This window comes from Clostridium luticellarii, from assembly GCF_002995845.1.
In the GTDB taxonomy this organism is placed as follows: Bacteria; Bacillota; Clostridia; order Clostridiales; family Clostridiaceae; genus Clostridium_B; species Clostridium_B luticellarii.
In genome coordinates this window covers 1-56203 of record NZ_PVXP01000018.1, presented here as the reverse complement: position 1 = coordinate 56203, position 56203 = coordinate 1, and the positions used below count along the sequence as shown (strand labels likewise).

The window sequence follows — 56203 nt, the reverse complement described above, 5'->3', positions numbered from 1 at the left end:
TAAGAAACATTCCTTTCCTTGGTATGGTGTTTTTGACAATTCTATTATACCAAAAGGAATGTTTCTTTGCTTTATATCTTAAAAATTCAGGCTTCCGCCTTTATTTTAATGTGCGAAAGTTGAGTAAGTAATACTATAAATGTTAAAAGTGAAATGAGGAACAGTCCTCCTTCGAAAAGTAACATCAAGATGTCATTATTCATTGTATCACCTCCCTCCAAAAAGGGATGAGTGATATCAGTAGCCCACATGCAACTTATTTAATTGTACCAATAAATTATAACATGTATGGCGAGGTAATTCTATAATTGGTATTATTTTATATATTTGTCATAATTATTTTTATCCAGGATTGTAGTCAAAGCCGCTGGCACTGACGTCAAGCTGGTAACTTCTGGTGGTAAACTGCAATTTCGTGTACTGTGACTTACTCAATAAGCTAACCGCACTGTCAGGTATAACTCCTGTTCCGCCATAAACCATCTCTTTAGTATATTTATATGAATACTGAAGTTTTAATTACTGGAATAATATGTGGTACAGAAATAATTATATTCGGAAATTTTGCTGTACTCGCACATTCAAAAGAAAAAGCTATTCTCAAGTATAAGAATAGTTCTAAAAACAGTAATAAAGAATTTTTTATCAATATTAATAATGATAAAAATTAAAATGTACCCATGTCTAAATACATTTTAATTGCCTAAAAAGCTTTTATTCATGTTTTACATTTTCCACTATAAGCTGCATGAAGGTGTCTGGTGCCACTACTTTTACAGCAGGATTTTTGTTCAGCTGTTTTACAACTTCATCTATGTCACTCATGGTTTTGCTCCAGGCATGCACGTATACGAAGGTGTATGCCTCAGGCCTGCTTGTATCCGTGCAGCCGTTTTTTATGTAGCCGTTTATATTTCTTACCAGATCCGCGTTTTCTTCTATTTTGGACCAGAGCAGATTTCTGCAGGAAACTATGGGTTTGCCGTGGCTCCATACTATTTCACCCTTGTAATCATCCTGTCTGTGGTAATTCAAATAGAATATGCCCTGGATATTTGAGCAGGCGGTATATTTATTCCAGAGATCCTTGTTGTAGAGGGACCAGTTGTCTAAAACGGACACGTATTTTTGATCCGAGTTTTTCATGTAGTTGTTTAATCTTTTCAAAAAAGGCTTCAGGGAATCTGTTTTGAATTCACTGGGATACATGTATCCGTTTCCGGAAGGTGATACAATGAAGCAGTCCTTGAAGGTATTTGAAGAGGCATTTTTATAATAGGCCTTTAAAACAGTTGGTGCCAGTTCATACAGGGATGGACTTATGCTGAAGCTCATGTTGAAGCTGCCCCTTTTATGTGAACCGTACCATTTGGAAGAGCCGAAATTGCTTCCAAGATTCCACTGCTGATTGTCTCCGTCTGACATAATGAAGGTCACATAGTGGGTGTTTTTTGAAGCTGAATTTTTTGTGGAGTCTGATCCATTTTTTTGAATCAGAGGGGAAGAGGGAAAGGCACTTAATACTGTCAGATTGTAGGACCAATCTGCCGGTACCACGCTCACTCCGTTTTTGGAAGCGGTACTTATGTTGCCGCCTTCGTCGGGACCCCATCCCAGGCATGTGGAGTCACTTTTCATGGATCCAAATACCTTGTTCCTCAGGGAGAAATCTTTTGGGTCATCTTCATAAAATATGAGGGATTTGCTCATTATGCCGTAATCTCTGAGAGCGGCATCTCTAGTTGGGGACAGCTCAATTACTGTTGAATGATTCAGTCCTTTATTCCATAGATTGTCATAGGCCCAGTATTTATCGGTATTTCTGCAGTCCCGCTGCATTTTTATACCCGCATTTTTGACCCTGGCTTCCAGAGATTTGTCTATGGCTATGGAATCTTCTAAAGCTGCAAGGGAACAGGCATTGTTTATGGAAGGATCTTTTTGGGAGGATTTATCGTAGAGCACATAGCCTTTTACCAGGCTTTTGAATTTACCAAGCAGGTACCAGGGATTCTTCACCATACTGTAATTCACCCCATAATTTTCTTTCAGATCCTCCAGCCATATTTTATAATCCGGTTGATTTTTATTTAAAGTATATATCTGGCAATCGGATTTATTTGATATTATTCCCTGCAGTGTGGCTATCATGGTGTTTTCCGAGGCACTTAAATCGTTCTGCTTTATTACGTAAAGATATTTGGGTGCTCTGGAATTTTTTATATAGTATTGATGACCTGGAAAAGCATTCACATCTGTACAGATTAAAGTACTTAAAAAAATAAAAATAATTGCTGTTATCAATTTTCTTGATTTCATATAGACATTCCTTTCGTTTTACCCGGGTACAGATCCTGGCGAAAAATAGCCGGGCTGTATTTGTGGTGTAGATTTACCTCCATATTTAGTATGTGATTTTTTATGCAATTTATTTGAATAAAATTTAAGTTGACAAAATTGATATATTATTTTAATATATATTTATAATTGTAAAATTAAATCTTATCAAGAGAAGTGGAGGGACTGGCCCTATGAAGCTCGGCAACCTGGATGCTGTGGTATGTATTCAATGGTGCTAATTCCGTCAGGGAAACCTGAAAGATAAGAATTGAATGGAGCATGACTTTCTTCAATTTCTTTGAAGAAAGTTTTTTATATAAAAAAATTATAGATAATTAGCTGATTAGAAAAACTAAAGGCTAAATTTTTTGATGTGGTGATATTATTGAACATATCCACCATGTTTTAAAGTTTAGCCTTTTTTATATAAATAAATCCTAAATTTATACAGCAAAAAATATTATAGTCAACAAAATAAGGGGGAAACTAAGTTATGAAAAAAGTATTTATCGCATTGTTAGCACTGGTAATGGCGTTGGGTGCTGTTGGCTGCTCCGGTGAAAGCAGTTCAGAAAACAAAACCTCATCCGGACAGAAGTCATCTTCAAAGGAGATTGTAATAAAGTATCCTAATACCCAGTGGTATGATGCAGTGTATATTGCCGACGCAAAAGGATATTTCAAGGAGCAGGGAATAAAAATCAAATATGTAGGGGAAATACCTTCAGCACAGATTGTACCGTCTGTAGCATCAGGAAGCATTGATTTTGGACTAAGACATGTACCCTTGATTGCCATGGCCAATGCCCAGGGATCAAAACTTAAAATAGTTGCAGGTGGTACCCAGACTTTGGAGAAATACCCGCACATGAGGTATATTGTGAGAAAAGACAGTGGAATAAACAGCCTTAAAGATATAGCTGGAAAGAAAGTTGCAATAAATTCTTTTGGAGCATGCTCGGAGTTTGTTACCAGGGAGTTTTTGAGAGAGCAGAATCTGGATCCCAATAATGTGAATTTTGTGGTACTTCCGGATTCTCAGCAGGAGCAGGCTGTGGAAAATAAGCTTATTGATATTGCAATTGTACATGCCCCATATACTCAAAAAGCTTTAAATAATCCCAATCTAAAACAATTAACCACTGATTATGCATTGGAAAAAGGTGTAAGTGGTATGTGCCCCTATTTTACAAATGAAAGTTTTGCAGAGAAAAATCCTGAAGCTGTAAAAGGTTTTGTAACAGCAGTGGCCAAGGCTTCTGATTGGTCGAAGACTCATGAAAGTGAAGGGAAAGAGATTATAGCTAAAAAGCTGGGAATTAAAGCAAGTGATGTAGAAGCATGGAACTATTACCCTCAGCAGGTTGTTCAAAAAGATGCAGTCAAATGGTGGCTGGATTATCTTGAGAAGAATGGAAAGTTAAAAGCAGGACAGGTAAAGCTCGATGATATATATACAAATGAATACAATCCCAACAGCAAATCCTGATGGCTTTGTATTATAGGCTTTGATATAGAGAGGTGAAAAGCTTGAAAAAAATATCGGTGAAAAATATTGAACAAGTTTATAGACATCCCACCAATAAAAAAATAGATATCAAGGTATTGGATGGCATAAATTTGGATATTGAAGAAGGAGAATTTGTATGTATAGTAGGTCCAAGCGGCTGCGGAAAATCAACATTGCTTAACATCATAGGAGGCCTTATAAGCCCAACTAGCGGTAAAGTGATGGTGGATTCTAAAGAAGTGAGCGGACCCGGCAGCGACAGGGGTATGGTATTCCAGGGATATGCACTTTTACCCTGGAGGACTGTACTCAAAAATGTTGAATTGGGGCTTGAAATAAACAAGGTCTCAAAGGATAAGAGAGAAGAAATAGCAAATAAATTTATAGATCTGGTGGGTCTTTCCCAGTATAAGAAATATTATCCCGGTCAATTATCAGGTGGAATGAGACAGAGGGTTGCTATAGCCAGAGGGCTTGCCTATGATCCGGAGGTTCTTTTGATGGATGAACCTTTTTCTGCACTGGATGCACAGACCAGGGAAATTTTACAGCATGAGCTGCTTGGAATATGGGAGAAGACCAAAAAAACCATTATTTTTGTCACACACAGTGTAGATGAAGCAATTTATCTTGCAAATAAGGTTGTTGTCCTGGGGAAGGATCCCGGAAGAATAGTCAGTATAATAGACGTGAACCTTCCTTATCCCAGAAGTACCGATAACAGCCAGTTTCAAAAACTGAGGAAGGAAATATGGGAGGAAATAAGCAAACAGGTAAAAGATAATACCAACAATAATCAAAGGTGTGATAACAATGAAATTGCTTAAACTAATTACTTCAAAGATTTATCTTTTTATTTTCTCGAACCTTCTATTGATAATATTTTTGGCACTGTGGCAGATACTTCCCAATCTGGGGATGTTGAAAAAAACATATACGAGTACACCCTATGGTGTACTTGAATCCATCGCTGCCCTGCAGGAAAGCGGACAATTAAAAGTACATCTGCTCATAAGCCTGAAAAGAATCATGAGCGGTTTGAGCCTTGCCATTGTAGTTGCAGTTCCATTGGGGTTGTTTATTGGAAGGATTAAATTGCTGGAAGCACTTTTACAGTCTTTTTTGGAGCTCTTCAGACAGATATCCGCATTGGCGCTTTTCCCGGTCTTCATATTGTTTTTTGGCATAGGAGAAGTATCAAAGGTGGCTATTATATTTTGGGCCAGTTTATGGCCTATACTGATAAATACCATCAGTGGTGTAAAAAATGTAAACCCTCTGTATATAAAATCCGTATTGACCATGGGTTCCAACAGGTTTACAACTTTTATAAAAGTCATACTGCCCGCATCAATTCCATCCATAATTACAGGAATTAAGCTTGCCAGTGCTTATGCCGTCATGGTGCTGGTGGCGGCTGAAATGATAGGAGCCCAGTCGGGGTTGGGATTTCTGGTGAACAATTCTCAGGAAACCTTCAATACACCCCAGATGTATGCAGCAATAGTACTGCTTTCCATACTGGGAATTATTTTGAATTTTATTTGGTCCAGGCTTGAAAACAAATTGGTTTTTTGGAGAAAATTTGATTCATGATTATTTGAAAGAAGATTGGAAGTTAATTATTTTAAATGACTTCCAATCTTTTTTATTTATATAAAAGGAATTTTAATATTTTTATCGAATATAAGTAAATATAACATATATAAACATAAATGAACAAACAATATGTTCTATTTAAACATGGAGGATAAAGAATGTTGCCTGAAGAAAGACGCATTAAGATAGTAGATATTTTAAAAAAGAATGGCAGAGCGGAAGTTCAAATACTGGCAGATAAAATGAAGGTATCAAAAATGACTATACGGAGGGATCTGGAATTTCTGGAGAAAAAAAGGCTCCTTATGAGAACTCATGGAGGAGCGGTATTTAAGGACATTATAAGTTATGAAGTACCGTATATGGATAAGGAAGTGGCAAATAAAAGTGAAAAGGAGAGAATAGGCAGAAAAGCAGCAGAGTTTGTAAAAGAAGGGCAGTCCTTGATATTGGATGCAGGGACTACATGTCTTGAAGTAGCTAGATGCATGAAAAATATGAAAGATATCACTGTGATTACCAATGATATAAAAATAGTGGGAGAGCTGTTCAAATATACCAATATCAGATTGTTTTGCACAGGTGGTCTGGTACAGGGAAATGTAGGAGCCTTGATTGGAAAGCATGCGGAATATTTTTTACAGTCCTTTAATGTGGATTATGCTTTTGTAGGAGTTACTTCAGTCAATGAGGAATATGCCGTTTCCACACCTACTGCTGAAAAAGCTTATTTAAAGAGACTGATGATAGATAGTGCAAATAAATCCGTGTTTCTGGCGGATCACAGTAAATTCAACAAAACTTCTTTTTCAAAGGTGTGCAGCATGGATGAAGTGGATGTTCTCATAAGCGACATAATGCTGGATGACAAAATAAAAAAGGGGCTGCAAAATTTATCAATAAAATCGTATTTCGTTTAATTTAGGAGGTCTGTATATGCCGAAGATTTTAGTAATAGCCGATGATTATACAGGTGCAAATGATACAGGAATTCTGCTTAAGGAAAAAGGAGGATTTGAGGCTGTCTCTTTTTTAAGTGTCAATGAGATAGAGAAGTTTGATTCTGACAGGGATGTATTTTGTATAAGTACTGATACCAGAGATAAAAAAAGTCAGTATTCTTATAATTTGATAAGAGATATAACCTGTAGATTTAAGAATAATGTAAAATTAATCAGCAAAAGAATAGACAGCACTCTTAGGGGGAATGTGGGCAGTGAGATAGACGCTGTGCTGGATGAGCTTGGCCCAGAATATAGGGCAGTAGTTGTGGCTTCCTATCCTTCTTCGGGAAGAATATGTCTGGGAGGATGTGTTCTGGTAAATGGAGTACCTCTGGAAAAGACCAATGTTTCCAGTGATATCAAGACTCCGGTAAAATCATCCAGTGTAATAGGCATTATAAAATCACAGAGCAGAAAATCCGTTGGATATGTACCGCTGGAAGACGTGCTGAGAGGTGCTGAATTTCTAAAGAAAAAGATAGAGGAGAAATCCGAGAGAATAATAGTCATAGATGCAGTGAACAATGAGGATATTATGATTATAGCAGATGCCTGCACCTCATTGAAAGAAAAGATAGTATCTGTGGATCCAGGACCTTTTACTGCCTTTGTTTCCATAAACAGGTTGAAATCGATTAAACCTGCCTCTTATAGATCTTTGATGGTCATAGGAAGCATAACTGAATTGACAAGAAAACAGCTCAAGTATTTTGAAAGGCACCAGAAAATTCTCATCTATAATGTGAATGTGAATAATTTAATAGATAATTTTGAGGATGAACTGGGAAAAACCCTGGATTATATAAAAAAAGATTATAGAAAATATAAGTATTTGTGTATCACTACTTCTTTGGTGAAATTTCAGATGAAACATGGAATAAATTTTGATTTGTCAGATATCATATCTGATAGGCTGAATAAAATAGCCAGAAAGATTTTAGATATGAAAGAATTTAATATCAAATTAATCTATTTAAGTGGAGGTGATACTGCCCAGGGATTTTTAAAAAATGTAAATTCCACTGCAATGGAATTATTAGAAGAAATAATTCCTCTTGCAGTTTATGGGAAGATAATAGGAGGTGAATTTAACGGACTGAATGTAGTGACTAAGGGGGGATTGATTGGAGACGAAACATCCATGGTTTTTATAATGTCCACTGTAGAAAAAAATATTGAAAGAGGTAAGAGATATGAATAAAAAGATTATAGCAATACCAATAGGAGATATAGCAGGAGTGGGACCTGAAATAGCAGTGAAATCCCTTGACAAGAAAGTGATTTATGAAAATACAAAACCTTTGCTGGTAGGTGAGCTTAACGCTGTAAAAAGGGCACTGAAAGTAACGGGTATAACACTTGGAATCAATGTAATAAATAGTGTCCGGGATGCAAAATTTGAATTTGGAACTATTGATTTAATAAATTTGGATAATGTGGATTCAGATAAAATAGAGTTTGGAAAGGTACAGGCAGAAGCAGGCAGGGCTGCTTTTGAATTCATAAAAAAATCGGTAGAGCTGGCACAGGCTCATGAAGTAGATGCCATAGCAACTACTCCAATCAACAAGGAAGCGTTAAAAGCAGCCGGTATAAATTATATAGGCCACACAGAGATATTAGCGGGGCTTACAAATACAGATGATCCTATGACCATGTTTCAAGTACGCAGTCTGAGAGTGTTTTTTTTGACAAGACATGTATCCCTGGCCCAGGCCGTAAAATCTATAAAAAAAGAAATGATATATAAGTATGTTTTTAAATGCAGTGAGGGGCTTGATAGACTGGGAGTTAAAAATCCCAGAATTGTAATAGCAGGTTTAAACCCTCATGGAGGAGAACATGGATTATTTGGATGGGAGGAAGTGGATGAAATAGTACCTGCTGTAGAGGCTGCGAAGAAACAAGGTATAAATATATCAGGACCTGTAGGAGCTGATTCTGTATTTTATATGGCATTGAAGGGAGCTTATGATGCTGTGATATCCCTGTATCATGATCAGGGTCATATAGCAACCAAAATGGTAGATTTTGAAAAAACAATCTCTGTAACTGTAGGACTGCCTTTTATAAGAACATCCGTAGATCATGGTACGGCCTTTGATATTGCAGGAAAGAATCTTGTAAGTTCCGTCAGCATGGAGGAGGCGATCAAATTAGCTTATAAATATGCAGAAGTATATAAATAGAGAGTTTTTGATATAGGTTTACAGAAGATGGATATAAGACAGAATTTATAAAAAGGAGTTGTTTAAAGTGGAATCATCATCAAAGAGATGGGTTAGAATCATACCCGTTGCATTTATAATGTACATGACAGCTTATATGGATAGAATCAATGTATCCATGATACTGCCCTATATAGATAAGTCGTTTAATCTTTCAAGTGCAGATATCGGCATAGCGGCAGGAATATTTTTTGTGGGTTATATGATATTGCAGATACCGGCTGCAATACTTGCGGACAAATGGAGTGCTAAAAAGGTTGTGTTCATACTTATTGTGCTCTGGAGCATAGCAGCTATGTGTACCAGCCTGGTCCAAAACAAGACACAGCTTTTTGTATTGAGATTGTTGCTGGGAGTTTTTGAAGGTGGTGTATGGCCATCGGTACTGGTTCTTTTGGCCAAATGGTTTCCGTCAGGAGAAAGAGCCAGGGCAAATGCTTTCTGGATGATAAATATGCCTTTGTCAGCTGTAATAATGGCACCTATTACAGGATGGCTTTTATCTGTAACTAATTGGCGTATGGTATTTCTGATTGAAGGATTGCTGCCTCTTTTATGGGGATTTGTATGGTGGTTTTCAATCGAGGACAGTCCTGCTGTTTCCAAATGGGTGTCAACAGAAGAGAAAAAATATATTGAAGATACAATTGCAAAGGAAAATGAAAATAAACCTAAAGGAACCGGATATGGTTCTGCTTTTAAAAATCCAATTGTAATTTTGCTGTTAATTGCCTATTTTTTCTGGATGTCGGGTTTTTACGGATATACCATGTGGGTTCCAAGTGTAGTAAAGGATTTCAAAGGACTGAGCTCTTCTCTGGTAGGACTTATAAGTGCTGTACCATTTATTTTTGCAATGATAGCAATGGCATTTAATTCATCACTTTCAGATAAAAGAAGGCAGAGAGAAATTCACGTTGCGATACCACTTTTAATTGGTGCTTTTGGACTTATCGGAGGGCAGTATTTAGCACATACAGCAGTTACAAAGATGATATTTTTAGTTATATCGGCAATAGGAGTGTATGCTCCCTATGGCCCATTTTGGGCAATACCTACAGATATATTGAGGCCGGAATTGGCGGCAGCGGCCATGGGGCTTATAAATGCTCTCGGAAATCTAGGAGGATTTTTGGGACCATATATCGTGGGATGGATCCAGGGAAAATTTGGAGGATACCTGGGCTTCATTGTTTTAGGAATATTCCTGATAATTACGGCGGCTGTATCCATAGTAATTAAATCCAGCAGAAACAAGGTACCCTCGGCTGAATAATGGAGGTAATAAAATTGAAAATACTTCTCGCACCAGATTCATTTAAAGGAAGTCTCTCATCAAAAGATGTATGCACTGCACTTAAAGAAGGAATACTTAGAGCAGCACCTGATGCTGAAATAATTGAAGTTCCCGTTGCAGACGGGGGAGAAGGAACAGTAGATGCAATTGTTACATCTACTGAAAGTCAAAAATATACTGAATATGTTACAGGACCCCTGGGAGATAAGGTAAAAGCCCATTATGGAATTTTAAAAGGTGGTACGGCAATCATTGAAATGGCTTCAGCATCGGGACTGTACCTTATTCCCGAAGATAGACGGAATCCCCTTATAACTACCTCCTTTGGAACCGGTGAGCTTATAGAAAGCGCTTTGGACAGAGGATGCAGAAAATTTATAATTGGAATTGGCGGAAGTGCTACAAATGATGGTGGAGCAGGCATGCTTCAGGCTCTGGGGGTAAAATTTATGGATAACCAGAACAGGGAACTTGATTATGGCGGAGGAAATCTTGACAAACTTGCAGGAATTGATTTAGATAAATTGGATAAAAGAATTTATGATAGTCAATTTATTGTGGCCTCAGATGTAAATAACCCCCTGTGTGGTGAAAATGGAGCTTCTGCCGTATATGGGCCGCAAAAAAATGCCACTCCTGAAATGGTCAAATTGCTGGACAGAAATCTGCAGCATTATGCCCTGGTTGTAAAGCATATATTCAATAAAGATCTTTCTGAAGTCCCGGGAGCAGGGGCAGCCGGAGGTTTGGGCTTTGCGCTTATTGCGTTCTTGAATGCAGAATTAAAAAATGGAATAGATATCGTCATGGATATTACAAGCATGGAGAATAAAATTGAAAACAGTGATCTGGTTATAACAGGAGAGGGAAATACGGATTTTCAAACTTCTTTCGGGAAAGCGCCTTCTGGTGTTGCCAAACTTGCTAAAAAATACAATAAACCTGTCATAATACTGTCCGGCGGACTTGGAAAGAACTATAAGGATTTGTATCATATTGGCGTGACTTCATTGTTCAGCATTGCAGACAGGCCTATGACTTTGGAAAATGCCATGGAGAATACATTCGGTTTAATTGAAGACAGAATGGAAGATATAATGAGAATCATATTGGCATTTGGCCGTTGAGGTCTATGTCCCTTTTGAAATCTTACTGTAAAATAGATAAAACATCTATTGACAATGAATTTTTTATATTCTATCATATAAGATAAGTTGTTTTGAACTAATTGAATACAGTAAATACCAGGAAGAGGATTAGTAGGCATGAAATTCCTTTAAGAGAAGAAACATCAGGTGAAAGTTTCCAGGAAAATATGTTGAACCTGCCTTGGAGTTCTGTACTGAAATAAGAGTAGGATACAGCGGTGACTGCCGTTAAAATTATAAATTAAGTGAGTATGTTTGATATTTGAATATATTAAATAGGGTGGCACCGCCGAATATAACCTTGGTCCCTTTTGCAGGGACTGAGGTTTTTTTATATTTAAATTTATCATATATTGTTGTTTTTTAAAATATAATTGTATTTTTGGAGGTAGTTGAATTTGGATAAAAAATTGGTGGAGCAGATAACGTCGAGAAGTGAGGATTTTGCTCAATGGTATACGGATATTGTTAGGAAAGCAGAACTGGCGGATTATTCCAGTGTAAGAGGATGCATGATAATACGACCTTATGGTTATGCAATATGGGAGCGCATCCAGAAATATATAGATGCAAAAATAAAAGGAACAGGACATGAAAATGTATATATGCCTATATTTATCCCGGAACATTTATTGGAAAAGGAGAAAGAGCATGTGGAAGGATTTGCCCCGGAGGTAGCCTGGGTAACTGAGGGAGGAAATGAAAAACTTACAGAGAAATTGTGTGTAAGACCGACTTCAGAGACTCTGTTCTGTGAGCATTTTGCCAAGATCATTCATTCCTACAAGGATCTTCCCAAATTGTATAACCAGTGGTGTTCTGTGATAAGGTGGGAAAAAACTACAAGACCGTTTTTGAGAACTGCAGAATTTTTATGGCAGGAAGGGCATACAATACATGCCACCAGAGAAGAGGCCGAGAAAGAAACCAGATATATACTGGATTTATATTCCGAATTGTGTAAAGATGTTTTAGCCATGCCGGTAATTCAAGGTAAGAAAACCGAGAGTGAAAAATTTGCAGGGGCCGTAGATACCTATACTATTGAAAGCCTGATGCATGATGGCAAGGCTCTCCAGGCAGGAACATCCCATTATCTGGGCGAAAATTTTGCCAGGGCGTTTGGAATACAGTATTCTGACAAGGAAGGTAAACAGCAGTATGTACATTACACCACCTGGGCTGTAACCACAAGACTTATTGGTGCTATAATAATGATACATGGAGATGACGATGGGATGGTAATGCCGCCTAGAATAGCTCCAATACAGGTTATCATAGTACCTATAGCCCAGCATAAAAGTGGAGTGCTGGAAAAGGCAAATGAATTGAAAGACATACTGTCAAAGTCTGTGAGAGTGAAAATTGATGACAGTGACAAAACCCCTGGCTGGAAATTCAGCGAATATGAGATGAAAGGAGTTCCTGTCAGACTTGAGGTAGGCCCCAGGGATATTGAAAAGAATCAAGTGGTACTGGTAAGAAGAGATACAGGTGAAAAGACAGTGGTGCCTATGGATAATCTGGAAAACCAGGTAAACAGCCTTCTAGATAAAATTCATGATTCCATGTACAAAAAAGCAAAGGATTTTAGAGACAACAACACCCATGATGCTTTCAACATGGAACAATTCAAGGATATTGAGGAAAATAAATCAGGTTTTGTGAGAGCCATGTGGTGTGGAGATGCTAAATGTGAAGAAAAAATAAGAGAAATCACAGGTGCAACTTCAAGATGTATGCCTCTCAAGCAGGAACACATTTCGGATACCTGCGTTTGCTGCGGCAAAAAAGCTGATAAACTGGTTTACTGGGGCAGGGCATATTAAATTAATTATGGTGCTGTCGTTGGGCTGTAAAAGTTCAAAGTTCAAATATAAATTAATGAGGATTTTCAGTGGCAGCCGAAAATTTATCAAAATTGAACTTTGATATTTGAACTCTAAACTGTGAATAGGATAGGAGGATGATTTTTATGGATATAAATAAAAAAGTAGAAGAGTTTGAGAAAGACATTGTTAAATCCACACAGGAAGTTGTAAGCATTAAAAGCGTTGGAGAAGAAGGAAAACCCGGCAAACCTTATGGAGAGGGAGTTTCAAAGGCTCTGAATAAAGCTCTTGAAATTTCAGAAAAATTGGGATTTAAAACAGTGAATATGGATGGGTATGTAGGTTATGCAGAATATGGTGGGGGAGAAGAATATGTGGGAGTACTTGGACATCTTGATGTAGTGCCGGAAGGTGACAACTGGAAATATCCGCCTTATGGAGCTGAAATTCATGATGGAAAGATATACGGGAGGGGTACAACGGATGACAAGGGACCCATTATATCCGCACTTTACGGATTGAAGGCAATAAAAGATCTAAAACTTCCCCTTTCCAAAAAGGTCAGGATTATATTTGGAACAAATGAAGAAAATGGTTCAAAGGAAATGAAGTATTACAGGGAAAGAGAAAAGCCGCCTGTAGCTGGATTTACTCCGGATGCAGATTATCCCATTATATATGGAGAAAAGGGAATTACTATTTTTGATGTTGTTAAAGATCTTAAAGTAAAGCTCAGGGGAGATATAACTGTGAAATATATAAAGGGAGGCCAGAGGGCAAATGTAGTGCCTGATTATTGTGAGGCCGGCCTGTCAGCTGAGGATGCAAAAGCTTTGGTGAAAAATATAGATGAATTTTCCCGCAAAAATGGATATGATATAAATACAGAAGTAAAAAACAATTTAGTTACAGTAAAAGTGACCGGCATGGCAGCTCATGGAAGTACACCGGAGCTGGGTAAAAATGCTGTAATGCAGATGTTTGCACTTTTGGGCTCCCTGTCTCTTGAAAAGTCAGATATAATGGATTTTATAAATTTCTTCAATACCTACGTTGGGTTTGAAACAGATGGGAAATCCTTTGGTGTAGCTCTTGAAGATAAGGAATCCGGCAGACTTTCCTTCAATGTGGGGACTGTATCCATGAATGAGGATAAAATTGCAGTAGCACTTAATTTAAGATATCCTGTAACTTTTAAATATGAGGATATGATTGTTCCATTTAATAAAAGATTGGAAGGTACAGGTATAAGAATTGAGAATATGGAAAACAGTGATCCTCTGTTTTTCCCTTCAGACCATCCTCTGATTAAATCGCTGCAAAAAGTGTATAGCGAGCAGACGGGAAAAGAAGCAGAGCTGCTTGCCATAGGAGGCGGTACCTATGCAAAAGAAATTCCCAATATTGTGGCCTTTGGTCCCATATTCCCGGGAGAGCCTTCCACAATACACAATGCTAATGAGTATGTAGAAATAAAGAATTTAGTTTTAAATGCAAAAATATATGCTCATGCCATATATGAGCTGGCAAAATAGCACAAGCGGTAAAATATAATATAGATATTATATCGGGGAATACTGTCAAATTCATTTGTCTATAATGATTTGGCAGTATTTTTGTCTTCAATGTGCTGACTGGTTTAATGGTTAAAAATAACTTCGAAAATATTTTGTAAATACTATTGGGAATGGGACATTTACTGTTATAATATAGGTAGAATTATAAGCTGAAGTAAATTGGAGGCTACAATTATGTTTAATAATAAAAAATTCAATAGAAATAAATTGAGATATTTTATTTATTATGGTCTATTGGCAGCTATGATAATATTTATAGCAAATGAATATATGAGTGGATTAAAATCACAGCATATAAAATACAGTGATTTTATAAATGACATCAATCAGAATAAAATTTCTGAAGTACAGATAAGCAGGGATAAACTGATTATAATTCCTAAATCCCAGGATGAAACAGACAGGGGCAAGGTGCTTTATACGGAGAGAATAGAGGATCCTAACCTGATTGAGAAGTTGAACAATGCTAAAATTCAATATGGAGGGGTACCTCAGGAAAACACTGTTTTAAAGGGATTTTTTGTAAATTGGGTTTTGCCCTTTATAATAATCGCATTTTTGCTTCAACTGTTTTTAGGCAAACTTAATAAAAAGATGGGCAGTGGAGTGATGTCTTTTGGGAAAAATACAGCCAAGATATATGCGGAAAATGAAACTGGTGTAAATTTTAAAGATGTGGCAGGACAGGAGGAAGCCAAGGAATCTCTGGTGGAAATCGTAGATTTTTTACATAATTCTCAGAGATATGTTGATATAGGAGCCAGGCTGCCCAAGGGAGCTCTCCTTGTAGGGCCTCCGGGAACTGGTAAAACTCTTCTTGCAAAGGCAGTGGCCGGTGAAGCCAAAGTGCCTTTTTTCTCCATATCTGGCTCAGCTTTTGTGGAGATGTTTGTAGGAATGGGTGCTGCAAGGGTCAGGGATTTGTTTCAGCAGGCACAGGAAAAGGCACCCTGTATAGTGTTTATAGATGAAATAGATGCCATCGGGAAAAGCAGGGATGGAAATATAGCCGGTAATGATGAAAGAGAACAGACCTTGAATCAGCTCCTGGCGGAAATGGATGGATTTGATTCCTCCAGGGGAGTTGTCATATTGGCAGCTACAAACAGGCCTGAAGTCCTGGATAAGGCTCTTCTGAGGCCGGGAAGATTTGATAGAAGAGTCATAGTGGATAGACCTGATTTGAAGGGAAGAGAAGATATACTGAAAGTGCATATAAAAGGCGTAAAAGTTTCACCGGATGTGGATTTGAATGATATAGCCAAAGCTACTCCAGGGGCTGTAGGTGCAGATTTGGCCAATATAATAAATGAAGCGGCGCTGAGAGCTGTTAAGAATCACAGGGTAGAGGTAAGACAGGAGGATCTGGAAGAGGCGGTGGAAGTAATTGTAGCTGGCAAGGAAAAAAAGGACAGAATACTTTCACCGGGAGAAAAACAGCAGGTTGCCTTCCATGAAGTTGGGCACGCACTGGTGGCAGCTCTTTTAAAACATACAGATCCTGTTCATAAAATAACCATAGTTCCCAGAACTATGGGAGCACTGGGATATACCATGCAGCTTCCTGAAGAAGAAAAATATTTGAATACAAAAGAAGAAATGATGGATCAGATATGTGTTATGCTGGGGGGAAGATCAGCAGAGGAAGTAAGGTTCAACAGTATTTCCACGGGAGCATCCAATGATATAGAAAGAGCTACGCGGGTGGCCAGGAGTATGGTGACCATGTATGGTATGACGGAAAGATTTGATATGATGGGACTTGAGTCCATCCAGAACAAGTATTTGGATGGAAGACCAATTCAAAACTACAGTGCAGAAACGGCTTCCATCATAGATGAGGAAACTTTGAAAATTATAAGAAAATCGCATGAAAAATCCAAAACGATCCTTAAAGACAATATGGAACTGCTTGTGATCATATCGAAAAAGCTCATAGAGAAGGAAACTTTGATGGGAGACGAATTTATGGGCATTATAAGAGAATACAAGGAGAAGAAAGATGGAGGTGCTTCTGACAGTGAAGCTTTGCTTCCTGATTCTCATAATATATAGGTTGGTGAATGGAGATATAGATAATGTATGAAGATGATTTGGAAAGTGAGTTAAACAGGGAAATTCAGCTGAATTCCGAAAGAGAAAAATTAAATGAAGTACTAAAGCAGATAGATGCAAAGATGATGGAATCTATAGGGTTCAGAAAAAAAGTTGTGGATTATATTTTATATTTGAGGAAAAAAAATCTGGAACAGTATGAAGATGATGAAGACAGAACTGTAGAGTATTTTAACCATGAGGTGTATACAAAGGAAGAGCAATTCAGATTGATAAACAAGAGCATAAGAGAGCTTACTGTATTGAAAGGGACGCCTTATTTTGGAAAAGTAAGTTTTGAAGACGAGTATGGTGTAGAAGAAATATATATAGGCAGATTTGGAATGAGCAGCAGGGAAGACTATGAGCCTGTTATAGTGGACTGGAGATCTCCGGTATGCAGTTTATTTTACTCAGGCAGCCTGGGATCCACTTCATATAGATCCCCTGGTGGAACAGTAAAAGCAGATGTACTGGGCAAGAGGCAGTTTATTATAAAAAAGTCGAAACTGCTGGGAATGTTTGATTCCAATATGGATGTAAAAGATGAAATATTACAGATGGTGTTGAGTAAAAATTCGGGACAAAAACTGAAAGATATAGTGATGACCATACAGAAGGAACAGGACGCTCTGATAAGGCAGCCCAGAGAAGGGGCTGTTGTGGTAAATGGAATAGCTGGCAGCGGTAAGACCACTGTGGCTTTGCACAGGGTGGCCTATCTGTTGTATAATTACAGAAAACTGCTTCAGGGAAAGGTGCTCATACTGGGTCCCAACAGTATATTTATGGACTATATTTCACTGGTACTGCCAAGCTTGGGGGAAGAGGGAGTTACCCAGCTCACATTTGGTGAATTCGCAGAGAGCATTTTACACCTGCCGGATATTATGGATCTGAAGGAATACATGGAAAATATTTTAAGGGCAGATAAACAGTTTATGGATGAAATAATTTATAAAAATTCTCTGGAATTTATAGCTGATATGGATAAATTGGTAAGCAGACTGGAGAAAAATTGTTTTGCAGCGGAAAATGTACTTTTTTATGACAAGATAATAGTTACCAAAGAAGAGATGGAAAACATGCTGGGATATTATTTTAAGGATATGCCCCTGTTTAAAAGAAGCAGAAGATTGAAAGGGGTTATATATTCCAGAATAAAAGATGAAAGAAATGTCAGAGTGCAGTCCATACAAAAAAAATATAGACGTAAAATCGAGAATATGACAAAAGAGGAACTGAATGCTCAAGGAACAAATTTGGAATACAAAAAGAGAATTGAGATAGAAGAAGTTATAAAAGAAGTTATAAGAATAAAGAAACGCAAGTTAAAATGGCTGGAGGAGCCTGATATAGTATCTCTGTATAAAAATTTCAATGGAGACAAAAAACTGATTTATGATGATTTAGCTGCCATCTTGTATTTGAAAATGAAATTGGATGGCTCCAGGTATAGAGAAAAAATGAAACATATAGTCATAGATGAAGCCCAGGATTATTCCCCACTGCAGTTTAAAGTTATAAAGGAGCTCACCGGATGCAGATCATTTACCGTGGTGGGAGATGTAAACCAGAGAATTGTGCCTTCAAAGGAAGTGCCGGCCATGATGAACTTGAATGATATTTTTTCAGGCCTGGAAATAAAGAATTTCCTGCTGAACAAAAGCTATAGATCTACAAATGAGATAACCAGTTATGCAAACAGATATTTGAAAAACAGCAGAAACATATCTCCCATAAGAAGAGGAACAGAGGTTGTAGAAAAAAAGATGGATAATCTGGAAGAGCTTGTGGATAGGATATTGGAGGATATTGAAAAATTAAAGGAAAAAGGATATGAAAGTACTGCGGTGATCTGCAGGGATCTGGCGGACACAGAAGCTCTGGGAAGTTTGCTCAAGAAAAAGACATATATAAAACTTATAAGTGGAGAGAATATGATCTATTCCAGTGGAGAAGTCATACTTCCAAGCTATTTTTCCAAAGGGCTGGAATTTGACGCAGTTATAATGGTGGATTCTTCATATCAATCTGATGAAAATACGTTAAAGTATATAGTGGCCAGTAGGGCCCTGCATGAGCTGCATGTGTACAGCATTTCTTCTATTACTCGAGAAAAGGAGTTGAGGCAGTATGAATAAATTGATCTCATTGATTCAAAGAGCTGAATACAGTCACAGCCTTTCAAAAAGTGAAATTGTTTCACTTTTTAAAGACAATGACTGCACTGAAGAGCTTTTTAAAGCAGCAGATAGAGTGAGGAAAAAATATGTGGGGGATGATGTCCATTTGAGAGGACTTATAGAATTCTCCAATATATGCAAGAGAAATTGTATGTACTGTGGATTGAGACGTGATAATAAAAATATCAAGAGGTACAGGATACAGCCGGATGAAATAATCAGGCTGGCTGAAAAAGCAGTCGGGTATGGTTATAAGACAATAGTTATGCAGTCCGGGGAAGATGATTACTATACAGTGGATAAATTGAGATATATAATATCCAATATAAAGAAGATGGATGTAGCTTTGACATTGAGCATAGGAGAAAAGACATTTGAGGAGTATAAGGCCTATAAAGAGGCTGGAGCTGACAGGTATTTAATAAGGATAGAGACCACGGATCCGGTGCTCTATAAAAAAATGGATCCGGGCATGAGCCATGAAAACAGGAAACGCTGTCTTAGGGATCTAAAGACTTTGGGATATGAAGTTGGAACAGGATGTTTGATTGGACTTCCAGAGCAGAGTTTTGAATCACTGGCAGATGATATATTGTTTTTTAAAGATATAGATGCGGACATGATAGGGGTGGGGCCTTTTATTCCAAATGAAGACACGCCTTTAAAAGATGAAACAGGAGGAGATTTTTTGACCAGCCTCAAGGTGGTGGCTGTTACCAGACTGTTAATGCCCAATATCAATATTCCTGCTACTACGGCTATGGAAACATTGAACCCCAGGGGAAGAACCATAACTCTTCAAAGTGGGGCCAATGTAGTAATGCCGAATGTAACAGAAGGTGTGTACAGAAAACTCTACGCACTTTATCCGGGAAAGATCTGTACTGGTGACACTCCTGCCAACTGTAAAAATTGTATAACTGGCAAGATAGTTACCATAGGAAGAGCTGTATCTGCTTCCAAGGGATTTAGGGTGAAGGCATGATGAAAAATTGGTTAGGGCTTTTGTCTTTCACACTCTTTCAATTCAGCTAAAAATTTTCTGCAGGTGATACTTAGAGCCTCTGAATCTATATTTTTAAAATAGTATTTTTCCAGGTTGTTCTGAAGATTTTTATTTGTTCCTATTATGGATAGACTTTTGTTAAGAAAAAAATAGAAATTTGTTTTGTCCTTCTCTACATCTGACTTATTTATTTTACTGTAGTCGATTAGATTGTTCATATATATCTGCATACCGTTGAATTGTGATTTGTTGATCTCATTGGAAGTTATAAGGGCGGTATTTAATTCGGGAATTATAATGTGTTCAAGTTTATCTTCTATAAGTGGATGATGGTATACTTCCACATACAGACCTTTTTTCAAAGCTTCTCTATAAATGCTTTTGAGGACCATGTTTTTTCCTGTGCCGGGATCACCATTTAGCACATATACTTTTTTCAGGCTGCTGCACAAGGTATCTATAAAAGATACTATGCCATTTTGAGTAAGGGCTGTGGCAAATAGATGCCTGCTTTTGCCTGGAGTTTTATGGGGGTGCGCGGTGAATATTTTTGATTTTAAATCCTGGATGACTGCAGTTAATTTTGAGTAATCAACGGCAAGTTTGTTGCAGTATCCCCAGTCTTCCTGCATGAGTCTTGCAGCTTCTATAAATCTGTAGAACCTGTCCAGAGCGCTTCTGATCTCTGTTTCTGTATCATTTTGCATTTCTGTATATTTCTTAAGATTATCTTTGCTGAGATTTTCCTCTAGATCCAGTACCTCATAGCCGGTATAAGAATCTGTATCATTTAATAGACTGCTGTTTAATAATGCTATGTTTAATTTTTTTATTATTATTCCATCCAATAAGTTTTTATCATAAGCACAGTGATAATATTCTACCTCATATCCATTTTTCCTGAATTGTTCACCTATATTTTCTATAAGAGATGATTTTAAAAATAAAGATTTGCTTTTTAAAAGAAATTTTTTATTTAATGTTTCCTGATTTGTTATAAAGTCTAAAAACAAGTTGAGATCCTTTGAGGTATTTCCACTTGTAAAGAAATGTTTTATTTTATCATTCATTTATATACACTCCTAAATATTACAATCATTAATATGATATGCTAATATTTCTCATGGGTTCCACTTAAAGGTATAATGGTACGACACTGAATATATAATAATTGTTTTATTGAAAATGGTTGAAATCAGTCAGCATTTATGATAAACTGAGAACAATTTAATAATTTAGCTACCTAGGGTGGAGGCGCTGTGATTAATAGTATTTGTTTTTAGTTGGCAGACGTTTTAGAAATAAAGAAAGGAATTACAGCCGAAAAATTAGTTTGGCGGAACTGATTTTGGCTTTGTATAAAATATGTGCAAAGCTGTCACTAAAATACGTGTTTGCTGTATTTTCATTTATTTCACGGCTATCACGTTGTTTCAACAGGAAAAGTATTTTTACATGAATGAATTTTTTCTCTTGAAACCAGGAATTGCTTGATGAAATTTGGCAAAACTATTTTAGTGGAGAGCTACAAAGGTACACAACCGTGTATGATTGTACAGTATAGGTGTGTTCCTTTGCTGTACATATTTTTTATTCCAGGCTTGTTGCTGATGAGTCTCCGGCTTTGTAAAGTGGAGAATAAGTAAATGGTACCCAACGGCTAAGTTCTTCTATAAGGTTCAGGTTGAGAGAAGCAGTTTCTGTTGATAGACTTTATCTGAATTTAAAATCACTCGATAATAAAAGATTAGGGAGGAGTATTATGGCAATTATTGTTCAAAAGTATGGAGGAAGTTCCGTAGGAACTCCAGAGAAGATAAAGAATGTGGCAAAGTCAGTGGTAAATAAAGTTAAGTCCGGCAATAAGTTAGTAGTTGTAGTATCTGCAATGGGAGACACTACAGATAATCTTATAGCATTGGCAAAAAAGATTACAGACAATCCGGACAAGAGAGAACTTGACGCACTTTTGTCCACTGGTGAAATGAAATCCTGTGCCCTTCTTGCCATGGCAATTAAGGCATTGGGATATGATGCTGTAAGTTATACGGCTTATCAAATTAGGATAAAAACCAGTGGACAGTATGGAAAGTCTCTTATAGATGACATAGACGAGGATAAGATAAAGAAAGCTTTAGACAAGGGTAAAGTTGTAATTGCGGCTGGATTTCAGGGTATAAATCATGAAGGTGATGTAACGACTCTGGGAAGAGGGGGATCGGATACTACAGCAGTTGCCATAGCAGTGAAATTAAATGGGACCTGCGAGATCTATACAGATGTAGATGGAATATACAGTGTGGATCCTAGAGAATATAAAGATGCAAAAAAACTGGATGAGATAGATTATGAAGAAATGCTTGAGCTTTCAAGCTTAGGCGCTCAGGTTATGCATTCTAGATCTATAGAGCTTGCACAAAAATATAATATACCCGTATATGTAGGATTAAGTAACAGTGATATAAGAGGAACAATTATCAGGGAGGTAGATGATATGAATTTAGAAAGTAAACCAGTGACAGGATTGGCTACTAGTGATGAAGATGTGGCAATTACAGTTAGAAATATTGATAATGATATAAATATTATTTCCAATTTATTTGAGAAAGTAGCTGATAAGAAAATAAATGTGGACATGATAAGCCAGACTGCACCTATAGATAACAAGGTAAATGTATCTTTCACCATACCTAAAGATGATTTGAAGGAATGCCTGGATATCTTAAAATCCTATTCCAATAATGAAGTAAAAATTGACATAGATGAGGATATAACCAAATTTTCCATAGTCGGTATAGGAATGAAAACCACATCGGGAGTGGTGGCTAAAATGTTTAAACTGTTCAGGGAAAATGACATAGCTGTAAAGATGATAACTACATCTGAAATAAGAATTACCTGTGCTATAAATCAGAAGGACAAAATCAAAACAATAAATGTCATAGCCAGGGAATTCAACCTATAATGGTTATGGGAAAACTTTTAGGAGGAAACCAGTATGAGGTTGTTCGGAAACATGAAGGTTAAAGATGATGTTTTATATATTGGAGGGGTGAGTGCAGAGGATCTGGCAAAGAAATTTAAAACTCCTCTTTATGTGGTAGATGAAAATTTAGTAAGGGATAAATGTAAAAGATATTATAGAGCTTTTGAAGGAGATAAAAATAATAAGATAACCTATGCTGGAAAGGCATTTTTAAATTTGGCCATGTGCAATATAATAAACAGTGAAAAATTATATCTGGATGTGGTATCCGGTGGGGAACTTTATACTGCTTTTAAAAGTGGATTTCCCATGGAAAAAGTTTATTTTCATGGCAACAATAAAACACCGGAAGAAATTGAAATGGGAGTGAGGCTTGGAGTTGGAAGATTTGTAGTAGATAATCTTTGTGAAATGGAGAAAATAAATTCTGCAGCACAGGAAAGAAATAAAATTCAAAAGGTGCTGCTTAGAGTGACTCCAGGCATAGAAGCACATACCCATGATTATATAAAGACAGGTCAGGTGGATTCTAAATTTGGATTTACCATGTTGAATGGTGAAACCATGGATGTAATAAAAAAAGCCAGGAACATGTCTAATTTGAAATTCGTAGGTATTCACTGTCATATAGGTTCTGAAATATTTGAAATAAAACCCTACGAGGACGAAGTTGAAATCATGCTCGGCCTTGCAAAAAAGATTAAATATGAGATAGGTTATGAAATTGAGGAATTGAATCTTGGGGGAGGATTTGGAATATATTATGCTGAAGGAGATAAACCCAGATCCATAGAGGACTTTTGCAGTATCATACTCAAAAAGGCCAGAATGGAAGCTCAAAAATTAAATATAAAGCTCCCGTCTTTAATAATAGAACCTGGGAGATCCATAATAGGGAATGCGGGTACAACCCTTTATACCATAGGATCAATAAAGAATATTCCCGGCATAAGAAAATATGTATTTGTAGATGGTGGAATGTCAGACAATATAAGGCCTGCCCTTTACAAGGCCAGCTATGAATGTGCTGTAGCCAATAAGATTCAGGAAAGCGGTGAGGAAACTGTTACTGTAGGTGGAAAATGCTGTGAATCAGGAGATATCCTGATAAAGGATGTAAAGCTTCCAAAGGTTGAAACGGGGGATATTCTTGCGGTGTTTACTACAGGTGCTTACTGTTATTCCATGGCAAGTAATTATAATAAAATACCAATTCCAGCAGTGGTTTTGGTAAAAGATGGAGAAGCAAAACTAATCTCCAAGAGGCAGAGTTTTGATGAAATTATAGAAAATGAAATAATGATTTAATTTTGATCTATCCTTTCTGTGAATTAATATTTTATGCTTTATTGGAAACAATAAGTATTACGAAATTCTTTTTCACAGGAAAGGATGGATTTTTTTATGCTTTATATTATAAGTGTGGTTGTAGTTTTGCTGATGGTAATAATTTATAAAAACTTCAAGAAATGCAGTAGTGTAAATGACAATTTGGAAAATGATATATCTCTTTTTAATGCAGATAGAGAAGAATTAAAAGAATATGCCAGAAAAATAGCTATTGTTCCAGCAGCTGACAGCAAAAAAAGCTGTAGAAAAAAATTGATGACAAGTCTGGATAAGGGGTATAAAGCAATTTTAAGGGGATGTAATTTCTTTGATTACAAGATTAAAGAAAGAGCAGAGATAATACCTTGTGCTGAATGGCTTCTGGATAATTTATATCTGATAAAAAAAGAATACAAGGATATAAAGGCGGGCATGACTGAGGACTATTACAGATCTCTTCCGGTAATAGAGGAGGGTGCTATGAAAGGATACCCGAGAATATACTATATTGCCAAAGAGATGCTGGACCATACTTATGGAACTGTGGATGAAGATACAATAGAGGATTTTATAAATTCATATGAGGAAAATACCATATTGAAAAATTGTGAGCTATGGTTACTGCCTACAATGATAAGAATAGCTCTGATGCAGAACATAAGTAATATAATAGAAGAGATGATCTTCATGCAGAAAGAGAGAGACAGGGCTCAGATTACAGCGGAAAAAATCATAAATTCAGGAAAAAATGTAAGTGATACCATAGAGGCATTGAGGAGTCGAAAAATCAAATTTTCGTCTCATTTTACGGAAAAACTTATAAGAACGCTGAGGGACAATTTTATAGAAGACACTAGGATTTACAGATGGATAGATGAGGAACTGGACAAAAGGGACAGCAATGTGAAGAGAATGGTTAATATTGACCATCAGAAACAGGGGATATATCAGGTGTCAATGGAAAACTCCATAAATGGCATAAGGGAGATATGTGCCCTCAATTGGAAAGAAAATTTTCAGCGGCTGAGTTATGTGGAGCAGATCCTGCAGAAGGATCCTGCCGGAGTCTATGGAAGAATGGATTTTTATTCAAGAGATCACTACAGACATATAGTGGAAAAATTATCTAAAAAAATAGGTGTGCCTGAATCTTTTATAGCTAAAAAAGCGGTGGAATGTGCAGAAGAGGCTTCTACTTCTTTTGAAGATTATGAAAAACATGTAGGCTATTATTTAATGGATGCGGGTATATGCTGTTTGAAGAAAAAGATAAAGCACAGTGGTGAAGAATATAAAAAAGTTGATTTTGAAGTTACTAAGAGTATAACTGAAGATTTCTATATAGGAACTATAATATTCGGAACTGTTTTTTTAGATTCCCTGATATCCGGAGTGAATTTCTATACGGGTAATTTATCCCTGTGGCAGTATGTAATACAGTTCATTGTGTTTTTAATACCCAGCAGTGAAATATTTACATCTATATTTAATTGGAGTATAAACAGACTCTCTGAACCAAGATTCATACCCAAAATGGAATTCAAAGAGGGCATACCTGAAAAATTCAGCACTGCAGTTGTAATACCTGCTCTTACAAGCGATGAAGGCAGGATGAAGGAACTTATAAATGACATGGAAGTGTATTATCTGGCAAATGAAGAGAAAAATTTGTATTTTGTACTTCTTGAAGATTTCAAGGACAGTATCAAAGAGGAAGAAGATAAAGATAAAATTATAGTGGACACGGCACTGGATGAAATAGGAAAACTCAATGAAAAATATGGAGATAAGGAAAGGGATAAATTTTATTTTTTAAGCAGACGCAGAAGATACAATGAAAAGGAAAAAAAGTGGATGGGATGGGAGAGAAAACGCGGCAAGCTGATGGAATTCAACTCTCTCATAAGAGGAGATAGAACTACAAGCTTTGAGGTTATAAGTGGAGATATAAGCAGTTTATATAAGGTGAAATATGTAATAACCCTGGATGCGGATACCATACTTCCTAAAGATACAGCTAAATCTCTAGTAGGTGCCATGGTTCATCCACTTAATGCGGCTTATCTGGATGGTAAAAAGGTAACGAGGGGACATGGACTGATGCAGCCCAGGATAAGTGTAGGAGTGGTGAGTGCAAATAAAACCGTGTATTCCAAAATTTTCTCGGGACAGACAGGTATAGATCCATATACTACGGCTGTTTCCGATGTATATGAAGATCTATTTGATGAGGGAATATATACAGGCAAGGGAATTTATGATGTAGATGTTTTCAAAAGAGTACTGGAAGGTGAAATACCGGAAAATACAGTGTTGAGTCATGATCTATTGGAAGGTTCCTACGTGAGGGCCGCTCTTTTAACTGATGTGGAACTTATTGACGGATATCCCGCCTATTACAATTCCAGCTGTAAAAGGCTTCACAGATGGGTGAGGGGAGATTGGCAGCTGCTGCCCTGGATTTTCAAAAAAAATTCCCTTAATAAATTATCCCGGTGGAAGATATTCGACAATTTAAGAAGAAGTTCTGTGCAGCCTGCCATAATGGTACTCATCATAGCAGCTTTAACTTTATTTTATACCCCGGATAATTTACTGATCATAGCATTGATTTCATTATTATGCCCCATATTTTTTGATGTATCGGAAACTGTGGTATCTCCTTCAAAAGGAATAAGTCTCTCGGGTAAGATAGTGGGTTTCAGAAATGTAGTGGAACAGTTTTTCCTTATATTGAGTTTTCTGCCCCATCAGGCTTATTTAATGCTGGATGCCATAGTAAGGACAATTTACAGGGTGTTTGTAAGTAAAAAAAATCTGCTTCAGTGGCAGACTGCAGCCGATGCAGAGGCTGCTTCCGCAAAAACCTTTGTGGGGTATCTTAAGTCAATGTGGATCAGCAGTGCTGCTGGAATAATTATAGCTGTTCTGGCTTTTAGAAGAGGTATGGATACAGGTCTTTTTATACTGCCATCCTGTATAATCTGGTTTTTAGCCCCCTGGACAGCATTTAATGTGAGCAGGGAGCAAAAAAATAATGAAAAAGTGGAGATCAAATGTGAAGAAAAAGAACTGCTGAGGAGATTGACCAGGGAAACCTGGGCTTATTTTGAAGATTTTATACTTCCGGAAAACAATTGGCTTCCGCCGGACAATTATCAGGAAAATCCATACAAAGGTCTGGCCTATAGGACATCTCCCACCAACATGGCCATGGGTATCACCTCCAATATAGTAGCTTATGATTTGGGCTACATTGGAATAAGCCGGGTTCAATACAGACTTGAAAATATAATCTGTAGTATGGAATCAATGGAAAAGTACAAAGGTCATTTTTACAATTGGTATGATATAAAGTCAAAAACTCCTCTGGGATCAAGATTTGTATCTACAGTGGACAGTGGAAATCTTGTGGGGTATATGTGGCTTTCGGAAGAGGCGCTCAAAGAGTATATGGATTATCCCCTTATGAATAAAAATTTAGTCTCCGGTTTAAAAGATACCTTGAAGCTGGCAGAGAGAGAAGTAGAAGAAAAATTTAAAACCGGGAAAATATATGATGATTTCATAAAAGAGGAAAATATAACCGATATATTTTCGGCAAGAAATTTTTTGAAGCTGATTGCGGAAAAATGCAGGGAAATTGATAAAAATTATGGCGATTTATACTGGAATAAAAAAGTTGAATGTATGGCTTCTGATTTTTACAGGGAGATAGATGAATTTTTTCCCTGGAGTGGTTTTATAAATGATCAGGGGAAAGTAAATGGGTATAAACTCAAATTAAATGAGCTGACAAGTAAAATATCGCTTAAAAAATTACCTGATGAGATTGACAGATTGCTCCACGGTAATTTGAAGGAGAGCTGCGGGGATAATAAGGAATATGATAGATATACAGATGACTTGAGGGAGATGCTGGCAAATACCAGAGATCGGGTGAAAGATCTCATTGCAGGAATTGAACATACAAGATACCAGCTGGCAAAGCTCAGTGAAGATCATGATTTTACTATATTGTATAACAGAAAAAGTCAGTTGTTTGCCATCGGATATGATGTAGAAAATCATGCTGTGGGAAATAATTATTATGATTTGCTGGCATCTGAGGCCAGGCAGGCCAGTTTTGTGGCCATAGCCAAAGGTCAGGTGGAAAAATCCCATTGGTTTAACCTGGGCAGGGCCATGACTTATGCTGGAGGAGGCAGAGCTCTGGCATCCTGGTCAGGAACTATGTTTGAATATCTAATGCCGCTTATAATCATGAAGAGCTTTCCGGATACTCTGCTCAGCAGTACTTACAAGCATGTAGTTGAAGCACAAAAAGAGTATGGGCACAGAAAAAGTGTACCCTGGGGTATTTCGGAATCTGCATATTATGATTTTGATCTGAATTCAACATATCAGTACAAGGCATTTGGAGTTCCTGGTATTGGGCTTAAGAGAGGACTTGTTGATGAACTGGTGGTTGCACCATATGCTTCTGTAATGGCTCTTCAAGTTGATTTTAAAAGTGCTCTGGATAATATAAAATCTATTATTGAATTGAAGGCCGAGGGAAGATATGGCTTCTATGACGCTGTAGACTACACCAGCAGCAGACTTAAAAAAAACCAGAAAAATGCGTTGGTAAAGTGTTTTATGGTACATCACGAAGGAATGAGTTTTATGTCATTGGACAATGTCCTGATGAAAAATATACTTCAGAAAAGATTCCACAGTATATCCAGGATAAAGGCCGTGGAACTTTTGCTTCAGGAAAAGACACCCAGGAATATTGTCTATGACAAAAATGAAGATTTTAGAGAACCTGGAGTGAATTTTCAAGATGAAAATATAATTGTGAGAAAATATACTACAGCCAGAACGGATATACCGGAGGTAAACATAATTTCAAGTGAAAATTATTCTCTGATGACGACAAACAGCGGCAGTGGATACAGTAAAATTGAAGATATGATGCTTTATAGATATCGTGAAGATGTTGTTACAAATGACACGGGGATGTTCTTTTACATAAAGAACATAAATTCCAATGAATACTGGAGTGCTGCCTATGAGCCCTGCAAAGACAGTCCTGAAGAATATGAGGTTGTATTTTCTCCCCATAAATCCGAGTTTAAAAGGAAAGATGGAAATTTGAGAACCCGTACGGAAATTACCGTCTCCAGTGAGGACAGGGGAGAAATAAGAAAAATTTCAATTTCAAATATGAGTAATTCTGTGAGGGAAGTGGAGATAACCAGTTATATGGAAGTTACCATGTCTCCATATAATGCAGATTTAGTTCATCCTGCTTTCGGCAATTTATTCATACAGACCCAGTTTGTTGAAAAACCTGCCTGCGTTATTGCCAGCAGGAGATCCAGAAGTGCAGGTGAACAGAAAAAATGGGTTGTACAGACGATAGCTGTGGAAGGTGAACAAACAGGTTCTGTTCAGTATGAAACCAACAGAAATAATTTTATAGGCAGGAATAGAAGTCTCAAACATCCAAGGGCAATGGACAGTGATGTACAGCTTACGAAATCTACAGGTGCAGTAATTGATCCTATAATAAGTATGAGGGTTAGGGTAAGAATAGAACCTGGCAAGACGGGAAGAGTGGCCTACAGCACTCTTCAGGCGGATTCTGAAGAAAGTGCAGTTAAACTTGCTAACAAATACAGTGAAATGTGTAATATAAATAGGATATTTCAACTTTCATGGACTGAAACTCAATTGGAGATGAAGTACCTGGGAATAACATCAAATCAGATAAATGTATATCAAAGAATGGCTTCAAGAATATTATTTATGAGTGATTCATTTAAAAATAGACATGAGTATATTATGAATATAAGAAAAGGCCAATCTGCATTGTGGTCTTATGGAATTTCTGGAGATCTTCCCATAGTTCTTCTTATTGTGAGAAATGAAAACAATATGAGTCTTGTAAGGCAGCTTTTATGTGCTCATGAGTATTGGACTTTGAAGAATTTAGCAGTGGATTTGGTTCTGCTTGATATGGAAAATAGTGCCTATACTCAGCCTCTTCAGGATAAACTGCGGAATGCGGTAAATTCAAGTTTGTCTAGAATCAAGAGAAATAAAGGTGGGAAAGTATTTGTTTATAATAGAAGTACAGTTCAAGAAGAAGATATTGATCTTCTAAAAGCTGTATCCAGGTTCGTCATAGATGGAGAAAAAGGGGAGATATTTGAACAGTTTATGAGTAAGGAGGATTCGGTGGAAAATAAAATTTGGGAAGAATTTAAAATCTACGGCCATAACGGCAGGGCAGTTTCTTCTCATGGTTTTGAAATTCCCCCCCTTCGATATTTTAATGGTACAGGTGGATTTTCGAGAGATGGAAGGTCATATATAATAGTACTGAAAAATTATAATACTACCCCCGCTCCATGGATAAATGTAATTTCCAATGAGAAATTTGGATTTCATATTTCTGAAAGCGGTATATCCTATACATGGAATAAAAACAGCAGGGAAAACAAACTCACAACCTGGTCAAATGATCCTGTAGTGGACGGCGAAGCGGAGAATGTATATATAAAGGATGATGATACAGGCCATATCTGGAGTATATCTCCTGGACCTATAAGAGATTCAGGTCAGTATGTAATAGAGCATGGATTTGGATATTCTGTTTTTAAGCATGAAGCAGACAAAATAACAGGTGAGATGACTGTATTTGCAGATATGAAGAACAGTGTCAAGATATGCAGGATAAAACTGCGAAATATGGGTGATAGGAAAAGGAGAATATCAATGACATATTATGCAAAACTGGTCATGGGAGTTTGTCATGAGCAGACGGCACAATATGTATGCACGGGATTTGACGACACACAGAAATTTATATATGGCAGAAATGCCTACAATCAGCATTTTAAAGACGGCATATGCTATTTGAAAATACTGGGCGAAGGAGAGATGTCATATACGGGAGACAGAAAAGAGTTCATAGGCCGCCAGGGAAGTGTATGGGAGCCTAGGGGACTTGAAATTGAAAATCTTTCAAATACCGTGGGAGCCGGTTTTGATCCATGCCTGGCTGAGAAGGTGAAAATGGAACTTGATGAGAACTCTGAAAAAGAGATTGTAGTTCTTCTTGGGCAGGAAGACAATTTTGAGGAAATAGGCAGAATTATAAAAAAATACAGTGCTGCCGGAAGTGTTCAACAGGAGTTAAAGAACAGCCAAAAGTATTGGGAAGGTATTCTTGGAACCATACAGGTCAGTACGCCTGATGATTCCATAAATATAATGCTGAATGGATGGCTCATGTATCAGGTGATATCCTGCAGGTATTGGTCCAGAACTGCATTTTATCAATCCGGAGGAGCCTATGGTTTCAGGGATCAGCTTCAGGATGTAATGGCTGTCTCCTATGTACGGCCGGATATAACCAGAAAACACATACTTTATAGTGCATCCAGGCAGTACTTGGAGGGAGATGTTCAGCATTGGTGGCATCCTTATGTAGACAGCGGTATTAGAACAAGATTTTCCGATGACTTGCTTTGGATGCCTTATGTAGTGGAGGATTATATAAAAAATACAGGGGATTTCAGCGTATTGTGTGAAAGGGCATCTTATCTTCAAGATAGTGAGTTAAAAGCTGGAGAGGATGAAAGGTATAGTATATCTGGTGTATCTGACCAAAATGGAACTATCTACGAGCATTGTATAAAGGCTATTGAAAGAGCTTCTAGATTCGGACCTCATAATCTTCCGCTTATGGGCTCCGGAGACTGGAACGATGGGATGAATACCGTGGGCAATAAGGGTCAGGGAGAAAGTGTCTGGCTGGGATGGTTTTTATACAGTATACTGGATGGGTTTATTCCACTGTGTAAATTCATGAAGGACAGTGAAAATAGTGTAAAATATTCTAAGCTGAAGGAATTCATAAAAGACAATTTGGAGAAAAATGCCTGGGATGGAAGCTGGTATAGAAGAGCGTATTTCGATGATGGAACTCCCCTTGGGTCTGCTAAAAACGAGGAGTGTCAGATTGATTCGATATCTCAGTCCTGGGCAGTTATATCCGGAGCTGCAAAAAAATCCAGAGCTGAGGAGGCAGTATATGCCCTTTACAGAAATCTGGTTAAAAAGGATAGAGGAATTATACTTCTGCTTACTCCAGCTTTTGACAAATCATCTCTCGAGCCGGGATATATCAAAGGATATCTGCCCGGAGTTAGAGAGAATGGAGGACAGTATACCCATGCTGCAATATGGTCAATTATGGCTTTTGCCAAAATGGGGAGAAATGATAAGGCCTATGAGGTTTTTTCTATGCTCAATCCTATAAATCACACCAGAACTTATTTGAATTCTCAGGTTTATAAGGTGGAGCCCTATGTGGTAGCAGCAGATGTGTATGCAGTGGATCCACATGTGGGAAGAGGAGGATGGAGCTGGTATACAGGTGCGGCCGGATGGCTCTACAGAGCAGGTATAGAGACAATACTGGGCATGACTTTTAAAAGAGACAAAGGATTTACCATAGCTCCATCTGTGCCGAAAGAATGGAAAAATTACAATATAACATATACCAGAGGTAAATGTATCTATAACATAGAGGTTGCCAAAGATGGCGAAAAGGGAATATGGCTTGATGATAATAAAATTCATGACGAAATAATACCTTTTTTGGAATGCGGGCGGCATCAGGTTAAAGTTAATATATAAAAATATTAAAATTTTAGGAGGATTTTTCACTATAATGGAGAACTTATATTATATAATAATTATAAGGAGGAATTGGTTATGATAGAGGTTAAACAAGTTTACAAATGTGAAATATGCGGTAACATAGTAGAAGTTCTCTATAAAGGTGGTGGAACTTTAGTCTGTTGCGGTAAGCCTATGAAATTGATAGAGGAGAATACCGTAGATGCTGCTCTTGAGAAACATGTTCCTGTAATTGAGGAAATACCTGGAGGAGTAAAAGTTAAAGTTGGATCAGTTGAACATCCAATGCTTCCAGAACATTATATTCAGTGGATTGAAGTTCATACTGAAAATAAAATCTACAGAAAGTATTTGAAACCAGGTGAGAAACCTGAAGCAACATTCAAAGTGGATGAAAAAGTAATAGCTGCAAGAGAATATTGTAATTTGCATGGACTTTGGAAAAAATAATATTTGTTTTTTATTGTAGCCTTCCCATGAAACCTGGGAAGGCTTTTACAATTGATAAATTAATGTGGCAATTTTTGAATATTTATAGTAAAATATATAATAATATTGTAACATTGGAGGCAATAATTGTGGAAAATAGTAAAAAAGTTATATTTAGCGGAATTCAGCCCTCGGGGAATTTAACAATAGGAAATTATTTTGGAGCTTTAAAGAATTGGGTAAAACTTCAGGACAAATATGATTGCTATTTTTGCGTGGTGGATCTGCATGCCATAACTGTAAGACAGGAACCCAAGGATTTGAGGAGAAGAACTCTTGAAGTCCTGGCCATATATCTGGCGGCAGGTATAGATCCGGAGAAAAATACCATATTCATTCAGTCCCATGTACCTACCCATAGTGAAGCAGCTTGGCTTTTAAATTGCTTTACTTATGTGGGTGAACTTGAGAGAATGACCCAGTACAAGAGTAAATCAAAAAAATATGAGGATGGAAATGGCTCTGTAAGTGCCGGTCTTCTCAATTATCCTGTGCTTATGGCTGCAGATATATTACTTTACAATGCAGATCTTGTACCTGTAGGTAAGGATCAGACGCAGCACATTGAACTTACACGGGATATAGCTGAAAGATTTAATAATGCCTACAGCCCTACATTCACACTGCCAGAAGGATATATTCCGGAAGGGGGAGCGAAAATAATGGATCTGCAGGATCCTACAAAAAAAATGTCTAAATCCTCCAGTAATCCTAATAGTTATGTACTGATTATGGATTCTCCTGAAGTTATAAGAAGAAAGATAAATAGATGTGTTACAGATAGTGTAGGTGTGGTGAAATACACAGACAGTCAGCCCGGTGTAAAAAACCTAATAAATATACTGGGTGCAGTTACAGGGATGAGCTGTGAAGATATAGAAGCTAAATATGAGGGGAAAGGATATGCTGAATTTAAAAATGATGTGGCAGAAGCTTTGATAAAAGAGCTTTCTCCAATACAAGATAAGGTTAATGAATTGCTTCAAAATAAAAAGTATCTGGAGGAGATATATAAAAAGGGTGCAGAAAAAGCATACTATGTGTCAAGTAAAATTTTGAGGAAGATGCAGAAAAAGATAGGCTTTATACCTGTGTCGAGGTAAAATTCTAGATACCTAAAATAAGGGTGCAGTAAATTAGGGCAAGTTATATGCTATAGTATAGCAGTAATTTGCCCTTCCTATTATTCTGTTTTTCCTATATCTGATAGTTCCAGACCTTTGTTATGTTCCAGTGCCCAGCTGATGTTCCATTCACTTTGGAATATCAATATATCTCTTCCTTTTAAATCTTTTACTTTTTTTGTGTCACTGGTTAGAATCAGATTTTCCGGTGGAATTTTGGAATTTTCTATCCATCTTATGGCTCTGTAAGGCAAAACATCTATTTTTATATCTGTATTGTATTCATTTTTCATCCTGTATTGCAGAACTTCAAATTGAAGAAGTCCAACTACGCCGATGATGATCTCTTCAATGCCTATATTCAATTCTTTGAACACTTGAATGGCACCTTCCTGGGAAATCTCCGTTATTCCTTTTATAAACTGCTTCCTTTTCATGGTGTCTATGGTTTTAACTCTGGCGAAATGTTCCGGTGCGAAAACAGGGATACTTTCAAATCTGAATTTTTTGTCAGGAGAGCAGAGAGTGTCTCCTATACTGTAAATGCCTGGATCAAATACACCTATTATGTCTCCTGCATAGGCTTCTTCTACTATTTCTCTGTCCTGAGCCAAAAATTGCTGTGGCTGGGAGAGCTTCACTTTATTTTTCCCCTGCATGTGGAATACTTCCATTCCCTTTTTGAATTTTCCAGAACATATTCTCATAAATGCAATTCTATCTCTGTGGGCTGGATTCATATTGGCCTGTATTTTAAATACAAAGGCCGAGAATTTGGAATCGAAAGCATTTATTTCTCCAATGTCGGATTTTCTAGGAAGTGGTGGTGTGGTTAAATTTAAAAATTCTTTTAAAAAGGGTTCTACTCCAAAATTTGTGAGGGCACTTCCGAAGAACACAGGGGTGAGTAAGCCCTTTTTGACTTCCTCCATATTAAATTCATCTCCGGCTATATCTAAAAGTTCTATATCTTCCTGAAGTTTTTTGTGCAGAGGTTCTCCCAGCAGATCTTTAAATGCGGCATCTTCCACGGTACCCTCTATAGATGTCACTGCAGTCTGACCGTGATTTCCTCCATTGAAGGCTTCTATCAGATTTCTTTTTCTGTCATATACACCTTTGAAATCTTTTCCTGACCCTATAGGCCAATTGATGGGATAGGATTTTATACCCAGCACATTTTCTATATCTTCCATAAGATCAAAGGGATCTTTACTTTCCCTATCCATTTTATTTATAAATGTAAATATGGGAATTCCCCTTAAGCTGCATACATTAAATAATTTTTTCGTCTGGGCTTCCACTCCCTTTGCAGCATCGATGACCATTACAGCGCTGTCTGCTGCCATCAAAGTTCTATATGTATCTTCACTGAAATCCTGATGCCCGGGTGTGTCCAGTATGTTTATACAATAATTGTTATAATTGAACTGCATTACTGATGAGGTTACGGAAATACCCCTTTGTTTTTCTATTTCCATCCAATCCGATACTGCATGTTTTGAAGCTTTTCTGGCTTTAACTGAACCTGCAAGCCTTATAGCTCCTCCATATAGCAGCAGCTTTTCAGTAAGGGTTGTTTTACCTGCATCTGGATGAGATATTATTGCAAAAGTTCTTCTTTTTTCTATCTCTTTTATTAAGTCTGCCAATACCTTTTCTCTCCTATTCTCTATTAGTTTCATTACTGATTCTAACTTTATTATATATTAATGTCAACGTCATTTGATGGAGTAAAAAACAAATTAATTTTTCATGGTATATAAATAATAATTATTGACATAAATAGTTTTTACATTTTTGTAGTAAAATATATTCAAAGGTTTTTCAAGTAACATTTTAAGCTTGTCTAATATAAATCCTGATAATTTTACAGTTACGTATGCCAGAACCATGCCTCCAATAATATCCAGCACCCAGTGGATTTCCAGATATAGAGTTGAATATATTACACTCAGGCAGAAAAAACCATATACAACTTTGAATATTCTGCTATTTTCTTTGAGAACAAGCAGAAACATGGCGAAACATATGGATGTGTGCATGGATGGAAAACAATTGAGAGTAATACCCGCGGCAGCATGAGGGGTTAAATGTCTGTTAAGTCCATCGGGTTGTCCGAGTACATACCACACTTCCTGCAGGTGGAAAACAAGATAAAATGGTGTTATTAAAAATACTTGTAAAATATGTGCAGATAATGCGTAGCGAATCATTTTGCCAAAATCCTTAATCAGGGCGGATCTATATATTGCCAGCATCACAGGCAGTACAAAGCCATTGTTGTATACCATCCTGAAGAACCAGGTTAAGGTTTCTGATTTATATATCCTTGTAAAACTTCCATCATTAAAAGGTATACTTCTGAAAATAGGATTTAAATTTACTATTATACTTTTTCTCATTTGCCATCTCAGCATTTTTCCCCAAAATTGATATCCATGTTTATTTATAAAAAATACGAACATAAAAAAAATAAAGCAAGATATCAAAAAAGGAATTAATTTAATATCCTGTCTGATGTCTTTATAAGCAGTGAAGCATATCAATACAAACATACATACATATATTTTACTGGTTAAACTGATAGATGGGTACGAGATCAGATGTAAAGCCTTATGTAAAAAAAACAAACCTATGAATACAAAATAATACTTGCTTAATATTTCTACAAATTTCGTCAGTATATATTTTGCAGTACCCAATATTTCCTTATTGATAAATTTTTCCATAATATATAACCTCCCTAATACAAAATAAATTATAGCATGAGTAAAACAGCAAGTACACTAAATATTTAGTATACTTGCTGTCTTTTAAATGCATAGGGAATCAGTAGAAGATTGTAGAATTATATATGCTTTTTTCTAATTACCAGTGTATCCAGCATGAATACAAAAGTGCATATTAAAAGCAGAATATTTATAAATAATCCTCCTGCCTTTAGCATTAATGCCGTTAAAAAAAATACGAGCATAAGGCTGCAGAGCCATTTGAGAAATACCATAATTTCCTCCTTTTGAATCTAATTGTTTTATATGGATAAATTTTACCTCAGGGTTTAGGAACTGTTTTCTCATGAAATAGTATTTCCCTTATGAGTGAAAGTTATTAATAGAAAAATGTATCCATACATTTTGAACTTTTAAAAAATCAAAATATAATAGTACTTAATTTATATTGAGGAAAGAGGATTGACTATAATGGAGCAAAAGAAGTTAAGTATTAGTAGTTTAAAAGTTAGGGATATGGTTCAAGTGGCCCTTATGGCTGCAGTAACCTATATTGCTACCTCAGTGATCAATGTACCAACTGGAGCTGTGTTTAAAGGAGTTGTGCACCTTGGAGACAGTATGGTACTTTTAGCCGCTGTATTATTGGGAAGGAAAAAAGGTTTCTTATCAGCTGCAATAGGAATGAGTTTGTTTGATATTCTTTCACCATATGCTATCTGGGCACCTTTTACATTTTGTATAAAGGGCATTATGGCATGGATTGCAGCTTCCATTGCCTATAGGGGAGAATATAATGGAGAGAAGCTTTGGAACAATGTGCTGGCATTTATTATGGCTTGCATTTGGATGATAGCTGCATATTATACAGCTGGAGTTCTGCTGATGCATTATGTGAGCAATATAAATTTCTATCAGGCGTTTGTTTTATCAGCAGCAGAAATCCCTGGAAATATTGCACAGAGTATTGCTGGAATTATCATAGCACTTCCTCTGGCAAAAATTCTGAAAAAAGTTAATGCAGTAAAATGACGGCATCAAACAATTCTCATGATAATAAGTAAAAGAGAGGAAATCCTCTCTTTATTTTTATCTTCTCGCTCTATTCTTTTCAGCTTTTCTCTTTCTTCTACATTCAGGGCATCTTACGGGGTCATTTTCAAATCCCTTTTCCTTGTAAAACTCTTGTTCACCTTCAGTAAATATGAATTCCTTTCCACAGTCCTTGCATACAATTGTCTTATCTGCCATTTAAATAAACCTCCTCAACCAGGACTAATTTTATTCTTGATAATCTACCTCCTAGGTTAAGGAGAATATAGTACCTTGAAAAAATTTGACCTATATAATTAGAGCAAAACTCTAAAGTAATTATACCATATTCTAATAAAAAAGCAATGTTTTAGAAAATATTGCCCTTCTCCATTCGTTGATATAACTCAAGTACAGTACAGATATAAGTGAGTGTATTTGGAATTTTAACAAGAGTAATATATAATAGAATACAAAAGCATATGTTGAAATTGAGGTTGTTTTTATGAATATAAAAAAATTTCTTAGTTTGTTAAAAAGATCAGAAGGACCTAAATTGGATTTCAAGCAGTGCATAAACGTGGAAAATGACAGTGGAAGAAAGGAACTGGCCAAAGATATATGTGCCATAGCTAATTCTAGAGGGGGAAGGGGATATCTTATAATAGGAATTGAGGATAAGACCAAGAGGATAGTCGGTATCAGTGAAGTAAACTTCAGCGAGGAAAAAATACAGCAGATAGTGAGTTCAAGGATTGATCCTCCAATACCGGTTTCACTTGAAATTTTGCAGTATAATGGCAGGGATGTGGCGGTTATAAGTATATATGACAGTCCTCAAAAACCTTATCAGATGAGAGATAATGGATCTTTTTATATAAGGAGAGGTTCGACTAATGATACCATGCGCAAACAGGAAATAATCTCCGCACTTCAGGAAAATCTAGGTATAAATGTGGAATTGTGTCCAATACCGCATAGTGATTTGAATTGTATAGATGATGGCATAGTGAACAGATATTTTTTATCCCAGGGGATAGAAATTAACCACGAGAATAGGTTGGAACTTATGGAAAATGCTTCAATAATCTATATGGACAAAAATTCCGGAAAATATATGGCCACTTTAGGTGGACTGCTCATCTTTTCTAAAATCAATAATATATGTATCCCACATAATATGATAAAAATAGTAAATAATATTAATAGAAATTCAAAACCCATGGTCATAATTCAAGGAGATCTTATTTCCATGATGGATGAGGCAGAACACATAATAAGGAAGATCATAAATGTCAAATCATATCCTGTAAAAGCTGTGGATGAGGGAATAAGAGAAGCGGTGGTATACAGGGATTATTCTGATTTTTCTAGAGGTATTGAGGTTGTATTGGGCTATAATAGTATAGTTATCACCAGTCCGGGCATTTTGATAAATAGAAAAAATACGGATTTTTATAATTATGCCAATAGAAATATGTGGATATACGAAAAGATAATAGCTTTGGATACAAAGGAAAGATCAATTAGTATTTCATCAGGTTTTAATAGAATAAGAAAAGAATTCAAAAACAAGGGGAAGGTCAAATTTATAAACTCCATAAAAAATTTCAATTTTAAGGTAATATATCCAGGTATCAAAAATTTTAAATGATGATATGTCAGTTGTTATGTAAATATATAATATTTTTAATACAAATAGTGTGCATAGCTATTGAAAAAATATTCTGAACATTATATAATTTACTTATAAGGATGGCACCTAAATATTAAATTAAGGGGTGATAAAGATGATTCATGTATTCTGCAGCAAGAGAGGTTCGGGAAAAACTAAGGAGTTTATTAACTTGGCCAACGAGAAAGCGGATATAGGAAGGGGGCATGTTGTTTATGTAGATGATGACAAGCGACCGTTATGTCATCTGAACAGGAAAATAAGGTTTGTAGTTACCAGTGATTTTAATTTAAAAAAAATGGAAACATTTTATGGCTTTTTATGCGGTGTACTTTCAGAGGACTATGATATTGATACAATTTTTATTGATGGATTGTTTAATATCATAGATGGAGATCCTGAAGATATGTCGCATTTGTTTTATGATATTGAGAAATTGTCAGCGGAATATAGAGTTAACTTTTATATAAGTATAAATGAGGAAGAGAAAAAAATACCTGAATTTATTATGAAGTATGTAGCATAATTCTCTGTATTATTGGGTTGAAAAAAATTTGATATTTTATATAATTAAGGCTGGAAACCTTTCCAGCCTTAATATTTTATTCAAGTAAAAGATAATAATAACTCTGTTTTAGGGTATAATTATGATTATGAAATCAATACAATGGAGCATTATGGACATGACATTGAAAAAAATTATTTTTAAATATATACTATAACTTATAGTAGCTGTACTGATTATTTGAAAGGTAGGGATTTTGATTGACTAATGTTTATGACATATTATTAGAGCGTGGTTACATAAAACAAACTACTCATGAAGAAGAGATAAGGGAGTTATTGGGTAAGAAAAAGGTAACTTTTTATATAGGTTTTGATCCAACGGCAGACAGTCTTCATGTGGGGCATTTTCTGCAGATGATGGTTATGAGTTATATGCAGAAAGCTGGTCACAGGCCCATAGCACTGCTTGGCGGAGGCACAGGTATGGTGGGTGATCCAACCGGTAAAACCGATATGAGAAAAATGCTTACTCCTGAACGAATACAACATAATGTGGACTGCTTTAAAAAACAATTTTCAAGGCTTATAGATTTGAAGGATGGAAAGGCAATTATAGAGAATAACGCCAATTGGCTGTTGAATTTGAATTATGTCAATTTTTTGAGAGAGGTAGGAGTCCATTTTTCTGTAAATAAAATGCTTACAGCAGAATGCTTTAAGCAGAGACTTGAGAAGGGACTGTCTTTTCTCGAGTTCAATTATATGTTGATGCAGGCTTATGATTTTCTGGAATTAAACAGAAAATATAACTGTGTGCTTCAATTTGGCGGAGATGATCAGTGGTCAAATATAATTGCAGGAGTGGATTTGATCAGAAGAAAAGAGCATAAGCCTGCTTATGGAATGACATTTACCCTTTTGACCAAAAGTGACGGTAAGAAAATGGGAAAAACTGAAGGGGGAGCATTGTGGCTGGACAAAGAAAAGACGTCACCTTATGATTTCTATCAGTACTGGAGAAATGTGGATGATGCTGATGTAGAAAAATGTTTGGCACTTTTGACTTTCCTTCCGATGGATGAAGTGAGAAGACTTGGATCACTTCCAGGGGAAAAGATAAATGAAGCCAAGAAGATACTGGCTTATGAAGTTACTAAAATTGTTCATGGTGAGAAGGAAGCTGAAAAAGCTAAAAAAGCTGCCGAGGCATTGTTTGTTGGGGGACAGCAGGATATGAACAATGTACCTACTGTTGAAATTCATAAGGATTCACTGGGATCTTTCATAGTTGATCTTTTGGTTGATGTGGATATACTACCTTCCAAAAGTGAAGTCAGGAGACTTATAAAGCAAAATGGATTAACTGTAAATGATAAAAAAGTTACAGATCCTAATTATGTTGTCACAGAAGATGACTTTAAAGATGGATATATGCTGGTTCGAAGGGGCAAGAAAAATTATAATAGAATTGCACTAAAGTAAATAGAATATAATTTATCCAGGGCAGAACATTGCTTACCTCAGTTTACAAATCTATAGATATCTGGGAATGGCTGTCCCTGGATAAGCCTTGATCAGATTAATATTATTTTAAATATTATGTTTCCACATTATTATGGCATCCTCTTTGTTATCTGCATAGTATGCTTTTCTTATGCCTTCCTGGACAAATCCATATTTTTTATAAAGATTTTGAGCAATTAGGTTGGATTTTCTAACTTCTAAGGTCATGCTGGTTATGAATTCAATTTTACATATTTCTATAAGTGTTTCCAGAAGCAAACTTCCTGCACCTATACCTCTATATTCAGGATGAATTGCTATATTTGTTATATGACCTTCATCTAATATGCACCAGATGCCTGCGTAGCCTATTACTATGTTGAATTTTTTGGCAACTACATATTTGGCAATGGTGTTATCCTCAATTTCTTTTTCAAGGGATTCTCTCGACCAGGGTGTAGGAAAACTCAGATTGTTTATTGCAACAACACTGTCAATGTGTTCCGCTTTTAAAGGGCATATTTCTATATCAATCATTTTTTAAAAGACTCCAGTTTCTTTTCATATTCCCTTTCTGCCTGAGATTTTCTTAAATAGAAGGGAGCAAATGTATAAAGATCGTCTTTTAAACCGGAATTTAAAAGCTTTAATCCCAATTCACCCAATGAAGAGGCCCTTATCACATTTAAATGTACAGGTGCAAAATGCACATCCTCTATTCTTGATGTCAGTTTTTCTTTGAATTTTGGTACCGCATCTCCCAGAAAATATACAGGCTTATTTTGACGATTTAATAGTTCAATTAGATCGTTTATGGAAATAATCATGTATTTGCTTATAATATTTAAATTATCGTTGTCAAAATTATATAATGCAGTATATACATTTCCCCTTAAGGCATCCAAAATGGGACATATAATTCCGGAAGTACAGTACAAATTATAAGCTAGAGCGTCTAGAGATGATACTCCTATGAAAGGCTTTCCCGTACCCTGGCTTAACCCTTTGATTACAGCAGCTCCAATTCTAAGTCCGGTAAATGAACCAGGACCTTTGGAAACAACGAATCCATCCAGAGAATTTATGTCTATATTTAAATCTTTCAAAAGTCTGTCTATTATAGGCATTAAAACCGTGGAATGTTGCTTCTTATAATTGAAGGTAATTTCACCAAATAATTTGTATTCATCTAATACAGCACATGTTGCGGATTCAGTAGCGGAATCCAGACTCAAAATTTTCATATTTCTATTTTAGCTCCTTTATATAATTATATCTGTTACCTTTATATTCTATTGTTATTTTCCTGAAATCGCCACCTTTTTCTGGTATTTTGTAAATACTCACCCATATACATTCTTCTGGTATCAGTTCCTTTATATAATCAGCCCATTCTATAATACTCACGGCATCACTGAAGATATATTCATCGAAGCCTATGGCTGATATTTCATCAATATCGTTTACCCTGTATACATCAAAGTGAAAAAGTTTTAATCTGCCCTCATATTCATTTACTATTGTAAAAGTAGGGCTTGTTATGGGTTCATCTATTTTAAGACCTGCTGCTATGCCTTTGGTAAAATAGGTTTTACCGGTACCCAGCTCACCTCTGAGACAGATTATATCACCGGGATTCAGCAGATTGCCAAGTTTTTTGCCCAATTCTACAGTATCTTTCACGCTGCTTAAAATATATTCCAATTGTTTCATCTCCAATATATTTTATCTGAATTCCCTGAAAGGGAGGAAGAAAATCACTTTATGGTTCTTTATCATCGTTGGAGGCAGCTGTATATTCCCCGGAATGATTTGGGAAGTTATATACAACCTCTTTTAAATAGCTCAGTGCTTTACCGCATATAAAATTATCTGCTACCATATTGTCCATTATAGAAAAGGTTTTTTCAATATACAAGCCTTTTCTATAAGGTCTGTCTTCTGTAAGTGCCTGGTATATGTCACATACTGCCATAATTCTGGATTCTTCAGATAGATCATCTGCTTTTAAACCACGGGGATACCCTTTGCCGTTTAATTTTTCATGATGATTTGATGCCCATTCACTTATATTGGGTATGTCTTCTATTCTGTCCAAAATTATTTTAGTATAGTATACATGAGATTTTATTATATTGTATTCCTCATCTGTAAGGGAATCATTTTTATCCAGTATGTAGAGAGGAATGGCCAATTTTCCTATATCGTGAAGCAGTCCTGCAATTTTCATCTCACGGCATTTTTCCTCAGGATAACCAACGTGCTTTGAAACTATATAGGCCAGGTTTGCTATGCCCTTAGAATGAGTTGCGGTAAATGTGCTTTTATTATCTATTATATTTGCAAATATCATGGATATATCCTCAAATTCATCTATGTCCATAAACATGTCCAAAGTCGGATGCATTTTATCCAATATGAAATTGGCAAATGATATATTTTGGAGATTGAGCCAGAATATATCGTGTGATGCACTTTTCATGAAGGCATTTACAATTGTTTCGGAAAAAATCGTGTTGCAATTACTTTTAATCCATTTTATAATATTACCCTTTTGTTGAAAATTAGACAAGTTTTCGTTATATAATATTTCTATTAGATCAGAAATCCTTATTATCTGACTTTCTATGGGAATTTTATCTTTGAATAATTTCATGGGCCCGCTGCCGTTAAAATTTTCATGGTGATATAGTATTATATTGGATAGCTCCTTGAATATGGGAAAATATTTTATTATTCTAGCTCCAATTTTACAATGCTCTTTTATAAAAATATTTGTAGAATGACTTTGATAAAGAAAGTTTGCTGCACCTATATCGTGCAGTAATGCAGATATGTAAATTCTATCTTTGCATTTTTGATCCAGATTTAAATGATTTGCAATTTCCAGTGCTATATACGTAGTTCTTTGGGAATGGTGCATAAATTTATGATCGGAGTAATTTACATTGGTTATATTTTCAATAATAGGCTCATTCCCTGGAAAGTTATTGTAATTTGAACTTATCTGAGCTAGATCGAGAGCTATTGCCATAGACCTTATTGTTTTATCAATACTGACTTTCATGGTTAAACCTCCATTTACTGGTATATAGTTGTATACATATAATTCTATCACAATAAAATAAGCTAATAAACATATTGATGTTAAACATATGAAAAGTAATTTGCAATGTTAGATCACTTTATGTAAAATGTATTTGTTGTTATTTAATTTTATATTGACAATTCTATGATACATTTTGGTTTTAAAATGCAGGGAAAAGGGTGAAAAACTTGAAAAGATTATTGAGCCTAGTCATACTTTTTTTTATAATATTTACTACTGCGTGCAGTAATAAGAACTATGACAATACCAATGAAGATGTTAATAAGTTAGCTGCTAGAAAAGACAAGGAACTGGATATAGTAACTACCGATAAACTTTTATACAATATGGTAAGATCTATAACTAAAGATAGACACGTAGTAGAATATATGTTTAATAATAGAACAAGTGAAATGAATTTTAAATTTACAGAAGATAGTGTAAACAATATATCCAAAAAAGATCTGTTTTTTTATGTGGGTGCAGGTTTTGAGCCGTGGATAGATAGCTTTGTGGATAAATTAAATAAGAGCAGGGTTGGGGTGACCAATGTCTCAAGGGGAGTTCAGTTTCTGAACTATAACAGTTTAGTCAAATATAATGACACAATTTTAAAATATAATCCATATTACTTTACCAATATAGATAACTACAGAATAATGCTTATGAATATAAAAAATGCACTTCAGGATAAAGATCCTGAAAATAGGGACATTTATGAAAAAAATTTTTCCGATACTTTGAAAAGCCTTGACAGTTATAAGAAAAATCTAAAATCCGTGGATGATCAGCTCAGCGATTATAATTTTATTGTAGCTGAAGACGAACTCAGTTATTTTATAAAGTACAATAATTTGAACGCCCTGGAGATAAACCCGGGAGAAAGCGGCAGTATAATGCCGACGGATCCGATTGCCAGACAGAATTTAGATAAGAGGTTAAAAAACAGCAATACCATATTTTTGTATAATGATGAGACGGTGTTGAAGAATAATGCAGAGGTATTGAAAAATTATAATATAAAGGCCGTAAAGATAGAAATTTACAACGGGGATCTTACCTATGAGGAAACTCTCAAATACAATATTAAAAATTTGGAAAATATTTATAAGAGATAAAAAACTTGCAATTTTCTATTGTATATTATATAATAAATAACGTCTTAGGGGTATAGCTCAATTGGTAGAGTAGCGGTCTCCAAAACCGTTGGTTGAGGGTTCGAAGCCTTCTACCCCTGCCATTTAAAAAATGAAAGCCGCACAAAAAACGTACAAGACATAAAAAATGAGAGAGTTAGTTTAATACTGGCTCTTTTTTCGTATAAAAAAAAGATATACTTTTAATAGAAACCAGTATATGATAGTAAGAAAATGTGAAAATTATTATAAAATGTAAAATTGTTTATTATGTAAGGTTAACTTGATATACAAGAGATATAATGATATAGTTTTAATGTAAGGTTAACATTACAGGAGTGATAATTTATGAAAAATCGATTAAAGGAATTCAGAGAGAAATTTGGATTAACTCAACAGCAGCTAGGAGAAATTATAGGTGTATCACGGCAGGCCATTAATTCTATAGAGACAGAAAAATATGAACCTTCCATATGGCTAGCTTATGATATCTCCAAAGTCTTTCATAAGTCTATAGAGGATATTTTTCTTTTTGAAGAAAGTGAAAGAAAATCTAGAGCACAGCAAAGTAGAGGTGTAGTTTAAATGGCATTAAGGCAAATTAGATTTTCTGATGATGAAATATTAAGGAAAAAATGTAGAAAAGTCGAAAAGATAGATTATAGAATAAGACAAATTTTAAATGATATGGCAGATACCCTGTATAATACAGAAAATGGTGGAGGATTAGCAGCTCCACAAGTAGGTATATTAAAGAGATTGGTTGTGATAGATATGGGGCAGGGGCTTATAAAATTAATCAATCCAGAGATAATTAAGCAGGAAGGAGAGCAAGAAGTTATAGAGGGATGTTTAAGTATTCCTAATGTAGTGGGAAAATTAAAGAGACCTGAAAAAGTAACAGTACAAGCGTTAAACGAAAATGGAGATAAAATTATATTAAAAGGTACAGGAGATTTGGCAAAATGTTTCTGCCATGAAATAGATCATTTAGAAGGTATACTTTTTACGGATTTAGTTACTGAATATATCAAATAATTTTATTGTATTTAACAATAAATTATATTCTGGTAAATGAGGTTATCTAAACTGTGGAAAGTGAATAAATTTTATTTGTATAATCTTTATATTTTATAATATACTATTAGTAATAAGAAGGGTAGATTATGAATTAGTCTGCTTTATAAAATTTATTTGGCTAAATAATAGATAGTCTGAGCAAAGGCCTATCTATTATTTTTTTTAGAATTATTTATGTTTACTTTGGTATCGAATGGTATTTTATCAGGTTTCAAAGTTATTTTATTTTCGATGAATCACTTTATATAATATCAATATCATACAAGAAGTATTAATTTAGTTATGATATATTTAAAAACGTGTAGAAAAAAGGAGTATTGTAAAATGTCAAAGGAAACTAGAACAGTTTATCTAGATAAAGAATTGAATATAGAAACTTATAATTTTAGAGGAATTAAACAGAAGTTTCCAAACCATTTTCATAGATATTATGTTATTGGATTCATTAAAAGTGGAAAGCGGCATTTATCCTGTAAAAATAAAAAATATGATATTAAAAGTGGAGATTTAATATTGTTTAATCCTTATGATAATCATACTTGTGAACAGGTGGATAAGAAAACGCTTGATTATAGGTGTCTAAATATTAAGCCTTATGTAATGAAAAAGATTGTACTTGAAATTACTGGTAAAAAGTATATGCCTTATTTTATAGAACCTGTAATATTTAATAATGATATTGGTCTGTTGTTACAGAAATTATATTTTATGATTACAGAAGGTGAAAAAAGCTTTAAAAAGGAAGAAATTTTTTTGCTTATAATTGAGCAATTGATAACTGAATATGCTAAAACAGTGCCTGTAATTGCTAATCAGGGTACAAATACAAAAATCAAAATAGTATGTGAATTTCTCGAAAAAAATTATATGTACAATATTACGTTAGATAATTTAAGTGATTTAGCAGGTGTTGGCAAATACAGTTTGATACGCTCTTTTACCAAACAAAAAGGTATATCTCCGTATAGTTACCTAGAGAGTATTCGCATAGACAAAGCTAAAAAATTTCTGGAAAGAGGAGATAATCCAATAGAGGTTGCATTGAAAACTGGTTTTACAGACCAAAGTCATTTTACTAAATTTTTTAAAAAGTTTATTGGTTTAACTCCGAAGCAATATATGAATATTTTTATAAATAAATTTTCAGATAAGGAGAATATAAATGGATAAAGAAGAAAATATAAAATGTGTTATGGTAATCAACGAAGATCTCCCGTTAGGAGTAATTGCAAATACATCTGCAATATTAGGTATTACTTTAGGAAAGCATATTCCTGAAGTAGTCGGTAAAGATGCTATTGATGCTTCTGGTAAAAGACATCTGGGGATTATTACAATACCGGTACCAATTTTAAAAGGCAATAAACACACTATTAGAAATTTAAGAGAAGACCTATATACTGATGATTTTAACGATGTCATTGCAGTTGACTTTTCTGATATTGCGCAAAGTTGTAATGTTTATAGCGAATATCTGCAAAAAGTATCAGCTGTTTTGGAAAAACAACATACATATTTCGGAATTGCTATTTTCGGTAAAAAGAAAAAAGTTAATAAGCTAACAGGGAGTATGCCTTTATTAAGATAATTGTAATAGTTAAATACAATAATATAGATACCTCTTCTCCAGTAAATCGGCACTTATTTTGTATATTGTTTACAAATAGTGACAGTAAATTATAATAGATAATGCATATAATGTAAGTGTCCTAGGGAAATAAATCCTTAGCGAAAAAAATGAGTATTACTCCTTGGATAATTAAATTTAAATTGTTTTAGAAACAGGCACTCTTCATTCAGAGTGTCTGTTTTGCATGGAAAGTGTGATATAGATAATGCTATTATAATAACAGCAGTTACTAGTTATGAAAAGTGCCTGAAAAGATGGTTGAGCTTACCGGAAAAGTTAAAGGAGAAAAAGTGAGAGGAGAATATTTAAGTGGGAAATTTGACGATTGATAATATAGAAGTTGAAGTTCAAAAAAAGAACATAAAAAATTTATACTTGTCAGTATTGCCGCCAAATGGAAGAGTGAGGGTTTCGGCGCCGGTTAATATGGATGATGAAGCTGTAAAAGTGTTTATTGCTGCAAAAATATCCTGGATAAGAAAACATCAGGATAAATACAAAAATAGGCCTGTGCAGTGTGAAAATAAATATGTTTCGGGTGAAACTATTCTCCTCTGGGGGAAGCCATACTACTTGGAAGTTGTTTACTCCAATGCTCGTAATAATATAAAAATTGACGGCAGCAGGCTGATACTTCAGGTACGTGGGATAAGTACAGTAGAGCAGCGTGCAGATGTTGTCAATAAGTGGTATCGTGCAAATATTAAAAGAGAAATACCAAAGCTTTTGGAAAAGTGGCAGAAAACTATGGGTGTTGCTGTTCTTGAGTGGAGGGTTAAAAATATGAAAACACGCTGGGGAACTTGCAATATAAAGGATAAGCGTATATGGCTCAATCTTCAGCTTGCTAAAAAGCACCCAGTGTGTTTAGAATATGTAGTTGTCCATGAATTGGTTCATCTACTGGAGAGAAATCACAATAAGATCTTTAAAAGCTATATGGATAAATTTCTACCTAACTGGAGAGTAATAAAAAAAGAATTAAATTTTTAGCAATTGTGCCATATTTTCTCCCAGTACTGCCTTGGCAATGGATTGAGATTCAGCAACCTTCAATATGGTTTCCTTGGATAATTGAAGGTCACCGAAGGGCCTGTCTACTCCAAAAATACATTTCTCAGGTAATTCGTTGATAACAGTTTCTAAAACAAATGTGGAGTAATATGCAGAGGTATCAAGAAATAAGTTGGAAGTTTCTTTTACGATATCCATTGTTTCAAGCCAGTTAATTCCGCCTAAATGTCCCAGAATAACAGGAGTAAAAGGATATTTGCTGGCCAAATTGGATATTTCTTTAATATCCTGCAGCGTAAGAGGGAAAAAAGCATGTACCCAAATTGGAATATTACCAAATTCATTTGATGATTTAAAAATATTTTCTAAAAGATAAATTTGTCCACTCCCTAAAGTGAACTCGCCCATTCCAGCTAAATGATTTTTTTGAATATTATCAGCAATGTATTGTCTTGTAGTGGTTAAATCCAATCCTGGAGGGACAGCACCAAAACCGATGTAGCGGTTGGGATATAGATTAATAGCTTTTACCAGTTCTTCAATTGATTTCTTGCGAATTTCTGTCATGTTTCCTTTTTTACCGGCCAATAAATCATTGAGATAATGCATTGAAGCTTTTACTTCCTGTGCATTTTTATCCAATTCAGGATGAAATGATGTGGAAAACAATACTGTTTTATCTACTCCTGCACGATCCATGGTTTTTATATGTTCTTCAATAGGCAAAGTAAGATGTGAATGTCCATCAATAATCATAAGTACTCTTTCCTTCCTTTTAAAAAATTTGATTATCTCCATTATAGACAATATAAATATAAATAATAGTATGCACTTTTTTGTGTTATACTATCATAAAGGAGAGTAATGACATGTCGGAAAAGCTTTGCTATATAGGAAATAAAGAACCCTTTGAATATACTCTGTCTGTTATAAGTGGAAAGTGGAAATTGAAAATAATTTATCTTCTTGCGTGTATGGGAACTGTAAGATATGGTGTTCTGAAAAGAAACATTGATGGAATTACGCATAAAATGTTGAGTTCACAGTTAAAAGAACTGCAAGGTAAAAATGTTATATTGAGAAGACAATATATGCAGATTCCTCCCAAGGTGGAATATTTTCTCAGTGAAAAGGGGAAAAGCCTCATTCCCATTGTAAAAGCTATGTGTGAATGGGGAAAAAATCACAGTACTTAATTTGTATTCTTCAAAGAATATTGAAATTTAACCGATAAAGACTTCAGGGTGTAGAAAAGTGTTTAAACCATGAGGAGGGGAATAAAATGGGAATTGCCATAGTGACGGGTGCTTCAAGTGGACTGGGCAAAGAGTTTGTTTATCAAATTGCTTCTAAAGAGAAGAATATTAGTGAAATTTGGGTTATTGCCAGACGGGAGGAACGTCTTAAAGAATTGGCTGACAGTATTCATATTCCAGTTCAGGTTTTGCCTATTGACCTTATTAAGAGAGAAAATATAGATTATTTTATGCAGTATTTGAAAACCCGAAACCCGCAGGTAAATGTACTGGTAAATGCAGCTGGATTTGGAAGAATTGGGAGCTATAAGGATATAAATCTTCTGGACAGTGACAATATGATAGATTTGAATTGTCGTGCTGCTGTCGATATGACTGTAGCGGTACTGCCATATATGAAAAGGAAAAGCCGCATTCTCGAGATCTGTTCAACATCTGCTTTTCAGCCTTTTCAATATCTGAATGTATATGCGGCCACCAAGGCGTTTCTTTACAGGTACAGCAGGGCTCTCAGAATAGAATTACTGCCAAGAGGTATCCATGTAACGGCAGTATGTCCCTATTGGATTAGGGATACTGAATTTATTTCCAAGGCAAAACATAGTAAGGATGGCAAAGAAATAAAAAATTTCATATTTGCAAGTAAAGTAAAGAATGTGGTGAGTATGGCACTTGCTGACAGCAGGATAGGACTTCCCGTATCCACACCGGGGCCTATATGTTTTGTCCATAGGATAGTAGCTAAATTCATTCCCCATGAAATCATGATGTGGTTGTGGGAATTGATAAGAAGATTGTAGATAATGCTTGAAGATAAATAACAGGCTTTATTGTAGCCTGTTATTTAATAGATCAAAAGATATCAAAAATATTACTCAATCCACTGTATTAAATCCTGAAGTGCTGGCCTGGTTTTAGGTCTTGGTTCTTTTTTCCTGTATCCAAAAGCTACCATACAGGAAACGCCAAATTTTGTCCTATCCAATAGGCTCTCTTCAGATAAAATTTCTTCCACATTGTCTCTGTTGAAGCCTTCTATAGGACAGGAATCTATTCCTATAAGTGCGGCAGCTGTCATCATGTTTCCCAGAGCTATATAAGTCTGTTTGCATCCCCAGTCGAACATTGCCCTGTCACTTTCCAGCAATTTAAAATCATTTTTTTGAAAATTTTCGTATCCCTTTTTCCTTTCATCAATTACATTTTGAGGAAGCTTTTGAACATCTTCCATAATGTGTGATATATATTTGGAGTTGTATATTAAATCCGGTGTTTTTCTAGATAGTATTACTATAAAATGACTTGCATCAGGAAGCTTAAGTTTCGCACCCCAGCTTACAGGTGATATTTTCTGCCTTATTTCACTGTTTTGAAGTATCAAGAATTTCCATGGTATAAATCCGAAAGAACTGGGTGATAATTTGCCGACTTCAAGTATATAGTTGAAGTCATCATCTGAAATTTTTTTTGTACCATCAAATTCTTTGCAGGCATGTCTGAATCTATATGCTGATAGTACCTGTTCTTTTATATATTTTTTATCCATAATCATCATCCTCTTTACATAAATTAATGATCAGTATGTTTACATTAAATGCATTCTATATATTTATTATACCTTATATTGATAGTAGTAAAATAAAATTTTGAATATTAAAAAAATATGAGTATGGAAAATTAAATAATTGAAAGTTCAACTATATTATGATATTATAAATATAGTTGAACTTTCAATTATATTTGTAGGAGGTGAAAAAAATAACAAGTTTAGATGATTATATATTGAGAGAAATAGGGGCTTTATCCCGTTGTATTAATTTTATGAGTGATGTGAAATTTAAGGAAATAAAACTGCAGAAGGGTCAGTTCATGTTTCTCACCAGAATATGTGAGAATCCCGGAGTTAATCAGGTGGAACTGTCAAATCTTCTAAAAGTGGATAAAACAACCACAACAAAAGCTATACAAAAACTTATGGAAGCTGATTATATAAATAGAAAGAGGGATGATTCTGACAAGAGGATGTGGAGACTCTATCCAAGTGAAAAAGCACAGAAGATATACCCATTTATTATTGGCGAAGAAAATAAATATATACAGATCTGTTTCTGTGACTTTGATGAAAGAGAAAAAAAATCGGCTTATGAATCAGTAAAAAAGATGAGAGAAAATATTGAGGGTGTCTGGAAAAAAACAAAAAATTTTTAGGAGTGATTATCATATGGTAAGAAAGGCCAGTATGGAAGATATAGTAAATATAATGAAAATTATAAATCGGACCATTGAGGAGATGCACAGCTACAACAACGATCAGTGGGATGAGAATTATCCAAGAAAAGAGGATTTTATCAATGATATTGAAAAAAAGAATTTATTTGTATTAGAAAGAGAAGAAAAGTTAGGTGGTTTTGTATGTATTAACAAAGTAGAGCCGGTTGAATATGAAAGGTTAAATTGGACATTAGATGAAGACGCGGCAATTATCCATAGAATGGCGGTGAATCCTGATTATAGAAGAATTGGGATTGGTACTGAATTGCTGAAATTTGCTGCTGAATTTGCATTGAAAAACAATATCAGATATTTAAAAACTGATACATATTCAGTAAATACAAAAATGAATTCATTATTTAAAAAATGTGGTTACAGTTTTATTGGAGAGATAAATTTTTTAAGGAAAGATAAACCATTTAACTGTTATGAAAAAATATTACAGATATCAGAAAGGGAAAAAAATGAAAAATGTAGTGAGAGTAAGAAATGTGAAGCTGGGAGAAGGAATTCCCAAAGTTGCAGTACCTTTTGTGGGATCTGAGGATGAGGATATCAAGAAGGAAATATCATATCTAAAGACAATTAACTTTGATTTGGCAGAATGGAGGATTGATTATTACGAGTATGTGGAGAATATGGAAAAGGTACAAAAAATTCTTGTACAAATTAGAAATATTTTAGGCGATATTCCATTGATATTTACATTTAGAACTGCTAAAGAAGGTGGAAAAAAAGAGATTACGACAGAGTACTATGAAAAACTTGAAAGAACAGTTGCAGCTACTGGAAACATTGATATTGTCGATATTGAACTTTCTACTGGAAATGATGAATTTATAAGAGAAATGGTAGATGAACTGCATCGATATGGAGTAAAAGTTATTATTTCCAGTCATGATTTCCAAAAGACACCTGAAAAAGATGAGCTGGTATCTAAAATGTGTAAAATGCAGGAGCTGGGAGCTGATTTACCTAAAATAGCAGTAATGCCCTCCGATGCTCAGGATGTTCTCAATTTATTAACTGCTACTGAGGAAATGACATATTATCATTATAAAACTCCAGTTATTACCATATCTATGGGAGCATTAGGCATTATAAGCAGAATAGCAGGCGAGACTTTTGGATCGGCAGTTACTTTTGGATCAGCCAGGACTGCATCTGCTCCGGGACAATTAAAAGCAGATGAATTATATAAATTACTTAGATTTATCAGATGACTACCTGCTCTTTACTCCCACTTCTCCAAGTTGGAGTAAAGAGCAGCTACATCCCTGGATAACGGTTTCTAAGCATCAGGTGGAGTCAAAACTCCATCTGATGCTTAGAACTTTGTTTATTGCTTGTAGGTGAAAATCCTGAGCAGATTATCTTCAATTGTAGATGTGCAAAAAAATAATTTTTTGGAAATTCAAGATTGCAGGAATAATGACAGGGTAATTATTAATATAAATAATATATGTTCAATTGAACTATGCGGATACAGAAAATATGTAGTTGTGTTGGAAGAATAATATTATATATAGTTAATAGAGAAGCATATAGATATTTGAAATTTGATTAATATGCTTCTCTATTGATAATAGAGAATTCCACCTTTAAAATTTTTAAATGATAATTTTCAAGTATATTATAGTGCATATATTAAAAATTGAAAATTAAATATACTGTTTGAACTAATCACAATGGCCGCTTCCATCATCTTCTTCAGGATCTGGTACATAGTCTGTGCTGCAGTCTGGGAATAGTGGAGTCAAATTTTGATCTGGGTAGAACTTTGGCACAGGTGCCTTGTTGAATTTATCACATACATTTTCTTCAGGTTCGGGTTCACAAGGAGCTTTAGGAACTGGACAATAATCATAAGCAGGTATGAGCAGTTGCACTACAAGTTCACATTTTACAATGATATAATATCCCAAAGTAATATCTAGAACTTTACAATTTTTTTCATCCTCATGTAATACAGCCTGAAGTACGTCTGCTACCATTTCAAGCTTTATAATGTTGTCATCATCATTTTTTGAGTCATTGGAAGCTTTATTACTGCCAGATGCTTTGGATAATGAATCCGGACAGTAAAACTTGCCGATCACATCTTGTCTGTTTATCTCAAATAGTTCGCTTCTGTTTACTGCATTACAGTCAATATAATCTGCATAAAATGAAATGGTGTAACAAATAATTAATTTTTTAAAGCCGTCCTCGCAGGAAAGAGGTATTTTTTCTATTGATGTCAATGTAATTTTAAAATCTCTGCAACCAATGTATATTTTTGGGTCTTCTAGTGGATTGCTTCTTAGTTCATAATCTGTTGTAGTTGTATCAGGTCCTTCACTGTAAGAAATACATCTTTTAATCAAGCATTGATCAAAAACTTTAGGAACTTCTACACAAACTAATTCTGAAGGATCCGGTAAATGCCCTTGCTTATTTACAAGACCTGGACGGGGCACAAATTTATTGAAATTTATGGACATAGATTTTCCTCCTTTAAATATTATAATTCAACTGTCTGCGGTATACCGTAGGCATTGGTTTACTTAATTTTTAACCTTTAGGCTTTTATATTTTTCTCCACTTTGAGAAAGTGATTGATATTACACAAAATACATAACTCATAGGGAGGAAAAACATATTTTGGTTTGACAAAATGGAGCAATTAAATATTTTTACAGATAATTTATAAAGCCTCTGTTTTTTACTTCGAAATTTTCGTGCTTTTTATTGATATAAAAATTGTATAATTTATATGGGAAAAGTTATATCGTCTTACATTATATATTATGTTTTAGCGTCATAGTTGTGATATCCAAATATGATATAT

The 56203-nt window shown here is 35.4% G+C and carries 46 protein-coding genes, 1 tRNA gene, 2 riboswitches and 1 other annotated feature; of the genes, 34 read left to right on the top strand and 13 right to left on the bottom strand.

What is annotated here, in order from left to right; translation table 11 throughout:
* Positions 1-714: 714 nt before the first annotated feature.
* A complete protein-coding gene (locus CLLU_RS08285) occupies positions 715-2319 on the bottom strand; it encodes a GxGYxYP domain-containing protein (RefSeq protein WP_106009271.1) in 1605 nt (534 codons plus the stop codon).
* Between the two features lie 180 nt (positions 2320-2499).
* Positions 2500-2608, top strand: a riboswitch (SAM riboswitch).
* A 225-nt stretch (positions 2609-2833) separates the two neighbouring features.
* On the opposite strand from CLLU_RS08285, the gene CLLU_RS08280 reads away from it, so the two are divergent.
* The 13 genes from CLLU_RS08280 to hydE all read left to right on the top strand — a co-directional run bounded on the left by CLLU_RS08280 (position 2834) and on the right by hydE (position 19800).
* Positions 2834-3829: an ABC transporter substrate-binding protein gene (locus tag CLLU_RS08280; protein WP_106009270.1), complete on the top strand. Its 996-nt coding sequence runs from the start codon at positions 2834-2836 to the stop codon at positions 3827-3829.
* A gap of 32 nt (positions 3830-3861) precedes the next feature.
* Positions 3862-4677 carry an ABC transporter ATP-binding protein gene (locus CLLU_RS08275; RefSeq protein WP_338078775.1) on the top strand — a complete coding sequence of 272 codons (816 nt, stop codon included), beginning with the start codon at positions 3862-3864 and terminating at the stop codon, positions 4675-4677.
* Positions 4664-5446 (top strand): ABC transporter permease, encoded by a 783-nt coding sequence (locus CLLU_RS08270; protein WP_106009268.1) that lies wholly within the window; start codon positions 4664-4666, stop codon positions 5444-5446. The genes CLLU_RS08275 and CLLU_RS08270 overlap by 14 nt, the downstream gene beginning before the upstream one ends.
* Before the next feature lie 161 nt (positions 5447-5607).
* Positions 5608-6369, top strand: coding sequence for a DeoR/GlpR family DNA-binding transcription regulator (locus CLLU_RS08265; protein ID WP_106009267.1), 762 nt, complete (start codon positions 5608-5610; stop codon positions 6367-6369).
* Positions 6370-6385: 16 nt separating this feature from the next.
* The gene (locus CLLU_RS08260) at positions 6386-7654 is read left to right on the top strand and encodes a four-carbon acid sugar kinase family protein (RefSeq protein WP_106009266.1); all 1269 of its coding nucleotides are present in this window, start codon (positions 6386-6388) and stop codon (positions 7652-7654) included.
* Positions 7647-8642, top strand: coding sequence for a 4-hydroxythreonine-4-phosphate dehydrogenase PdxA (pdxA, locus tag CLLU_RS08255; protein WP_106009265.1), 996 nt, complete (start codon positions 7647-7649; stop codon positions 8640-8642). The genes CLLU_RS08260 and pdxA overlap by 8 nt, the downstream gene beginning before the upstream one ends.
* 67 nt (positions 8643-8709) lie before the next feature.
* On the top strand, positions 8710-9957 hold the full coding sequence (locus CLLU_RS08250; protein ID WP_242977523.1) for an MFS transporter: 1248 nt from the start codon (positions 8710-8712) through the stop codon (positions 9955-9957).
* A 14-nt stretch (positions 9958-9971) separates the two neighbouring features.
* Positions 9972-11105, top strand: coding sequence for a glycerate kinase family protein (locus tag CLLU_RS08245; protein ID WP_106009264.1), 1134 nt, complete (start codon positions 9972-9974; stop codon positions 11103-11105).
* Positions 11106-11215: 110 nt separating this feature from the next.
* Positions 11216-11439 (top strand) — a binding site (T-box leader).
* Positions 11440-11518: 79 nt separating this feature from the next.
* Positions 11519-12955: a proline--tRNA ligase gene (gene proS, locus CLLU_RS08240; protein ID WP_106009263.1), complete on the top strand. Its 1437-nt coding sequence runs from the start codon at positions 11519-11521 to the stop codon at positions 12953-12955.
* Between the two features lie 146 nt (positions 12956-13101).
* Entirely contained in the window at positions 13102-14493 is a 1392-nt protein-coding gene (pepV, locus tag CLLU_RS08235) for a dipeptidase PepV (RefSeq protein WP_106009262.1), read from the top strand.
* Between the two features lie 216 nt (positions 14494-14709).
* Positions 14710-16590 carry an ATP-dependent zinc metalloprotease FtsH gene (gene ftsH / locus CLLU_RS08230; protein WP_106009261.1) on the top strand — a complete coding sequence of 627 codons (1881 nt, stop codon included), beginning with the start codon at positions 14710-14712 and terminating at the stop codon, positions 16588-16590.
* Between the two features lie 23 nt (positions 16591-16613).
* Positions 16614-18773, top strand: a complete 2160-nt coding sequence (locus CLLU_RS08225; RefSeq protein ID WP_106009260.1) for a HelD family protein — start codon at positions 16614-16616, stop codon at positions 18771-18773.
* Entirely contained in the window at positions 18766-19800 is a 1035-nt protein-coding gene (gene hydE / locus CLLU_RS08220) for a [FeFe] hydrogenase H-cluster radical SAM maturase HydE (RefSeq protein WP_106009259.1), read from the top strand. Before CLLU_RS08225 ends, hydE begins: the two co-directional genes overlap by 8 nt.
* 11 nt (positions 19801-19811) lie before the next feature.
* Here the strand turns inward: hydE and CLLU_RS08215 are convergent, their stop codons facing one another.
* On the bottom strand, positions 19812-20891 hold the full coding sequence (locus tag CLLU_RS08215) for an ATPase (protein ID WP_106009258.1): 1080 nt from the start codon (positions 20889-20891) through the stop codon (positions 19812-19814).
* A gap of 171 nt (positions 20892-21062) precedes the next feature.
* Positions 21063-21237: riboswitch (Lysine riboswitch) on the top strand.
* 346 nt (positions 21238-21583) lie between these two features.
* On the opposite strand from CLLU_RS08215, the gene CLLU_RS08210 reads away from it, so the two are divergent.
* The 5 genes from CLLU_RS08210 to trpS all read left to right on the top strand — a co-directional run bounded on the left by CLLU_RS08210 (position 21584) and on the right by trpS (position 34428).
* Positions 21584-22786 (top strand): aspartate kinase, encoded by a 1203-nt coding sequence (locus CLLU_RS08210; RefSeq protein ID WP_106009257.1) that lies wholly within the window; start codon positions 21584-21586, stop codon positions 22784-22786.
* 33 nt (positions 22787-22819) lie between these two features.
* Entirely contained in the window at positions 22820-24115 is a 1296-nt protein-coding gene (lysA, locus tag CLLU_RS08205) for a diaminopimelate decarboxylase (RefSeq protein ID WP_106009256.1), read from the top strand.
* 96 nt (positions 24116-24211) lie between these two features.
* On the top strand, positions 24212-32833 hold the full coding sequence (locus tag CLLU_RS08200; RefSeq protein ID WP_106009255.1) for a glycoside hydrolase family 94 protein: 8622 nt from the start codon (positions 24212-24214) through the stop codon (positions 32831-32833).
* 78 nt (positions 32834-32911) lie between these two features.
* On the top strand, positions 32912-33286 hold the full coding sequence (locus tag CLLU_RS08195) for a desulfoferrodoxin (RefSeq protein ID WP_106009254.1): 375 nt from the start codon (positions 32912-32914) through the stop codon (positions 33284-33286).
* Between the two features lie 128 nt (positions 33287-33414).
* Positions 33415-34428 carry a tryptophan--tRNA ligase gene (trpS, locus tag CLLU_RS08190; RefSeq protein ID WP_106009275.1) on the top strand — a complete coding sequence of 338 codons (1014 nt, stop codon included), beginning with the start codon at positions 33415-33417 and terminating at the stop codon, positions 34426-34428.
* 80 nt (positions 34429-34508) lie between these two features.
* Here trpS and CLLU_RS08185 read toward each other — a convergent pair whose 3' ends face one another.
* From CLLU_RS08185 to CLLU_RS18740, 3 genes are all read right to left on the bottom strand, one after another.
* Positions 34509-36101: a peptide chain release factor 3 gene (locus tag CLLU_RS08185; protein WP_106009253.1), complete on the bottom strand. Its 1593-nt coding sequence runs from the start codon at positions 36099-36101 to the stop codon at positions 34509-34511.
* A gap of 93 nt (positions 36102-36194) precedes the next feature.
* Positions 36195-37181 carry a phosphatase PAP2 family protein gene (locus tag CLLU_RS08180; protein ID WP_106009252.1) on the bottom strand — a complete coding sequence of 329 codons (987 nt, stop codon included), beginning with the start codon at positions 37179-37181 and terminating at the stop codon, positions 36195-36197.
* Positions 37182-37300: 119 nt separating this feature from the next.
* Positions 37301-37456, bottom strand: a complete 156-nt coding sequence (locus CLLU_RS18740; protein WP_158255910.1) for a hypothetical protein — start codon at positions 37454-37456, stop codon at positions 37301-37303.
* Positions 37457-37652: 196 nt separating this feature from the next.
* Between CLLU_RS18740 and CLLU_RS08175 the strand changes: the two genes are divergently transcribed.
* Positions 37653-38213, top strand: a complete 561-nt coding sequence (locus CLLU_RS08175) for an ECF transporter S component (RefSeq protein WP_106009251.1) — start codon at positions 37653-37655, stop codon at positions 38211-38213.
* 57 nt (positions 38214-38270) lie between these two features.
* On the opposite strand, the gene CLLU_RS08170 is transcribed toward CLLU_RS08175, so the two are convergent.
* Positions 38271-38432, bottom strand: coding sequence for a zinc-ribbon domain-containing protein (locus tag CLLU_RS08170; RefSeq protein WP_106009250.1), 162 nt, complete (start codon positions 38430-38432; stop codon positions 38271-38273).
* A gap of 286 nt (positions 38433-38718) precedes the next feature.
* Here CLLU_RS08170 and CLLU_RS08165 point away from each other — a divergent pair, with 286 nt between their 5' ends.
* The 3 genes from CLLU_RS08165 to tyrS all read left to right on the top strand — a co-directional run bounded on the left by CLLU_RS08165 (position 38719) and on the right by tyrS (position 41877).
* Entirely contained in the window at positions 38719-39867 is a 1149-nt protein-coding gene (locus CLLU_RS08165) for an AlbA family DNA-binding domain-containing protein (protein WP_106009249.1), read from the top strand.
* Positions 39868-40003: 136 nt separating this feature from the next.
* A complete protein-coding gene (locus tag CLLU_RS08160) occupies positions 40004-40414 on the top strand; it encodes a hypothetical protein (RefSeq protein ID WP_106009248.1) in 411 nt (136 codons plus the stop codon).
* 239 nt (positions 40415-40653) lie between these two features.
* A complete protein-coding gene (gene tyrS / locus CLLU_RS08155) occupies positions 40654-41877 on the top strand; it encodes a tyrosine--tRNA ligase (protein ID WP_106009247.1) in 1224 nt (407 codons plus the stop codon).
* A gap of 108 nt (positions 41878-41985) precedes the next feature.
* Here tyrS and rimI read toward each other — a convergent pair whose 3' ends face one another.
* From rimI to CLLU_RS08135, 4 genes are read right to left on the bottom strand one after another with little or no spacing between them, the layout of a single operon-like run.
* A complete protein-coding gene (gene rimI / locus CLLU_RS08150) occupies positions 41986-42435 on the bottom strand; it encodes a ribosomal protein S18-alanine N-acetyltransferase (RefSeq protein WP_106009246.1) in 450 nt (149 codons plus the stop codon).
* Positions 42432-43142 carry a tRNA (adenosine(37)-N6)-threonylcarbamoyltransferase complex dimerization subunit type 1 TsaB gene (gene tsaB / locus CLLU_RS08145; RefSeq protein WP_106009245.1) on the bottom strand — a complete coding sequence of 237 codons (711 nt, stop codon included), beginning with the start codon at positions 43140-43142 and terminating at the stop codon, positions 42432-42434. Before tsaB ends, rimI begins: the two co-directional genes overlap by 4 nt.
* 4 nt (positions 43143-43146) lie before the next feature.
* A complete protein-coding gene (tsaE, locus tag CLLU_RS08140; RefSeq protein WP_420536054.1) occupies positions 43147-43611 on the bottom strand; it encodes a tRNA (adenosine(37)-N6)-threonylcarbamoyltransferase complex ATPase subunit type 1 TsaE in 465 nt (154 codons plus the stop codon).
* Positions 43612-43660: 49 nt separating this feature from the next.
* The gene (locus CLLU_RS08135; RefSeq protein ID WP_106009243.1) at positions 43661-44965 is read right to left on the bottom strand and encodes an HD-GYP domain-containing protein; all 1305 of its coding nucleotides are present in this window, start codon (positions 44963-44965) and stop codon (positions 43661-43663) included.
* Positions 44966-45165: 200 nt separating this feature from the next.
* Here CLLU_RS08135 and CLLU_RS08130 point away from each other — a divergent pair, with 200 nt between their 5' ends.
* The 7 genes from CLLU_RS08130 (at position 45166) to CLLU_RS08100 (ending at position 49825) form a co-directional block, all read left to right on the top strand.
* Positions 45166-46104 carry a metal ABC transporter substrate-binding protein gene (locus tag CLLU_RS08130; protein WP_242977522.1) on the top strand — a complete coding sequence of 313 codons (939 nt, stop codon included), beginning with the start codon at positions 45166-45168 and terminating at the stop codon, positions 46102-46104.
* 46 nt (positions 46105-46150) lie between these two features.
* Positions 46151-46226 (top strand) — tRNA-Trp (locus tag CLLU_RS08125).
* Between the two features lie 244 nt (positions 46227-46470).
* Positions 46471-46707, top strand: a complete 237-nt coding sequence (locus CLLU_RS08120) for a helix-turn-helix transcriptional regulator (RefSeq protein ID WP_106009242.1) — start codon at positions 46471-46473, stop codon at positions 46705-46707.
* The gene (gene def / locus CLLU_RS08115) at positions 46708-47160 is read left to right on the top strand and encodes a peptide deformylase (RefSeq protein ID WP_106009241.1); all 453 of its coding nucleotides are present in this window, start codon (positions 46708-46710) and stop codon (positions 47158-47160) included.
* Positions 47161-47526: 366 nt separating this feature from the next.
* Positions 47527-48372: a helix-turn-helix domain-containing protein gene (locus CLLU_RS08110; RefSeq protein ID WP_106009240.1), complete on the top strand. Its 846-nt coding sequence runs from the start codon at positions 47527-47529 to the stop codon at positions 48370-48372.
* Positions 48365-48790, top strand: coding sequence for a DUF2000 domain-containing protein (locus CLLU_RS08105; protein ID WP_106009239.1), 426 nt, complete (start codon positions 48365-48367; stop codon positions 48788-48790). Before CLLU_RS08110 ends, CLLU_RS08105 begins: the two co-directional genes overlap by 8 nt.
* 351 nt (positions 48791-49141) lie before the next feature.
* Positions 49142-49825 carry a M48 family metallopeptidase gene (locus CLLU_RS08100; RefSeq protein WP_106009238.1) on the top strand — a complete coding sequence of 228 codons (684 nt, stop codon included), beginning with the start codon at positions 49142-49144 and terminating at the stop codon, positions 49823-49825.
* Here CLLU_RS08100 and CLLU_RS08095 read toward each other — a convergent pair.
* A complete protein-coding gene (locus CLLU_RS08095; RefSeq protein WP_106009237.1) occupies positions 49814-50602 on the bottom strand; it encodes an amidohydrolase family protein in 789 nt (262 codons plus the stop codon). The two genes, CLLU_RS08100 and CLLU_RS08095, sit on opposite strands and share 12 nt — an antisense overlap.
* A gap of 113 nt (positions 50603-50715) precedes the next feature.
* Between CLLU_RS08095 and CLLU_RS08090 the strand changes: the two genes are divergently transcribed.
* Positions 50716-51042, top strand: a complete 327-nt coding sequence (locus CLLU_RS08090; RefSeq protein ID WP_106009236.1) for a winged helix-turn-helix transcriptional regulator — start codon at positions 50716-50718, stop codon at positions 51040-51042.
* 86 nt (positions 51043-51128) lie between these two features.
* A complete protein-coding gene (locus CLLU_RS08085) occupies positions 51129-51902 on the top strand; it encodes an SDR family NAD(P)-dependent oxidoreductase (protein ID WP_106009235.1) in 774 nt (257 codons plus the stop codon).
* Between the two features lie 71 nt (positions 51903-51973).
* Here CLLU_RS08085 and CLLU_RS08080 read toward each other — a convergent pair whose 3' ends face one another.
* Complete coding sequence (locus tag CLLU_RS08080; RefSeq protein ID WP_106009234.1) at positions 51974-52648, bottom strand: NAD(P)H-dependent oxidoreductase; 675 nt, start codon at positions 52646-52648, stop codon at positions 51974-51976.
* A 203-nt stretch (positions 52649-52851) separates the two neighbouring features.
* Here CLLU_RS08080 and CLLU_RS08075 point away from each other — a divergent pair, with 203 nt between their 5' ends.
* Genes CLLU_RS08075 through aroD form a run of 3 tightly spaced genes read left to right on the top strand, consistent with a single transcriptional unit; the run spans position 52852 to position 54596 of the window.
* A complete protein-coding gene (locus tag CLLU_RS08075; protein WP_337955477.1) occupies positions 52852-53310 on the top strand; it encodes a MarR family winged helix-turn-helix transcriptional regulator in 459 nt (152 codons plus the stop codon).
* A gap of 31 nt (positions 53311-53341) precedes the next feature.
* Positions 53342-53917, top strand: a complete 576-nt coding sequence (locus CLLU_RS08070; RefSeq protein ID WP_337955832.1) for a GNAT family N-acetyltransferase — start codon at positions 53342-53344, stop codon at positions 53915-53917.
* Positions 53838-54596, top strand: coding sequence for a type I 3-dehydroquinate dehydratase (aroD, locus tag CLLU_RS08065; RefSeq protein ID WP_106009232.1), 759 nt, complete (start codon positions 53838-53840; stop codon positions 54594-54596). The genes CLLU_RS08070 and aroD overlap by 80 nt, the downstream gene beginning before the upstream one ends.
* A 456-nt stretch (positions 54597-55052) precedes the next feature.
* Here the strand turns inward: aroD and CLLU_RS08060 are convergent, their stop codons facing one another.
* On the bottom strand, positions 55053-55856 hold the full coding sequence (locus CLLU_RS08060) for a hypothetical protein (protein WP_106009231.1): 804 nt from the start codon (positions 55854-55856) through the stop codon (positions 55053-55055).
* Positions 55857-56203: the final 347 nt, after the last annotated feature.

Coding starts and splice junctions, on each gene's coding strand:
- CLLU_RS08085 (WP_106009235.1), top strand. CDS start 51,129: ATGGGAATTGCCATAGTGACGGGTGCTTCAAGTGGACTGGGCAAAGAG.
- CLLU_RS08070 (WP_337955832.1), top strand. CDS start 53,342: ATGGAAGATATAGTAAATATAATGAAAATTATAAATCGGACCATTGAG.
- CLLU_RS08080 (WP_106009234.1), bottom strand. CDS start 52,648: ATGGATAAAAAATATATAAAAGAACAGGTACTATCAGCATATAGATTC.
- lysA (WP_106009256.1), top strand. CDS start 22,820: ATGAGGTTGTTCGGAAACATGAAGGTTAAAGATGATGTTTTATATATT.
- CLLU_RS08280 (WP_106009270.1), top strand. CDS start 2,834: ATGAAAAAAGTATTTATCGCATTGTTAGCACTGGTAATGGCGTTGGGT.
- pepV (WP_106009262.1), top strand. CDS start 13,102: ATGGATATAAATAAAAAAGTAGAAGAGTTTGAGAAAGACATTGTTAAA.
- CLLU_RS08200 (WP_106009255.1), top strand. CDS start 24,212: ATGCTTTATATTATAAGTGTGGTTGTAGTTTTGCTGATGGTAATAATT.
- CLLU_RS08105 (WP_106009239.1), top strand. CDS start 48,365: ATGGATAAAGAAGAAAATATAAAATGTGTTATGGTAATCAACGAAGAT.
- CLLU_RS08135 (WP_106009243.1), bottom strand. CDS start 44,965: ATGAAAGTCAGTATTGATAAAACAATAAGGTCTATGGCAATAGCTCTC.
- CLLU_RS08180 (WP_106009252.1), bottom strand. CDS start 37,181: ATGGAAAAATTTATCAATAAGGAAATATTGGGTACTGCAAAATATATA.
- pdxA (WP_106009265.1), top strand. CDS start 7,647: ATGAATAAAAAGATTATAGCAATACCAATAGGAGATATAGCAGGAGTG.
- CLLU_RS08110 (WP_106009240.1), top strand. CDS start 47,527: ATGTCAAAGGAAACTAGAACAGTTTATCTAGATAAAGAATTGAATATA.
- CLLU_RS08090 (WP_106009236.1), top strand. CDS start 50,716: ATGTCGGAAAAGCTTTGCTATATAGGAAATAAAGAACCCTTTGAATAT.
- CLLU_RS08195 (WP_106009254.1), top strand. CDS start 32,912: ATGATAGAGGTTAAACAAGTTTACAAATGTGAAATATGCGGTAACATA.
- CLLU_RS08215 (WP_106009258.1), bottom strand. CDS start 20,891: ATGAATGATAAAATAAAACATTTCTTTACAAGTGGAAATACCTCAAAG.
- aroD (WP_106009232.1), top strand. CDS start 53,838: ATGAAAAATGTAGTGAGAGTAAGAAATGTGAAGCTGGGAGAAGGAATT.
- CLLU_RS08260 (WP_106009266.1), top strand. CDS start 6,386: ATGCCGAAGATTTTAGTAATAGCCGATGATTATACAGGTGCAAATGAT.
- hydE (WP_106009259.1), top strand. CDS start 18,766: ATGAATAAATTGATCTCATTGATTCAAAGAGCTGAATACAGTCACAGC.
- CLLU_RS08265 (WP_106009267.1), top strand. CDS start 5,608: ATGTTGCCTGAAGAAAGACGCATTAAGATAGTAGATATTTTAAAAAAG.
- CLLU_RS08165 (WP_106009249.1), top strand. CDS start 38,719: ATGAATATAAAAAAATTTCTTAGTTTGTTAAAAAGATCAGAAGGACCT.
- rimI (WP_106009246.1), bottom strand. CDS start 42,435: ATGATTGATATAGAAATATGCCCTTTAAAAGCGGAACACATTGACAGT.
- CLLU_RS08170 (WP_106009250.1), bottom strand. CDS start 38,432: ATGGCAGATAAGACAATTGTATGCAAGGACTGTGGAAAGGAATTCATA.
- ftsH (WP_106009261.1), top strand. CDS start 14,710: ATGTTTAATAATAAAAAATTCAATAGAAATAAATTGAGATATTTTATT.
- tsaB (WP_106009245.1), bottom strand. CDS start 43,142: ATGAAAATTTTGAGTCTGGATTCCGCTACTGAATCCGCAACATGTGCT.
- CLLU_RS08210 (WP_106009257.1), top strand. CDS start 21,584: ATGGCAATTATTGTTCAAAAGTATGGAGGAAGTTCCGTAGGAACTCCA.
- tsaE (WP_420536054.1), bottom strand. CDS start 43,611: ATGAAACAATTGGAATATATTTTAAGCAGCGTGAAAGATACTGTAGAA.
- CLLU_RS08095 (WP_106009237.1), bottom strand. CDS start 50,602: ATGATTATTGATGGACATTCACATCTTACTTTGCCTATTGAAGAACAT.
- CLLU_RS18740 (WP_158255910.1), bottom strand. CDS start 37,456: ATGGTATTTCTCAAATGGCTCTGCAGCCTTATGCTCGTATTTTTTTTA.
- CLLU_RS08175 (WP_106009251.1), top strand. CDS start 37,653: ATGGAGCAAAAGAAGTTAAGTATTAGTAGTTTAAAAGTTAGGGATATG.
- CLLU_RS08225 (WP_106009260.1), top strand. CDS start 16,614: ATGTATGAAGATGATTTGGAAAGTGAGTTAAACAGGGAAATTCAGCTG.
- CLLU_RS08160 (WP_106009248.1), top strand. CDS start 40,004: ATGATTCATGTATTCTGCAGCAAGAGAGGTTCGGGAAAAACTAAGGAG.
- CLLU_RS08060 (WP_106009231.1), bottom strand. CDS start 55,856: ATGTCCATAAATTTCAATAAATTTGTGCCCCGTCCAGGTCTTGTAAAT.
- CLLU_RS08285 (WP_106009271.1), bottom strand. CDS start 2,319: ATGAAATCAAGAAAATTGATAACAGCAATTATTTTTATTTTTTTAAGT.
- def (WP_106009241.1), top strand. CDS start 46,708: ATGGCATTAAGGCAAATTAGATTTTCTGATGATGAAATATTAAGGAAA.
- CLLU_RS08120 (WP_106009242.1), top strand. CDS start 46,471: ATGAAAAATCGATTAAAGGAATTCAGAGAGAAATTTGGATTAACTCAA.
- CLLU_RS08270 (WP_106009268.1), top strand. CDS start 4,664: ATGAAATTGCTTAAACTAATTACTTCAAAGATTTATCTTTTTATTTTC.